This is a genomic window from Micromonospora sp. BQ32 (genome assembly GCF_059358895.1).
This window is the reverse complement of sequence record NZ_JCADBI010000002.1, coordinates 282,519-340,189: the sequence shown is the minus strand read 5'-3', so window position 1 is coordinate 340,189 and position 57,671 is coordinate 282,519. Positions and strand designations below refer to the sequence as shown.

At 70.1% G+C, this 57,671-nt stretch carries 46 protein-coding genes and 3 pseudogenes (2 of these 49 cut by a window edge); 22 read left to right on the top strand and 27 right to left on the bottom strand.

Features of this window, described 5'->3' with window-relative positions:
• Positions 1-214: the end of a D-arabinono-1,4-lactone oxidase gene (locus AC5L30_RS05140; RefSeq protein WP_494865718.1), read on the top strand. Its footprint begins 1,103 nt before the window's first position; only the last 214 of its 1,317 coding nucleotides appear in the window; its start codon lies off the left edge, out of view; it ends in the stop codon at positions 212-214.
• 64 nt (positions 215-278) lie between these two features.
• On the opposite strand, the gene AC5L30_RS05135 is transcribed toward AC5L30_RS05140, so the two are convergent.
• Entirely contained in the window at positions 279-470 is a 192-nt protein-coding gene (locus tag AC5L30_RS05135; RefSeq protein WP_494865716.1) for a DUF559 domain-containing protein, read from the bottom strand.
• A gap of 331 nt (positions 471-801) precedes the next feature.
• Here AC5L30_RS05135 and AC5L30_RS05130 point away from each other — a divergent pair, with 331 nt between their 5' ends.
• On the top strand, positions 802-1,155 hold the full coding sequence (locus tag AC5L30_RS05130) for a hypothetical protein (RefSeq protein WP_494865714.1): 354 nt from the start codon (positions 802-804) through the stop codon (positions 1,153-1,155).
• 100 nt (positions 1,156-1,255) lie between these two features.
• Here the strand turns inward: AC5L30_RS05130 and topA are convergent, their stop codons facing one another.
• The 6 genes from topA to AC5L30_RS05100 all read right to left on the bottom strand — a co-directional run bounded on the left by topA (position 1,256) and on the right by AC5L30_RS05100 (position 9,278).
• Positions 1,256-4,090 carry a type I DNA topoisomerase gene (gene topA, locus AC5L30_RS05125; protein ID WP_494865712.1) on the bottom strand — a complete coding sequence of 945 codons (2,835 nt, stop codon included), beginning with the start codon at positions 4,088-4,090 and terminating at the stop codon, positions 1,256-1,258.
• A gap of 349 nt (positions 4,091-4,439) precedes the next feature.
• The gene (locus tag AC5L30_RS05120) at positions 4,440-5,177 is read right to left on the bottom strand and encodes a hypothetical protein (RefSeq protein WP_494865710.1); all 738 of its coding nucleotides are present in this window, start codon (positions 5,175-5,177) and stop codon (positions 4,440-4,442) included.
• Positions 5,168-5,707, bottom strand: a complete 540-nt coding sequence (locus AC5L30_RS05115) for a hypothetical protein (RefSeq protein ID WP_494865708.1) — start codon at positions 5,705-5,707, stop codon at positions 5,168-5,170. Before AC5L30_RS05115 ends, AC5L30_RS05120 begins: the two co-directional genes overlap by 10 nt.
• Before the next feature lie 103 nt (positions 5,708-5,810).
• Positions 5,811-8,171 (bottom strand): sodium-translocating pyrophosphatase, encoded by a 2,361-nt coding sequence (locus tag AC5L30_RS05110; protein WP_494865706.1) that lies wholly within the window; start codon positions 8,169-8,171, stop codon positions 5,811-5,813.
• 316 nt (positions 8,172-8,487) lie between these two features.
• Positions 8,488-8,925 (bottom strand): ATP-binding protein, encoded by a 438-nt coding sequence (locus AC5L30_RS05105; RefSeq protein WP_238668803.1) that lies wholly within the window; start codon positions 8,923-8,925, stop codon positions 8,488-8,490.
• The gene (locus AC5L30_RS05100; RefSeq protein ID WP_494865704.1) at positions 8,922-9,278 is read right to left on the bottom strand and encodes an STAS domain-containing protein; all 357 of its coding nucleotides are present in this window, start codon (positions 9,276-9,278) and stop codon (positions 8,922-8,924) included. The genes AC5L30_RS05105 and AC5L30_RS05100 overlap by 4 nt, the downstream gene beginning before the upstream one ends.
• Before the next feature lie 188 nt (positions 9,279-9,466).
• On the opposite strand from AC5L30_RS05100, the gene AC5L30_RS05095 reads away from it, so the two are divergent.
• The 3 genes from AC5L30_RS05095 (at position 9,467) to AC5L30_RS05085 (ending at position 12,889) form a co-directional block, all read left to right on the top strand.
• Positions 9,467-11,839: a DEAD/DEAH box helicase gene (locus AC5L30_RS05095; protein ID WP_494866079.1), complete on the top strand. Its 2,373-nt coding sequence runs from the start codon at positions 9,467-9,469 to the stop codon at positions 11,837-11,839.
• Positions 11,840-11,938: 99 nt separating this feature from the next.
• Entirely contained in the window at positions 11,939-12,148 is a 210-nt protein-coding gene (locus AC5L30_RS05090) for a hypothetical protein (RefSeq protein ID WP_030334221.1), read from the top strand.
• A 162-nt stretch (positions 12,149-12,310) separates the two neighbouring features.
• A complete protein-coding gene (locus tag AC5L30_RS05085; protein WP_494865701.1) occupies positions 12,311-12,889 on the top strand; it encodes an LURP-one-related family protein in 579 nt (192 codons plus the stop codon).
• 138 nt (positions 12,890-13,027) lie between these two features.
• On the opposite strand, the pseudogene AC5L30_RS05080 reads toward AC5L30_RS05085, so the two are convergent.
• The 10 genes and pseudogenes from AC5L30_RS05080 to AC5L30_RS05035 all read right to left on the bottom strand — a co-directional run.
• Positions 13,028-13,363, bottom strand: a pseudogene (locus AC5L30_RS05080) (Rv3654c family TadE-like protein); the annotation flags it as partial.
• Between the two features lie 131 nt (positions 13,364-13,494).
• Positions 13,495-13,887, bottom strand: coding sequence for a TadE family type IV pilus minor pilin (locus AC5L30_RS05075; RefSeq protein WP_494865699.1), 393 nt, complete (start codon positions 13,885-13,887; stop codon positions 13,495-13,497).
• A 50-nt stretch (positions 13,888-13,937) separates the two neighbouring features.
• Positions 13,938-14,105, bottom strand: coding sequence for a DUF4244 domain-containing protein (locus AC5L30_RS05070; protein ID WP_151492073.1), 168 nt, complete (start codon positions 14,103-14,105; stop codon positions 13,938-13,940).
• A 22-nt stretch (positions 14,106-14,127) separates the two neighbouring features.
• Entirely contained in the window at positions 14,128-14,712 is a 585-nt protein-coding gene (locus tag AC5L30_RS05065; RefSeq protein WP_494865697.1) for a type II secretion system F family protein, read from the bottom strand.
• 200 nt (positions 14,713-14,912) lie between these two features.
• Positions 14,913-16,193 (bottom strand): hypothetical protein, encoded by a 1,281-nt coding sequence (locus tag AC5L30_RS05060; protein WP_494865695.1) that lies wholly within the window; start codon positions 16,191-16,193, stop codon positions 14,913-14,915.
• Positions 16,190-17,400, bottom strand: a pseudogene (locus AC5L30_RS05055) (TadA family conjugal transfer-associated ATPase). The gene AC5L30_RS05060 and the pseudogene AC5L30_RS05055 overlap by 4 nt, the downstream one beginning before the upstream one ends.
• Positions 17,397-18,500, bottom strand: a complete 1,104-nt coding sequence (ssd, locus tag AC5L30_RS05050; RefSeq protein WP_494865693.1) for a septum site-determining protein Ssd — start codon at positions 18,498-18,500, stop codon at positions 17,397-17,399. The pseudogene AC5L30_RS05055 and the gene ssd overlap by 4 nt, the downstream one beginning before the upstream one ends.
• Before the next feature lie 219 nt (positions 18,501-18,719).
• Complete coding sequence (locus tag AC5L30_RS05045; RefSeq protein WP_494865691.1) at positions 18,720-19,730, bottom strand: CU044_5270 family protein; 1,011 nt, start codon at positions 19,728-19,730, stop codon at positions 18,720-18,722.
• Positions 19,730-20,284, bottom strand: coding sequence for an RNA polymerase sigma factor (locus AC5L30_RS05040; RefSeq protein ID WP_494865689.1), 555 nt, complete (start codon positions 20,282-20,284; stop codon positions 19,730-19,732). Before AC5L30_RS05040 ends, AC5L30_RS05045 begins: the two co-directional genes overlap by 1 nt.
• Positions 20,285-20,395: 111 nt before the next feature.
• Positions 20,396-21,583, bottom strand: a complete 1,188-nt coding sequence (locus AC5L30_RS05035; protein ID WP_494865688.1) for a serine hydrolase domain-containing protein — start codon at positions 21,581-21,583, stop codon at positions 20,396-20,398.
• A 678-nt stretch (positions 21,584-22,261) separates the two neighbouring features.
• Between AC5L30_RS05035 and AC5L30_RS05030 the strand changes: the two genes are divergently transcribed.
• From AC5L30_RS05030 to AC5L30_RS05015, 4 genes are all read left to right on the top strand, one after another.
• A complete protein-coding gene (locus AC5L30_RS05030) occupies positions 22,262-25,240 on the top strand; it encodes an N-6 DNA methylase (RefSeq protein WP_494865687.1) in 2,979 nt (992 codons plus the stop codon).
• Between the two features lie 381 nt (positions 25,241-25,621).
• On the top strand, positions 25,622-25,798 hold the full coding sequence (locus AC5L30_RS05025) for a hypothetical protein (RefSeq protein ID WP_494865686.1): 177 nt from the start codon (positions 25,622-25,624) through the stop codon (positions 25,796-25,798).
• 135 nt (positions 25,799-25,933) lie between these two features.
• Positions 25,934-26,206, top strand: a complete 273-nt coding sequence (locus AC5L30_RS05020; protein WP_494865685.1) for a hypothetical protein — start codon at positions 25,934-25,936, stop codon at positions 26,204-26,206.
• Between the two features lie 201 nt (positions 26,207-26,407).
• On the top strand, positions 26,408-28,531 hold the full coding sequence (locus tag AC5L30_RS05015) for an AIPR family protein (protein ID WP_494865684.1): 2,124 nt from the start codon (positions 26,408-26,410) through the stop codon (positions 28,529-28,531).
• Between the two features lie 609 nt (positions 28,532-29,140).
• Here the strand turns inward: AC5L30_RS05015 and AC5L30_RS05010 are convergent.
• Both AC5L30_RS05010 and AC5L30_RS05005 read right to left on the bottom strand, forming a co-directional pair.
• Positions 29,141-29,608, bottom strand: a complete 468-nt coding sequence (locus tag AC5L30_RS05010; RefSeq protein WP_494865683.1) for an NUDIX domain-containing protein — start codon at positions 29,606-29,608, stop codon at positions 29,141-29,143.
• 26 nt (positions 29,609-29,634) lie between these two features.
• Positions 29,635-30,852: a helix-turn-helix domain-containing protein gene (locus AC5L30_RS05005; protein ID WP_494865682.1), complete on the bottom strand. Its 1,218-nt coding sequence runs from the start codon at positions 30,850-30,852 to the stop codon at positions 29,635-29,637.
• A gap of 377 nt (positions 30,853-31,229) precedes the next feature.
• Between AC5L30_RS05005 and AC5L30_RS05000 the strand changes: the two genes are divergently transcribed.
• Positions 31,230-31,490: a hypothetical protein gene (locus AC5L30_RS05000; protein ID WP_494865681.1), complete on the top strand. Its 261-nt coding sequence runs from the start codon at positions 31,230-31,232 to the stop codon at positions 31,488-31,490.
• A gap of 773 nt (positions 31,491-32,263) precedes the next feature.
• Positions 32,264-33,067 (top strand): HAD family hydrolase, encoded by an 804-nt coding sequence (locus AC5L30_RS04995; protein WP_030486293.1) that lies wholly within the window; start codon positions 32,264-32,266, stop codon positions 33,065-33,067.
• A gap of 151 nt (positions 33,068-33,218) precedes the next feature.
• Here AC5L30_RS04995 and AC5L30_RS04990 read toward each other — a convergent pair whose 3' ends face one another.
• Entirely contained in the window at positions 33,219-33,965 is a 747-nt protein-coding gene (locus AC5L30_RS04990; RefSeq protein WP_494865680.1) for a Fic family protein, read from the bottom strand.
• A gap of 412 nt (positions 33,966-34,377) precedes the next feature.
• On the opposite strand from AC5L30_RS04990, the gene acs reads away from it, so the two are divergent.
• The 4 genes from acs to AC5L30_RS04970 all read left to right on the top strand — a co-directional run bounded on the left by acs (position 34,378) and on the right by AC5L30_RS04970 (position 43,274).
• Positions 34,378-36,342: an acetate--CoA ligase gene (gene acs, locus AC5L30_RS04985; protein ID WP_494865679.1), complete on the top strand. Its 1,965-nt coding sequence runs from the start codon at positions 34,378-34,380 to the stop codon at positions 36,340-36,342.
• A 267-nt stretch (positions 36,343-36,609) separates the two neighbouring features.
• Complete coding sequence (locus tag AC5L30_RS04980; RefSeq protein WP_494865677.1) at positions 36,610-39,405, top strand: immune inhibitor A domain-containing protein; 2,796 nt, start codon at positions 36,610-36,612, stop codon at positions 39,403-39,405.
• A gap of 332 nt (positions 39,406-39,737) precedes the next feature.
• The gene (locus AC5L30_RS04975; RefSeq protein ID WP_494866078.1) at positions 39,738-42,173 is read left to right on the top strand and encodes an immune inhibitor A domain-containing protein; all 2,436 of its coding nucleotides are present in this window, start codon (positions 39,738-39,740) and stop codon (positions 42,171-42,173) included.
• Positions 42,174-42,341: 168 nt separating this feature from the next.
• A complete protein-coding gene (locus AC5L30_RS04970; protein WP_494865676.1) occupies positions 42,342-43,274 on the top strand; it encodes an alpha/beta fold hydrolase in 933 nt (310 codons plus the stop codon).
• A 4-nt stretch (positions 43,275-43,278) separates the two neighbouring features.
• On the opposite strand, the gene AC5L30_RS04965 is transcribed toward AC5L30_RS04970, so the two are convergent.
• Together AC5L30_RS04965 and AC5L30_RS04960 are read right to left on the bottom strand one after the other, a co-directional pair.
• Positions 43,279-43,644, bottom strand: coding sequence for a UCP033725 family protein (locus tag AC5L30_RS04965; RefSeq protein WP_494865675.1), 366 nt, complete (start codon positions 43,642-43,644; stop codon positions 43,279-43,281).
• Positions 43,641-46,505, bottom strand: a complete 2,865-nt coding sequence (locus AC5L30_RS04960) for an SseB family protein (protein WP_494865674.1) — start codon at positions 46,503-46,505, stop codon at positions 43,641-43,643. Before AC5L30_RS04960 ends, AC5L30_RS04965 begins: the two co-directional genes overlap by 4 nt.
• Before the next feature lie 152 nt (positions 46,506-46,657).
• Between AC5L30_RS04960 and mycP the strand changes: the two genes are divergently transcribed.
• Positions 46,658-47,881: a type VII secretion-associated serine protease mycosin gene (gene mycP, locus AC5L30_RS04955; protein WP_494865673.1), complete on the top strand. Its 1,224-nt coding sequence runs from the start codon at positions 46,658-46,660 to the stop codon at positions 47,879-47,881.
• 106 nt (positions 47,882-47,987) lie between these two features.
• Here the strand turns inward: mycP and AC5L30_RS04950 are convergent, their stop codons facing one another.
• A complete protein-coding gene (locus AC5L30_RS04950; protein ID WP_494865672.1) occupies positions 47,988-48,281 on the bottom strand; it encodes a WXG100 family type VII secretion target in 294 nt (97 codons plus the stop codon).
• Between the two features lie 21 nt (positions 48,282-48,302).
• Positions 48,303-48,623, bottom strand: a complete 321-nt coding sequence (locus AC5L30_RS04945; protein ID WP_030334170.1) for a WXG100 family type VII secretion target — start codon at positions 48,621-48,623, stop codon at positions 48,303-48,305.
• Positions 48,624-48,913: 290 nt separating this feature from the next.
• Between AC5L30_RS04945 and eccE the strand changes: the two genes are divergently transcribed.
• The 4 genes and pseudogenes from eccE to rarD all read left to right on the top strand — a co-directional run bounded on the left by eccE (position 48,914) and on the right by rarD (position 52,857).
• Positions 48,914-50,860 (top strand): type VII secretion protein EccE, encoded by a 1,947-nt coding sequence (gene eccE / locus AC5L30_RS04940; RefSeq protein WP_494865670.1) that lies wholly within the window; start codon positions 48,914-48,916, stop codon positions 50,858-50,860.
• Positions 50,861-50,922: 62 nt separating this feature from the next.
• A complete protein-coding gene (locus tag AC5L30_RS04935) occupies positions 50,923-51,309 on the top strand; it encodes a phage holin family protein (RefSeq protein ID WP_494865668.1) in 387 nt (128 codons plus the stop codon).
• Between the two features lie 128 nt (positions 51,310-51,437).
• Entirely contained in the window at positions 51,438-51,935 is a 498-nt protein-coding gene (locus AC5L30_RS04930; protein ID WP_494865666.1) for a GNAT family N-acetyltransferase, read from the top strand.
• Positions 51,932-52,857: pseudogene (rarD, locus tag AC5L30_RS04925) on the top strand (EamA family transporter RarD). Before AC5L30_RS04930 ends, rarD begins: the two are co-directional and overlap by 4 nt.
• A gap of 129 nt (positions 52,858-52,986) precedes the next feature.
• Here rarD and AC5L30_RS04920 read toward each other — a convergent pair.
• Together AC5L30_RS04920 and AC5L30_RS04915 are read right to left on the bottom strand one after the other, a co-directional pair.
• Positions 52,987-53,697 (bottom strand): anti-sigma factor family protein, encoded by a 711-nt coding sequence (locus tag AC5L30_RS04920; protein WP_494865665.1) that lies wholly within the window; start codon positions 53,695-53,697, stop codon positions 52,987-52,989.
• Positions 53,694-54,209: a sigma-70 family RNA polymerase sigma factor gene (locus AC5L30_RS04915; protein WP_051708644.1), complete on the bottom strand. Its 516-nt coding sequence runs from the start codon at positions 54,207-54,209 to the stop codon at positions 53,694-53,696. The genes AC5L30_RS04920 and AC5L30_RS04915 overlap by 4 nt, the downstream gene beginning before the upstream one ends.
• A gap of 227 nt (positions 54,210-54,436) precedes the next feature.
• On the opposite strand from AC5L30_RS04915, the gene AC5L30_RS04910 reads away from it, so the two are divergent.
• The gene (locus tag AC5L30_RS04910) at positions 54,437-56,563 is read left to right on the top strand and encodes a PhoX family protein (RefSeq protein ID WP_494865663.1); all 2,127 of its coding nucleotides are present in this window, start codon (positions 54,437-54,439) and stop codon (positions 56,561-56,563) included.
• 110 nt (positions 56,564-56,673) lie between these two features.
• Here the strand turns inward: AC5L30_RS04910 and AC5L30_RS04905 are convergent, their stop codons facing one another.
• Positions 56,674-57,456 (bottom strand): IclR family transcriptional regulator, encoded by a 783-nt coding sequence (locus AC5L30_RS04905; RefSeq protein WP_494865662.1) that lies wholly within the window; start codon positions 57,454-57,456, stop codon positions 56,674-56,676.
• A 154-nt stretch (positions 57,457-57,610) separates the two neighbouring features.
• Here AC5L30_RS04905 and AC5L30_RS04900 point away from each other — a divergent pair, with 154 nt between their 5' ends.
• Positions 57,611-57,671 carry the 5' end (the start) of an MFS transporter gene (locus AC5L30_RS04900; RefSeq protein ID WP_494865660.1) on the top strand. Its footprint extends 1,169 nt past the window's final position, so only the first 61 of its 1,230 coding nucleotides appear in the window; it begins with the start codon at positions 57,611-57,613; its stop codon lies beyond the right edge, outside the window.

Sequence of the window (57,671 nt, the reverse complement as noted above, 5' to 3'; positions counted from 1 at the left end):
CGTCGGAATGCCGTATGAGCCGTACTTCCGGGCCTTCGAGGAGGTCGCCGCCGAGCTGGGCGGTCGCCCACACTGGGGCAAGCTGCACTACCGCGACGCCGCCTCGCTGGCCACGGCGTACCCCCGCTTCGCGGACTTCCAGGCCGTCCGCGACCGGCTCGACCCCGGCCGCGTCTTCACCAACACCCACCTGAATCACGTCCTCGGGGTCTGACGGCTCCCGTCGGGAGATCTTGGAGGGAAACGGCCCTTCCAGGGGCACATCGCTTCCAAGATCTTCATCCCTTCCATCCGGCCGCCCGCAGCGCCCCCAGGATTTGACGAAGAACCTCGTCCGGGTGAGCGCGGATCGCCCAGCCGGGAAACCGGAGGACGCGGTCGCCTTCGATCCACAGATCGTTCTGCCGTCGCATGTCCGCCCACCAGGCACGCGGATCGAGATGCTGCCCGCCGTCGATCTCGACATGCACTCCCCACTGTTCGAAGTAGGCGTCCAGGTAGCGACGCGGCGTCCGCTGCCGTGGCCAGAATCAGCCGGCGACGGCGGACCCGGGGCAGCCGTTCGACGACCCGGCGCAGGTCATCGCCGGCCACGATCCGTTGTTGAAATGCGGCGGCGACGATCGCCCGCGCCTGCTGGTCGTCGCCTGCCCACTGCGCGGCGTCCACGATTGAACGAACCGGCCTGGTCCGCTTGGGTTGCCCCACCGCCAGCACGTCCTGCTCCCGCAGTGTCACGGTCCGGTGCGCCAGCACACCGGCCGGCAGCGAGCCGCGCCGGCAGGAGGCAGGGAGCAAAACGTGGATCGGGCGGCCGGGGAAACCTCTGAGGCCGCCAGCCCGTGCTGCGGTCAGGCCACCCAGGATCGCCTGCGGCCCTGCGGCGAGGACCGCTATCCAACGGAGTTGGCCGGCGCTGACCGGGCCGTTGTGCGCGACGAAAACGGCTCGATGAGCCTGACGCCACATCCCGGTCGCCACGCGATGCCGGATGGCCTTGGTCGACAGGTGCCGCCGCGCCTGATCGAGGCTGACCACATCTTCCTGATGAAAGAGCAACCAGGTCAGCTCGTCCGCGTCATCGCCCGGCAGCCGGCGGCCCCAATCAGCCGGCGACGACGTCCTCCGGAGACTCATGACCATCAAGTCTCCTGATCGCCGACCCCGCCGGCAGTCCCTGTGGATAACGACGAGATCTTGGAAGGAGAACGCCCCTGGAGGGGCATATTCCTTCCAAGATCTCGCAGATCCAGGGCTACTCCGTGCTGGTGGCGGCTTTGCGCGGGGCGGCCTTCTTCGCCGGAGCCTTCTTCGCGGCCGTCGCCTTGGCGGTCGTGGCCTTCTTCGCGGCCGTGGACTTGCTGGCCGCCGCCGTCTTCTTGGCGGCCGTGGCCTTCTTCGCTGGCGCCTTCTTCGCCGCCGCCTTCTTCCGCGGCGCCGGACCCTTCGCCCGCTTCTCGGCCAACATCTCGGACGCTTCCTCGATGGTCAGCGCCTCCGGTGTCTGCCCGCGCCGCAGCGACGCGTTGAACTCACCGTCGGTCACGTACGGGCCGAACCGGCCGTCCTTGATCACCAACGGCTTCTCGGTCGCCGGGTCCACGCCCATCTCACGCAGCGGCGGGGCCGCGGCTCGCCGTCCACGGGCCTTCGGGGCGGCCAGCAGCGCCAGCGCCTCGTCCAGACCGACCGTGAACATCTGGTCCTCGGACTCGAGCGAGCGGAACTCCTCGCCCCGCTTGACGTACGGGCCGTAGCGACCGTTGTTCGCGAAGACCTCGACCCCGTCCGGCGCGACACCGATCAGCCGGGGAAGGCTGAGCAGCTTGAGCGCCTCCTCCAGGGTCAGCGAGTCCGGGGTCTGCGTACGCAGCAGCGACGACTTCCGCTCCCCGCTGGAGACGTACGGGCCGAATCGGCCGGACTTGAGCACGATCGGCTCGCCGGTCGCGGGGTCGTCGCCGAGCTTGCGCTCGCCGCTGCCGCCGAGGAACAGCTCGTGCACCTTCTCCGGGGTCAGCTCGTCCGGGGCCAGGCCCTCGGGGATTGGCGCCCGGTCACCCTGGGTGCCGCCCTCCTCGCCCTCACCCGAAGCCGGTGCCGGCTGCTCGCCGCCGGGCAGCTCCCGTTGCAGGTACGGCCCGTAGCGGCCGACCCGCACCACGACCTCGCGGCCGTCGTCGTCGGTGAAGAGCGGGATGGAGTTGACGCTGCGGGCGTCGATGTCGCTGAGGTTCTCGGTGACCAGCTTCTTGAGCCCGCCGGAGCGGGCGATGTCCTGGTCACCGGCACCGTTGGAGCTGCCGAAGTAGAACGCCGTGAGGAAGTCGACCGCGGCGTGGTCGCCGCCGGCGATCTCGTCCAGCTCGTTCTCCATGGTGGCGGTGAAGTCGTAGTCGATCAGGCGCGGGTAGTGCCGCTCCATCAGCCCGATCACCGCGAAGGCCAGGAAGGTCGGGATCATCGCCTGGCCGCGCTTGGTGACGTACCCCCGGTCCTGGATCGTCTGCATGATCGACGCGTAGGTGGACGGGCGGCCGATGCCCAGCTCTTCCAGGGCCTTGACCAGCGACGCTTCGGTATAGCGCGACGGCGGCTGGGTGTGGTGGCCCTGCGCGGCCAGCTCGTCGGCGGTGAGCGGCTGGTCCTTGACCAGGGTGGGCAGCCGACGCTCGGCGTCCTCGGCCTCGGCGTTCTCGTCGTCGCTGGACTCGACGTACGCGCGCAGGAAGCCCGGGTCGGTGATGGTCTTGCCGGTCGCGCCGAAGTCGGCCTCCTCCTGAGAGGTGGAGACCGCCCGGATGCGCACCGACACGCTGGAACCGACCGCGTCGGTCATCTGCGAGGCGATGGTGCGCCGCCAGATCAGCTCGTAGAGCTTGAACTCCTCGGCGGACAGCTCCTTGGCCACCTCGCCCGGGGTACGGAAGTTGTCCCCCGCCGGGCGGATCGCCTCGTGCGCCTCCTGCGCGTTCTTCACCTTGCCGGTGTAGCGGCGCGGCTCCGGCGGAACGCTGCGCTCGCCGTACAGCTCGACGATCTGCCGGCGGGCCGCCGAGATGGCGGTCTCCGACAGGTTGACCGAGTCGGTACGCATATAGGTGATGTAGCCGTTCTCGTACAGGCGCTGCGCGGTGCGCATCGTCTGCTGCGAGGAGAGGCGCAGCTTGCGGGCCGCCTCCTGCTGGAGGGTCGAGGTGATGAACGGCGCGTACGGGCGACGGCGGTAGGGCTTCTCCTCGACCCGGGTGACGGTGAACGGCCGCCCCTCCAGCCGGGCCGCGAGACCCCGGGCGCCACTCTCGTCGAGGTGCACGACGCCGGCGCCGGCCCGGACGCGACCGGTGGTCGGCTCGAAGTCCTTGCCGGTGGCGATCCGGTCGCCGTTGAGGGCGATCAGGGTGGCGTTGAACGCACGCGGACCCTCGCCGGAGTTGGCCACCGCGAGAGTGGCCAGGATGTCCCAGTATTCGGCGGTGCGGAAGGCCATCCGCTGCCGTTCCCGCTCGACCACGATGCGGGTCGCCACGGACTGCACCCGGCCGGCCGAGAGCCGCGGCATGACCTTCTTCCACAGCACCGGGGAGACCTCGTAGCCGTAGAGACGGTCGAGGATCCGGCGCGCCTCCTGGGCGTCGACCAGGTCGCGGTCGATCTCCCGGGGGTTGGCCACCGCCGCCTGGATCGCCGGCTTGGTGATCTCGTGGAAGACCATCCGCTTGACCGGCACCTTGGGCTTGAGCGTCTCGACCAGGTGCCAGGCGATCGCCTCGCCCTCGCGGTCCTCATCCGTCGCCAGGAAGATCTCGTCGACCTCCTTGGCCAGCTTCACCAGCTTGCTGATCTGCTGCTTACGGTCGGCGGAGACGACGTAGAGCGCGTGGAAGCCGTTGTCGACGTCCACCCCGAGCCGGGCCCAGGGCTCCTTCTTGTATTTGGCCGGCACGTCGGCGGCGTTGCGCGGCAGGTCGCGGACGTGACCGAAGCTGGCCTCCACGACGTACCCCGGGCCGAGGTAGCCCGAGATCGTCTTGGCCTTCGCCGGTGACTCGACGATGACCAGACGGGTGGTTCCAGCGTCACTTGGCACGTCTCTCCCCGACCTCACTCCTGCTCGTGGCCTGCCGGCGCCCGGACAGCGACCGCTTTCGACCCCGCCGTCGCACCGGCGGTCCGGATGTCCAACGTAACGCGCCGCCCGCGTTTCGGGTTTCGCGGGCCGCAAACCGCTTCGACGAGGCGGTCGACACCGCCCCGCCGCGCTCGGCACTGCCGGACGGCGCCACCGTACACCGTGGGTAGGGCTCGAAGCGGGTCACTGTGACGATGGCGGGCCCACGATCGAGGTCCGACCGGCCCGTTTTCCGCCTGGATCGACCCGCCGGCTGTCCGGCACCGGACACCCGGCCGGCGCCGCCGACCTGGGCGGAATGACCGCTTCAGGGCCGAGTTGGCCAGGCGTCGGTTGGCGCTGCGCGCGGTGGCCCGCCGACCAGTTCGGCGAGCCGGGCCAATCGGCGGCGGCCGGTGATCCGGTACGCCGGGCCGCCCTCGCCCGGGCCGAGCAGCGTCCCAGCCAGCCCGGCCGCGGCCAGCGCGACGCCGATCGACTCCCAACACTCCTGGCCGTCGTCGCCCAGCCGCAACACGAAGCAGTCGGGAGGCTCGGGCGTGCCGGCGGCGGCGAGCCACAGCCGCAACCGCCGGCCGGTCAGATGAAAGGCGGTCGGTGGGCGTTTCGTCGAACCGTGCAGCCAGGCGGCCGCGAGCGGCTTCAAGACCCGGGTGTACGACGTACGAACGGCGTGTCGCTCGCCCTCGGTCGGTTCCCAGCTCGCCGCCAGCCCGCGCGACGCCAGTTCGGCGACGAGCACGTGCACCCGCCAGGCGGCGTCCACCTGCACGGAGAGACGGGCGGTACCGCCCATCCGGACCACCTCACCCGGCCCGGCGAGCAGCCCGGCCAGGTCGGCGACGGTCGGTTCGGCCGCGTCCGCGCCGAAGAAGACCAGTTGCCGGCCCGCGTCGTCACCCTGGGACGGGCCGCTCTGGGACGAGCCGTTCTGCGGCGCGCCGCCGCGGCGTCGCCCGGGAGTGGGCGTGTCGGACTCCGGCGCGGGGAACAGCGCCGGGGGCGGCTCTGCCTGCCCGGTGTCACCGAGCCCGCTCAGCGACACTCCGGCACCTCGTCGAAGGCCTGTTTCAACTCCTCGGAGTTGAGCTTGCTGGTGTCCAGCGCGCTGGCGTCGTACTCCTTGTTGAGGGTCTCCACGGCGGCCCGCACGCCGTCGTAGAAGACGGTCGGCTCGCCGGTGCCCAGGCCGTCGATGGTGTCCCGGGCGCGGCCGTACGCGTCCCGCATCTTCCCCAGGGAGCTGCTGAAGCCCGCGGAGATGGCCTCGCCGTTGTCGGTCTCCGGGATGCCCGCCTTCTCCACCTTGCGGCGCGCGGCCTCGCTGGCCTGCTCCGCCCCATCGAAGAGCCGCACCAGGTTCTCCTTGGCCTGCGCCGGCGTGGTCTGCGCGGTCATCTGCTCATCCGTGCTGCTGGTCAGCTTGTTGATCTCGGAGCGCCACGGGGTGAGCGCGCCGCAGACCGAGGCCGCCCAGGCCCGTGGGCTGGGACCCCCGCCGCAACCGGCCAGGACGACGATCGTGGCCAGGACCACCGTGAGCTTTCCGGCGGCAGACGCCCGGCACGTACGCATGCGTTGCAGCGTACGGCCTTTGGCCAGGTGTGGCACCGGGCCGGACGGCCGGGGTCCCCGGTCGACGCGCTACGTCGACCGGGGACCCCGGGTTGGTCCTGGATCAGGCGTTGACCGTCTCCGGGCGGTGATCGGTGCTGCCCGCGCCGGTGTTGCCATCGGCGTCCGAGTCGGACATCGCGATGCCCTTGCGCTTGCTGAAGACCACCGACGCCACGATGATCAGCGTCGCGACCAGGGCGATGCCGACCCGCAGGCCGACGTTGCGCTCGTCGCCGACGCTCCACGCCACCACGGCGGGAGCGATCAGCAGCGAGACCAGGTTCATCACCTTGATCAGCGGGTTGATCGCCGGACCGGCGGTGTCCTTGAACGGGTCACCGACGGTGTCGCCGATGACCGTGGCGGCGTGCGACTCGGAGCCCTTGCCGCCGTACGCGCCGTCCTCGACCAGCTTCTTGGCGTTGTCCCAGGCCCCACCGGAGTTGGACAGGAACACCGCCATCAGGGTGCCGGCCCCGATCGCACCGGCCAGGTACGCCGCGAGCGCGCCGGGCCCGAGGCCGAAGCCGACCGCGATCGGCGCCAGGATGGCGAGCAGGCCGGGGGTCATCAGCTCGCGCTGCGCGTCCCGGGTGCAGATGTCGACGACCTTGCCGTACTCCGGGCGCTGGGTGCCGTCCATGATGCCGGGCAGTTCACGGAACTGCCGGCGGACCTCCATCACCACGGCGCCGGCCGAGCGGGACACCGCGTTGATGGCCAGCCCGGAGAAGAGGAAGACCACCGCCGCACCGATGATCAGGCCGACCAGGTTGCGCGGGTTCGCCACGTTCAGCGAGTTGAGGATCTCCGTCCCGACGTCGTTCACGCCAGCCGTCGCGTACGCGCTGCTGAGCGTGTCGGTGTACGAGCCGAACAGCGCGGTCGCGGCGAGCACCGCCGTGGCGATCGCGATGCCCTTGGTGATCGCCTTGGTGGTGTTGCCGACCGCGTCCAACTCGGTCAGCGTGCGAGCGCCGTGCTCGTCGATGTCGCCGGACATCTCGGCGATGCCCTGGGCGTTGTCGGAGATCGGCCCGAAGGTGTCCATAGCGACGATCACGCCGACCGTGGTGAGCAGGCCGGTGCCGGCCAGTGCCACCGCGAACAGCGACAGCGTGATGGAGCTGCCGCCGAGGAGGAAGGCGCCGAAGACGCCGGCGCCGATCAGCAGCGCCGAGTAGACCGCCGACTCCAGACCGATGCTGATGCCGGCCAGGATCACGGTCGCCGCACCGGTCTGCGAGCTCTTGCCGATGTCCTGCACCGGCCGCCGGTTGGTCTCGGTGAAGTAGCCGGTCAGCGCCTGGATCGCGGCGGCCAGCACGATGCCGATCACCACCGCGCCGATGGCCACCAGCCGCGGGTTGCCGGATGCCTCGGTGAGGCCACTGTCGAACTCGCCGAAGGTCGCCGGCAGGTACGCGTAGGCGGCGATCGCCACCAGCACCGCGGAGAGGACCGCCGACAGGTAGAACGCCCGGTTGATCGCGGTCAGGCCGCTGCGGTCGGACGCGCGCAGCCGGGTGATGAAGACGCCGACGATCGCGATCAGCACGCCGATGGTGGAGATGATCAGCGGGAAGACCAGGCCCTCCTCGCCGAACGCGGCGCGGCCGAGGATCAGCGCGGCGACCAGCGTCACCGCGTACGACTCGAACAGGTCGGCGGCCATGCCGGCGCAGTCACCGACGTTGTCGCCGACGTTGTCGGCGATGGTGGCGGCGTTGCGCGGGTCGTCCTCGGGGATGCCCTGCTCGACCTTGCCGACCAGGTCGGCACCGACGTCGGCGGCCTTGGTGAAGATGCCGCCGCCGACCCGCATGAACATCGCGAGCAGCGCGGCACCGAAGCCGAAGCCCTCCAGCACGGTCGGCGCGTCACCCCGGTAGACCAGGACGACCAGCGCCGCACCGAAGAGGCCGAGGCCGACGGTGAGGAAGCCGACGACGCCGCCGGTCCGGAAAGCGATCTTCATGGCCGCCTCGCGGCCGCCCGCTCGCTCCCTCGCGGCGGCGGCCACCCGCAGGTTGGCTCTGGTGGCCAGCCACATGCCCGCGCCGCCGATGAACGCGCTGAACAGAGCGCCCACCACGAAGAAGAGTGAGCGGCCGATCTTCACCGCGAGTTCACTGCCATCGGTGTCGTGCACCGGAAGCAGGAAGAGCAGCACGACGGCGACGACGACGAAGATCGCCAGGGTGCGGAATTGGCGGAGCAGGTAGGCCGAGGCGCCCTCCTGGACCGCCCCCGAGATCTCCTGCATTTTCTCGGTGCCCTTACCAGCCGCCAGCACCGTTTTTGTGAGGGCGGCAGCGAAACCGAGCGCCACCAGCGCGACAACCGCGGCGATGACGACGTAGGTGACATTGCTTCCGGTAAGGGAAAGCCCGCCGCCGTCGGCGGCCAAGGTCTCGGACATCTGTGTCCTCCTGTTACCGAACAATCGCGCCGGTGAGTGGAGACGCACTGACCGACGCCTGGATGCGGACTCGCAAGCGCGCGCCAACCCACCAGCGGACCAGCGATGACCACCCATACCCGCTGGCTGCGGGCTGGGTCACTTGCTGACAACCCGGGTACTGTAGCCCTCCGCAGTGTTGGAGGTCACATCCAGGTGGCACCGTGTCGCGATGATCTTCGTCGCTGTGTTATGAAACGAAATCTGATATAGGGCCCGATCCATGCGAAGAAGGCCGCATCCCCAGCAGGGGACACGGCCTACGCAGCGGAAGTGGTCAGCGGCCGACCGGCCACACCATCCGCACCTCGGTGCCGATGCCCTCGTCGACCGGGCGCACCTGCAGGTCCTCGACGAAGCCGGCGAGCAGCGCGAAGCCGACGCCGGTGGTCAGCGCCTCGTCGGTCAGCGACTCGTTGGCCAGCTCGTCCGGCGGCAGCGCGGTCAGACCGATGCCCGCCTCGATCGGCGCCCGGTCCACCACCCGCACGGCGTACGAGCCACCGTCGGACATCTCCACCAGCACCGGGTCGGCCAGGCCGTACTGCCGGTGCAGGGCCACCGCGCGGGTGCACGCCTCACCGATGGCCAGGCGCACCTCGTCCAACAGCTCCTCCCGGACCCCGGCCCGCCGGGCGACGGCGACGCCGACCAGGCGGGCGGTGCGCACGTGCACCGGAGCGGGCGAGAACGAGAGCTTGACTGTCGCCATCACGCGCCGGCGCCCGCCGAGTCGGCGCTGATCGCCGCGTCGACCGTCGGGTGCAGCGGAAACACCTGGTCCAGCGCGGTGATCCGGAAGATCTTGAGCAGCGGCTCCTTGTCGCAGACCAGCGCGAACGAACCGCCGGCCGCGCGGAGCCGCTTGAGCGCGCCGACCAGCACGCCCAGCCCGGTGGAGTCGAGGAAATCCACCCGACCGAGGTCGACCACCACGTGACGAGCACCACCGTCGATCAGTTCAAGGAGTCGTTCACGGAGCCGGGGCGCGGTGTAGACGTCCACCTCACCACCGACCTCGAGCACCGTGTGCTCGCCCACGGTGCGGGTCGCCAGCGACAGCTCCATCGGTCCTCCTCGCCAGAGCCGTAAACTCTCGTGGGCATCTAACCACTACCGCCGGGGCGGCCTGCGGACGCCAGCGGAGGCTTCCCCTTACCCCGGTGTCCGACTTTTCATCTCCGAACACCAGTGCGAGAGTGCAGGGCGTGACCTCCAACGACTTCAGCTCCGCGCGGCGCACGCCGCGCCATGACCTGGAGTCGTCGTCCGCGGCCACCGTATCCGCTGGTCCCGGCCCCGGGCCAGCGCCAGCTGACCTGCTGCGCCGGCTGCGCGCCCGGGGCGCCGCCGACCCGGTCACCCACGTCGAGCGGGTGCCGGCCCGCGCCGGGGTGCCCGCGCCCTGGCCGTCGTGGGCGCCGGCGGAACTGCGCACGGCGTTCACCCGGCGCGGCGTGGTCGCGCCCTGGCAGCACCAGGCCGAGGCGGCCAATCTGGCGTACGAGGGCCAGCACGTGGTCATCGCCACCGGCACCGCGTCCGGCAAGTCACTGGCGTACCAGCTGCCGGCCCTGGCCACCCTGCTCGCCGACCCCCGGGCCACCGTGCTCTACCTGGCGCCGACCAAGGCGCTCGCCGCGGACCAGTTGCGCGCCGTCGCCGCGCTGGAGCTGGAGGGGGTACGCCCCGCCTGCTACGACGGGGACACTCCGCGCACCGAGCGGGAGTGGATCCGCCGACATTCCCGGTTCGTGCTGACCAACCCGGACATGCTGCACCACGGCATCCTGCCCGGGCACGCCCAGTGGTCCGGCTTCCTGCGCCGACTCGCGTACGTGGTGATCGACGAGTGCCACACCTACCGGGGCGTGTTCGGCTCGCACGTCGCGCACGTGCTGCGTCGGCTGCGCCGGCAGTGCGCCCGGTTCGGGGCCACCCCGGTGTTCGTGCTCGCCTCGGCGACCTCCGGTGACCCGGCCACCGCGGCCGGGCGACTGACCGGCCTGCCGGTGACGGCGGTCACCGAGGACGCCTCCCCCCGTGGCGGGGTGACCTTCGCGCTCTGGGAGCCGCCGCTGCTGCCACCCGACTCGTCGACCTCTTCACCGGTGCCCCCGCAGGCGACGGGCGAGCACGACGAACTCCACCAGATCCGCCGGTCGGCGCTGCGCGAGACCGCGGACCTGCTCGCCGACACGGTCGCCGAGGGGGTACGCACCCTCGCGTTCGTCCGCTCCCGCAAGGGCGCCGAGGTGGTGGCCGCCAACGCGCGTCGAGCGCTGGACGACGCCGTGCCGGGGCTCGGCGACCGGGTGGCCGCCTACCGGGGCGGCTACCTGCGGGAGGAGCGGCGCGAGCTGGAACGGGCCCTGCTGCACGGCGACCTGCTCGGCCTGGCCTCGACCAACGCGCTGGAGCTGGGCGTGGACCTGGTCGGGCTCGACGCGGTGCTGATCTGCGGTTACCCGGGCACCCGGGCGTCGCTGTGGCAGCAGGCGGGCCGCGCCGGGCGTTCCGGGCAGGAGGCCCTCGCGGTGCTGGTGGCCCGGGACGACCCCCTGGACACCTACCTGGTGCACCACCCGGAGGCGATCTTCGGCGCGCCGGTGGAGGCGACGGTGCTCGACCCGGCCAACCCGTACGTGCTGGCACCACAGCTCGCCTGCGCCGCGGTGGAGGCACCGCTCACCCCGGCCGACCTGGCGCTCTTCGGCGAGGGGGCGAAGGAGGCGGTCGACGAGCTGGTCGCGGCGGGGGCGCTACGGCAACGGCCCACCGGTTGGTACTGGCGGCACCGGGAGCGGCCCGAGGTGGACCTGCGCGGCGAGGGCGGCGCCCCGGTCGCCGTGGTGGAGTCGTCGACCGGCCGGCTGCTCGGCACGGTCGACGGCGGCTCCTCGCATTTCCTGCTGCACTCCGGCGCGGTCTACCTGCACCAGGGCGTGTCGTACGTGGTCGACCAGCTCGACCTGGCTGACGGGTGCGCCCTGGTGCGCGCCGAGGAGCCGGACTGGTCCACCCACGCCCGCGACGTCACCGACCTGTCCGTGGTGTCGGTGCGCTCGTACGTGGACGCCGGGCCGGTCGGCATGTTCCTCGGCGAGGTGGACGTGACGAGCCAGGTCGTGTCGTACCAGCGGCGGCGGATCGCCACCGGCGAGGTGATCGACACCCGGCCGCTGGACCTGCCCACCCGGGAGCTGCGCACGGTGGCGGTCTGGTTCACCCTGTCACCACAGTCGCTGGCCCTCGCCGGGGTCCAGCCGGCCGATGTGCCGGGTGCGCTGCACGCCGCCGAACACGCCGCGATCGGCCTGCTGCCGCTGATGGCCACCTGCGACCGGTGGGACATCGGTGGGCTCTCCACGGCTCTGCACCCGGACACCGAGGCGCCGACCGTCTTCGTCTACGACGGGCATCCGGGTGGCGCCGGGTTCGCCGAGCGGGCGTACGGGACGGCGGCGGCGTGGCTGCGGGCCACCCGGGACGCGATCGCGGAGTGCGGCTGCGAGACCGGCTGCCCGTCCTGCGTGCAGTCACCGAAATGCGGCAACGGCAACAACCCGCTCTCCAAGCCGGACGCGATCCGGGTGCTCGACGTGGTGCTGACGAACCTGCCGCACTGAGCAGCTTGCATGAATCGGCATGGCACGGGGCACAATGATGTGGGAGCGCTTCCATCGATGCCAATGTTGCTGATCGCCCCCCGTGCCCGAGGAGAAGCTGTGGCCGACACCATCGCCGAGACCGTCGACCTGCTTTACACCATCGACCAGGACAACCTCACTCTCGACCAGCAGATCGCGCTGGGGTCGGCACTGGCCGCCCTGGCCCAGGCGGAGCGGCTGGAACAGATCAACGAGCGGCTACGCGGCATCCACCAGGTGCTCAACACCTGGGCGCTGCGGGCCGCGACCTCCGTCGACAGTCGCTGAGGTTTCCCGGAGTGGTCCTGCAAGGGCACCAGTGACCACTCCGTGCTGGGTAGTCGTCCGACGGCCTCGACGGCTACCCAGCAGCAACTGATCATGGGCAGCAGGGGGCGGCACTTGTCGGGCTGTGCGAGACTCCGGCGCACCAACCCCAGAGGAGTACACATGCAGCTCGACAACTTGCAGGGTCAGCACCAGTTCCACATCCGCCAGCGACTGCGCATGATGGTCAACCAGTACGAGGTCCGGGCGGTCTCCCCGGACGGCACCGAGGGTGAGTTGCTGGCGTTCGCGCAGCAGAAGCGGCTCGCCTTCAAGGAGCAGGTGACCATCTACACCGATGACTCCAAGCAGCAGCCGCTGCTCGGCTTCAAGGCCCGCCAGCGCATCGACCTCGGTGCCACGTACGACGTCACCGACGCGGCCGGCAACCCGATCGGCCTGTTCCGCAAGGACTTCGCCCAGTCGCTGCTGCGGTCCACCTGGCACGTCGAGCAGGCCGGCCTGCCGCAGGTGACCGGCCAGGAGCGAAGCATGCCGGTGGCACTGCTGCGTCGATTCGTCGACTCGCTGTCCTGGCTGCCGTACCACTTCGACTTCACCGCAAACGGCCAGCCGGTCTTCACCGTGGTCAAGAAGTGGGGCCTGCGCGACAAGTACGTCGTCGAGGTGCAGAACCCGCAGATCGACCGCCGTCTGGTCATCGCGATGGCCGTCGCCCTCGACGCGCTCCAGGCCCGCTGACAGACCCGGCCCGGACCAGTGCGGTGCGGTGCGGTGACCCCTCACCGGTCGCCGTCGCGGCCACCCACTCCTCGGCCGCCGGCCGGGACCTGGACCTCGACCAGTCCCGGCCGGTAAGCCGTAGGCCCGCCGCGAGGGTCAGCCGCGCACCGGGCCGGCACGGGCGCTCGCCGCGGCCACCCGGGTCAGGCCGGGTAATGGAGTGAACGCCACCTCGACTGTGATCAGCACGTCCAACCCGTCGAGGTGACAGCCGACCAGCCGGCCATCGTTGCGACCGGCCAGGTCGGATGCGGACGCGCAAGCCGCAGCGTCACCGTCGAGCGCCCGGGCTGCCCCGGCCAGCGCGCCGAGATCCGCTGCTACGGCCGCCCGCTGGCTCGCCATTGCGGCGGCGGCGACGGCGGCGCCGAACGTTCCGAACACCACGAAGACGAGCCCCATCGCCAGCAGCAGAACCGTCGCCCCACCTCGCTGGGGGTCCGGCCGCTGGCTGGACGCGGCGAACGGAACCGGGCAGACCGAACTGACCTGCCCACCATCAACAAGCTCTCTGGCAGCCGGTGCGTGACCGGAGCGGGGTGACCTGACGCCGGTTCGTCGCACTACCAACTCCCCTCGTGTGCGCCCGGTTCGAGGGCTGCGACGGCGGTGGCGACCACGGTGATCCGCGGTAGCCGCCCACCCAACGTCCGGACAGGTGCCCGTACCGTCGCCTGTGCTCGGTCGCCGTCGACGGACACCGACACCGCCGCCCCCGGCGGCGCCGCACGCCCGCCCTCCGCGCTGCCGTCCGCGCCCCGGGCGGCGGCGAGCGCCGCCTCCCGGGCCGCGTGCAGACAGCCCGCCTGGGCGCTCACGGCGTTGACCGCGGTCAGACCGGCCAGCAGGAGCAGGAGCAGCGCCGGCAGGCCGGCCGCCAGTTCGGCGGTGAACGACCCCCGGTCCCCGCCAGCAGCCCGTACGGGGACGCGAAGTCTCCGCCCGCCGCGTGCCACCGGCCCGGAAACGCTCGACCCTGAGTCGCGGCCGGCCCGCCGGCGCTCGATCACTTCAGTGCCCGGTCGATGACGGCGGTCAGCGCCGACTGGACGTTGCCGGAGGTCAGCACCTTCAACAGGATCCCGGCGAAGGCGACCGCGGCGAGCGTGCCCACGGCGTACTCGGCCGTGTTCATTCCGGCATCGCCGCGCAGGCGACCGATGAGTTTGCGCATGACTGTTTCCCTTCTCGATGGGTCAGAGCACATCGCCGAGAACGGCGACGATCACCGGCACGAGTCCGGCGAGAATGAACGCCGGCAGGAAGCAGAGCCCCAGCGGCAAGACGATGAGCACACCCGCCCGGCGGGCCGATGCCTCGGCAGCGGTGGCCCGGTCGGCGCGCAGGTCGTCGGCGAGCCGGGTCAGTGCGCCGGCCAGGGCGGCACCACTGTTGGCCGAGCGCAACGCCGCCGCGGTCAGCCGCTCCGCGCCGGGCACCCCGTCCAGGGCGGACCATGCCTCCGTTGGGCCACCACCCAGCAGCAGCGTGCGACCAACCCGAGCCAACCGGCCGGCGAGCGGCCCGTCCAGCGCCTCGGCGACGGCCAGCACCGAGCGATCCACCGGGGCACCCGCCCGCATCGCCGCCGCCAGGAGGTCGGCGGCGAGCGGCAGGTCGGCGGCCTCCTGGTGTCTCCGCTTGCGCACCGCGGGCGGTTCGATCCGACGCAGCAGGACGTCGAGCAGGAACGCGGCCGGGAGAGCGCCGAGCAGCCCGGGCCAGCCCTCGACGACGATTGCCACGGCGAGCCCACCCAGCACCGCCACGAGCCGGATCACGTCCGGCCGCCGCCGTCCATGTGCGGCGGTGGGCTGGCTCGCGGCGGTGGGCTGGCTCGCCGAGCCGGGCTGGCTCGCCGAGCTGCGTTGGCTCGCCGAGCCGGGCTGGCTGCCTGAGCTGCGTTGGCTCGCTGCGCTGGGCTGGCTCGCTGAGTCGGGCTGGCCGGCTGAGTCGGGCTGGCCGGCTCGGTTCCGGGGCGTCATCCGGCCCGTCCCGGTGTCGCGCTCAGCCGTTCCGCCCAGAGGAGGCCCACGACCTGCAGGGCGACCGCAGCGACCGCGCAAGCCCCGCCCACCGTGCTGTGCAGGAGCACCGCCAGGGGGTCGACGCCGATGCCGTACCCGAGCCCGATCCCGCCGATCGGCAGCGCCGCCAGCAGCCAGGCGGTGGCCCGGGCACCGGCCGCCTGGGCCGCCGCTGCGGCCAGACCCCGGTCGGTCGCCCGAGCGTCCGCCTCGATCCGCTCCAGGAGCTCCGCCAGCGGCGCGCCGGTCCGGTCGGCCAACCGCACCGCCGCCGAGGTCAGCTGAGGTAGGCGGCTCGCCCCGTCCCGCTCGACGGCCGCAACCTCGAGCGCGTGTGGGACGGGCAGGCCGGCCCGTAGATCCGCCGCCAGGCCGCAGAGCTGGTCCAGCCCACGTCGCCGGTCCCGCTCGGCGCTCCGGTTCACTCGCCACCGCAGCGCGGCGCGCACGGCCAGCGTGCCGTACCCGGCCACCGCGACGGCGGCCACCGGGCCGCCGACCACGGCACCCACACCGCCGCCGAGCAGACCGACCAGCGGCAGCACCCGGGTCGTCGATCGCGAGACGCGCACCGACGGCGTACCCGGCGTTCTGCCGGTCGGGTCGACGCGCCCGTGGTCGGGGCAATCGGCGATCGCGCACCCGTCGACCACCGTCACACCGGCCGCGTCGCCCCGACAGGCGACGTCCAGGTCGCCGTGCCCAGCGGCGGTTGCCGGGCCGGAGAGGTCGCGCCGACCGTCCGCACCGCTGACGCCTATCGTGCTCGTGGCCGCCGACGCGGCGGGCCGTTGTGCTGGACCGAGCACGGCGGTGGCCATCTCGGGCCCGTCGGCGCCGGTCGGGCGTCGGGGATCTCGACGGGTTGGCGGGCGCGTTGGGCCCTGCGGACGCCTGAACCCGCCTGCCGTTCCCGGCCACCTCGGGCTGCGGATGACGTCCCGGTCGGGCCAGCCGAGTGCCGTCCGCCTGCCGCCGGTGCCCGCGGTGCTACCCGGCTCGTCAGCGACACCGACCAAATGACCCAAGGTCGGGGCAGCACCGGTCGGCCCGTCCACCGGGCGACCGAGTTCCCTGATCCACCGCACCAGGGCGTCATCCGGATCGACGTGGCCGCCCCTCCGTCCCGGCATCAGCACGCGACGTCGACGGGCCCGAACGCTCCGCACGGGCCAGGCCACCAGGGCGGCGGCGACCAGGAGCAGCGCCGCCACCAGCATCGTCTCGCCGGTCATTCCGGACCCGCCGATCCGGGCCACGGTTCGCTGAGGATGGGCGGCACCGGCACCCCTCGCTCGCGCAGCAGCGCCCCGAGAGCACGGGCGGCGAGGCCGAGCCCACTGCCGCGCACCCAGGCGGGTACCACGGTCACCATCCGTTCGGGCCCCTCGGGCAGCAGCAGGCAGACCGACTCCAGGACGCGACCCTGATCGCCACGTCGTACCTGGAACAGCACCTGCAACGCGGCGGCAACCTGAGCGTGCAGCGCGGCGCGAGGCAGCCCACCCAACATGCCCAGGGCCTCAAGCCGGGCTGGCACGTCCGACGGTGTGTTGGCGTGCAGCGTGCCGGCACCCCCGTCGTGGCCGGTGTTGAGCGCGGCCAGCAGATCGACCACCTCACCGCCCCGGCACTCCCCAACCACCAGCCGGTCGGGGCGCATCCGTAACGCCTGCCGGACCAGGTCCGCCAGGCTGACCACGCCCGTTCCCTCCACATTGGCGGTACGCGCCTGGAGCCCCACCACGTGCGGGTGCCCCGGGCGCAGCTCGGCGGCGTCCTCCACCAGCACGATCCGTTCGGTGGCCGGCACCATCCCGAGAAGGGTGTTGAGCAGGGTCGTCTTGCCCGACCCAGTGCCACCGGTCACCAGGTACGCCAGGCGGGCCGCGACGACGGCGGCGAGCAGTGGTGCCAGCGGTCGCGGCACGGTCCCCTGGCGTACCAACTCGTCGAGGGTGAAGGGCGGTGCCGGAAGGTCCGCAGGGACAGGTAGGGACCTTCGGTCGCCACCGGTGGCAGCACGGCGTGCAGCCTGGTGCCGTCGGGAAGCCGCGCGTCCGCGTACGGGGAGCCGTCGTCGAGCCGCCGCCCGGCACTGGCGATCAGTCGCTGCGCCAACCGGCGGACGTCCTCCACCGACCCCACCGGCACAGCGACCTGGTGCAGCCCCGATCCGCGGTCGACCCAGACCCGAGCGCCGTTGACGAGGACGTCGGTGACCTCCGGGTCGGCGAGCAGCGGGGCCAGCGGCCCGGCGCCGACGAGGTCGTCGCGCACCCGGTCGGCGATCCGCAGCATGGCCGTGTCGCCGAGCACCGCGGCGGTGGGTTCGGCCCGTACCGCGGAGACGATCGCCGCCGCGGTGACGGGGGTGGTGGCGGCGGCGATCCGCTGCCGTACCCGGGCGGCGAGCGTGCCGTCCTCCGGCCCGGCGCTCATGCCGCACCCGTAGCCGGCACGCCGGTGAGGTCGGTGACGATCCGCTGGCAGAGTGCGGCCAATGGGCCCTTGCCCCCGGCGGCCGGCGCCTCGCCCCGCTCCAGCCCGCGGCAGAGCCCTGGCTCGGGACGCAGCGTGCCGGCCAGGGGAAGGCCCAGCGCGCGTGCCACCTCGGTGGCCCGCAGCCGCCCCGGGGCGGGCCCGCGCACCACTACCGAGAGCGCAGCACAGTGCGGGGCGGCCGCGGCCACCACCCGAGTGGCCGCCGCGGTGGCGCGCAACTCGGCCGGTACGACGACGAACGCCTGGTCGGCGGCTTGCAGCGCCACCACGGCCGCGTCGTCCAACTGTCGGGGCAGGTCGGTCACCACGAAGTCCCGCCCACGCTGGGCCGCGTCGACGGTCGCCGCCATCGCCGTCGCGGGCAACGCCAGCATCTCGCCGCGGTCCCAGGAGAGCACCACGAGATCACCGCGGCTGGGCAGGGCCTGCACCAGCGCCGGGGCATCCACCCGCCCGTCGGCGCTGGTGAGCGACGGCCAGCGCAGTCCTTCCAACTGCTCCCAGCCCAGCACGAGGTCGAGGCCACCACCGAGCGGGTCGGCGTCGATCAGGAGAGTGCGCAGCCGGGCCCGGGCGGCGGTCACCGCAAGACCACCGGCGAGCACACTCGCGCCCGCACCGCCCCGACCACCGAGGACCGCGACGACCCGGCCACCGACGCCGGTCGGACGGTCCGGGTCATGCTCGGCGAACCGATCCACCAGCCACGGCTCCGCGGCCGGCAGCATGGCGACGTGCTCGGCCCCGATCAGCTCGGCGATCTGCCAGCCCGGGTCGAGCTGCCCGGCCCGGCCGACCAGCACCAGCCGGGGCCGCTGCGGCAACCGGGCGCGCAGACACGCCTGCGCCTGATCGGCGCCGAGCAGCACCAGGGGTGCGGGCAGCCAACGGGTACGGGCAGCCGCTGGGTCGCGGGCGAGCTCCACCTCGGTCCCGCCGACAGCGGCGAGCCGGAGCACATCATCGAGCAGGTCGTCGTCGCCGGTGACGACAAGCGGGAGCCGGCGGATCGGCGGAACCGTGGTACGGGGTGGCATCGCGGCCTCCAGCGGTCGGGCAGTGTTATGCCGCCGACAGTGCTCGGAATCCGCCCCACGGACCGTCCGGATGTGGTCGCCTGTGGACAACCTGGTGGGCTGTGGACAACTCCCGCCGAGACAGTTGATCTGCTACGAGCACGGACAACTCCGCAGCTACTGCCGCTGCCGGAAAACAGCGAGGCCGCTCCCGGAAGGAGCGGCCTCGCACGTCGGCGGTCAGCCGACCCGGTCGGTCCAGGCGGTATCGAGGATCACCTTGTACGAGCTGATCCGCACGGGCGACAGCGTCAACCGCTCATCGGCGAGCAATTCGCCCGTCCTCGGATCGAAGATCAGAAGAGACTGCGCGTCGTGTTCGCGGTCGTCGAAGGTGACGGCGACTCCATCTCGGCCGGCGCGGTCCGTGACCTGCCCCCGCCAGCGGAAGCCGGGCACGTCGGCGAGGACCCGCAGGACCGCCGCTCGGGTCGCACGCGGCACGACGTACTTGCCATAGAGCGTGCTGACCTCCTTGCTCGCCGCCCCCGCGCCGTACTCGACCTTCAGCAACTTCCGCAGCTCGGACGGGACGGCCGACGGTGGCCTGAGTTCCTGCGGCGGCAGCGGAATCATGGCCGGGGCAGGGGTGCCCACGGCCGCCGGACGCGAATCGACATCTCGCTGCCAGTAGTCCCGGGACTCCTGGTCGGGGTACTGCGGCTCCAACTGGGTGTTGATCTGACTGCCGGTCCCGTCTGCGGCCTGCCAGACCTTGGAGGCCCCGGCGAAGGCGACGTGATGGCGACCGTCGGCGGAGGTCATCACCGGATCGCCCCACACCTTCGTGTGGTGATACATGTAGCGCCCGCTCTGGTGGTCGTACACGGCGTCTTTGATCTTGTCGGCCAGCATGCGCAGCTGCGGGCCGGCGGCCGGCGGATCCGCGTCGAACTGGTACGCGACCGGCACGAGCACCAAACCCGCTGCGTTTCCAGGCCCACCCGGGACGTCCGGTGCGGGCCCGCCGAACGGCTGGAGCACTGCCACGGCGCCGACCGCGACCGCCAGCGTGCCGGCCGTCAGGACCAGCCGGCGGGTCGGGCGTACGCGACGACGCCCGACCACGGTCTCGGTAGCCTCGGCGCGGTCGATCAGCTCGCGCGCCGAGACCAGCGGTGGCCCGACGGCGGCGTTCCGGGCCGGGTCGGCCGGTCCGAGAAGAGTACGGGTTCGCTCTGCTCCGAACATCACAGATCCTCTCGAATAGTCACCAACACCGGGCTGCGCCGGGCCTGCGCGGGCCGGCCCGACATCGCTTCGGCAAGACGGCGGCGGGCGCGATGCAGGCGCACTGCTGTGGTCGCCCTGGTGCAACCGAGCACCTTGGCCGCCTCGGACACCGTCAGCTCCTCCCAGCCGACCAGCCGGAGGATTTCCTGGTCGAGGTCGTTGAGGTTGGCCAGAGCAGTCCAGATGTCGGCGACCCCGACGCTCGTGTCGGCACCCGACGATCCGGCCAGTCGCTCAAGGTCGACGTCGGTGATCGAGAGGAGGTCCGGTGCGCTGCGTCGCGACCGCCACTGGTTCGCCAGGAGGCGCCGGGCCACCCCGTACAGCCAGGGCAGGCTGCGCTCCGGCACCTCGGCGCGGCGACGCCAGGCGACGACGAAGACCTCCTGGGCAAGCTCCGCGGACGCATCCCGGTCAGCGAGTCGGCGCAGGCCGTATCGGACTATGTGCTCGTACTCGGCGGCGTAGAGGCTGGTGAACCAGCCCTCGTCCCGCTTTCTCGGTGGACCCACCCGAACCCCCATTGCCTCGGCGACTCTCACACTGGCTTGTGTCGCTGAGGGCCCCGGGATTACCGGGCGGCCGAAGGCGGGTGCCGCCCGGCGGAAAAACGAGCGCTGCGGTCAGTCGTCGATCGCCTGGTAGACGGTGGTCCAGAAGTCGTGCCACATCGGCAGCCGCTGGTCGCCCGCGTGCGCCCGCTGCATGAACACGATCGTCGTCAGGTCCTCGGCGGGATCGTTGTACCAGGCGGTGCCGTAGAAGCCGGGCCAACCGTAGCTGCCGACCGAGGGCCCGAGGTGCGTGCGGCGGGTCCGGACCGACATTCCGAAACCCCAGCTGATGGCGTCGAAGTAGCCGGGCCAGAACCCGGAGACGGCCTTCTGCGTCGGGGTCAGGTGGTCGCTCGTCATCAGCGTCACCGCCGGCCGCGACAGCACCCGCTCGCCGCCGTGGGCGCCGCTGGCAAGCAGCGCCGAGGCGAAGGCCAGGTAGTCCTGGGCGGTCGAGACGAGACCACCGCCGCCGGACTCGAACATCCGCGGTCGACTGAACCGCCCGTCGGGAGCGTCCTCGACAACCGGCTCGCCGGTGGCGTCGTTGTCCTGCTCGTACGCCGTCGCGAACCGGCCGATGCTCTCGCTACCGACGCTGAAGGCGGTGTCAGCCATCCCCAGCGGCTTGCAGACCCGCTCGCGCACGGCATCCCCGAAGGACATGCCGGTGGCCCGGGCGATGAGCACGCCCATCACGTTGGCGGCGGTGTCGTACATCCAGCGCTCACCTGGCTGGTGGATGAGCGGAAGGTCGCCGAGCTGGCGAATCCACTCGTCCGGCGACGGATATTCGAGCGCGTTCAGCGCGTCGGCGATCGGCACCGTTCCCGGTTCGGCGGGGACCATGCCGGTGCCAAGGGTGCCGTCCAGGACGTCCCGCAGCGTTATCGGGCGTTTCGCCGGGACGGTGTCATCCAGTGGACCGTGGGGATCGGCGAGCACGGTCATGCCCGCCAACTCCGGGAGGAGATCGTCGACAGGATCGTCGAGGCGAAGGGTGCAGTCCTCGACGAGGGTCATCGCACACACGGCGACGATCGGTTTCGTCATCGAGCCGAGGCGACAGATCGTGTCGGCCGCCATCGGCGTCTGCGACCCAGGGCCCTCGAACGCGAGCTGGCCCGTCGCCTCGATGTGCACCTCGCCGTGCCGGGCGAGGACGGCCACCATGCCCGGAACGAAGCCGGACTCGACGTGGTGCTCAAGGAACCCCCGCACCCGGGCCAGCCGTTTCGACGAGAAGCCGCCAGCCACCTGTGTCCTCCTCAGCTCGTCCCGTTTGGCAAATTACACGGCAGGCGGCGGTCGCACCGTCCGCGACGAGGTGGGGAGGGGACCCCGCCCGAGCGGTACTGCTCATCGGCAGCAGCCGCTTCATCGCACGAGCGAGGCTCGTGTTGCCCAGTACCCTTTGCGGTGGCCGGCTCCCGTGAAAAGGGACAACCCCGCCGGGGGATGCGGTCTCAGGCTGGCGTCTGCTGTCGAGTAGTGGTGGCCCGCGTCAGAGAGCAGGGGCCGGGCCTTGTTCGTTGCGTCCGAGTTCGGCCCTCCTCAACGCTCGCGCTGCCTCCTTGCTGCCTCGCTACTGCTCGACATCTCGCTTACAAGTCTATGCAGCTCGAATGCCCGTTTCCCTGCACGACCGAGGCTCAGGGCGAGGTTCGGCGCTGCGCCTTCTCGCCCGCGGCTGTCCAGCCCTGCTGTTGCCACAGCAGCTGTCGAGCAGTTCGGGCAGCGCACTCAGCGGGCGACATGCTAGGGCTGCTAGTCCTCCCCTAAGGCAACGCGCGCCGCCTTCGTCAAGTTCTAGATCCAGCGAGTGATAGCACCGTCCAGCCCATCGATATGTCGGCCGGGCGTCTTACCGTGACCCGTTACATGACGTAGGTTTGCTGACTATCAAGGCACACTGGGAGGAGCTGAGGCGGCCTCATGGCAAGTCGCTACGACGATCTCGACGCGTCACTGGAACTAGAGCAGCGACTGAGCGCAGATCTAAGAGCCGCTCTAGAGCCCCGTGGCTGCGAGGTTACCCACAACGGCACAAACGCGGGTGGCCGGCACTCCCCAGGCGGGAAGCCGGACATTGAGATCCATGATCGGAACAGCAACCGGATTGTGCTTGTCGAGGTAACTAAACGTCGTGGATCAGCTGCGGATGGTGAGTTCGCGGCTGTAACCGACCATCTTAATCGGACGGCTGCGGCAAACGCTGGCAAGCATGTCGATATGCTCTATATCTCACCTGCTACTTCGGCGAGGATGAGCATGAACTTCCGGGACCTCTACAACCGGAACCGCGAGCGCGACAATATTCCGGGACGGATTGTTGCCATAGACTTCGAGGCTGCGCAGCTATTCGCAGACAAGCTTGCCAAATCTGATCCGGCGCTCTACCCGGCGAGACGATTCGGCGAGCTATTTGACCGGTGGGCGGATGCGATCGACGATGCTAGAGCACGTCAGCTGATCCAGTCGACATTCTTTCCGGAAGACTCGGCTCTTGCCCTCGAACTAGCCGAGGAAGCTCAAGAGTTCGACGCGCAGCGTGAACGGGATTTAAAAAAGAACCTCGAGAAGGTTGAGAACAGCTTCCGATCTCATGGCATTACCGGCAACAACGCCAATATCACGTTGGTGTACCTAGCCTTTATTCGCCTCTTCGAGGAGCGCCGGCAAAAGAAGACCGGCCGAAAGAACCGCTTCTCGCTTGACGGATTCCACGAGTGGTGCGATTCCATTCCAGCTACGATGAGGTCCAGCTACAGAGGCCGATTCGTTTCTGCCCTGCTTCACGAGATTGCCGAGGATGTCGACCTCAGGGAGGCTGGGCTTTTGCAGAGGGCAGGCGGAATCCGTCCGGACTTCCACGAGAAGCTAACCGATTCCTTGGTGGAGTCGCTAATTCTCCCGATGTTCGATGAGTACGACTTCCACGCAGGGCGGGTTGACGTCCTGGGAGCCGTCTTCGAAACGTTGGCTCGCCGTAGTGAAAAAGACACGCGGGTGGGACAGTTCTTCACGCCGCAACAAGTCGTGGACTTCTGTGCAAACCTCGTTGAATTAAGGCCGACCGACGTAGTTCTCGATCCCGCTGTAGGAACGGGACGCTTCCTCATCGCGTCCATGGAGAGAATGCTCGATAACGCTGACGAAAGCCTAGGGAACCAAGCGGATGTAGAGCGCTCGATCCGTCAGCGGCAGCTTTTCGGGGCCGACATCGATGGCTGGGTTGCGACGATCGCCAAGATGAACATGTTTATCCACGGCGACGGCAAGTCGGGTATCGGCGCGACCAACGGGCTGGTCCTAGGTGATCAGGCAGTGTTTAGCCAGCTGCCGGATGGGCTGAATGCCGCTGTCGACGTCGTTCTGACTAACCCTCCGCTAGGTGATACGGACTTCACCGTGGCCGAAAGGGCTTGGGAAGAGCTCGGCGGGGATCCGGACGAGGCTGCGAGCTACTACGAGTGGCTAGGCGTAGTGCCGCTCGAGGTCGTGGAGCAAGTTCAGCTCGAGGAACTCAGGAACGCTGAGGATGCGGTTCTTTCGGCGATAGCAGATCTCGAGGCACAAGATCCGCAGGAGAGGCCGCGGGGAGCTCTCGCCCGCGCCTACAAGAAGCGCGAGGGGATTACCAAGAAGCTTCTCCAACTGCAGGTCGATATTGCCGCCGGCAAGGTCACCCGCCGGCCTAGGGGCAGAACCTTGAAGGGTGGAGCGCTATTCCTGGGTGCGATTCAGCAGTACTTGAAGCCTGCACGCACCTCCGACCTTCTCGCTGAGTGGCAAGGCGGCCGAGTTGCCCTTGTCGTCGACGAGGCTGTCTTGAACACCCCTGACTACGCCTTTGCGCGAGCCTTTATCCGGAAGCACTTCTTCATCAAGGCTGTAATCAGTCTTTCTCGGGACGCTTTCAAATATCTCGCCCATACTGACGCAAAGACCTCCGTCGTATATCTGATCAAGAAGCCCAATCCGAACCTCGAGCAACGCGAACCAATTTTCTTCTCTCATGCAGAGCGAGTCGGGTATAGCGCAGTAGGACAATGGGTCGGCGATGACCTGCCTCAGGTGTTATTGCAATACGAAGTCTTCAAGGACGCGGTGCTCGGGTCATATGAGGACAGGTACCTCGCCTCCGATAAAGCGATCGTTGCAGCTAAGTCGCTACCAGGCCACGGGCACGGCTTTTATGCCCGACTTGATAGCGCACGGGACCTGTCGGGCAGACTTGACTTCTACGACGCTCGGTTCCGGCAGCGCAGGGACGAGCTTCTGGAGAAGCATGGAGCTCTAGTTAGGCTGGGCGATTTCCTCGACGTTGCACCTCGTGTATCGCCCGAGGCGTCCCGCAACGGAGAGTATGACTTCGCGGTTGCGACCCGAACCGGCACCATTGCCTACAAGGGGCGGACGACCGTGGCGTACCCGCCCCGAGCGCTCTGGATTGTTGAGGCCGGCGAGCTGGTGCTGTCGAGCATCGACCTTGTCAATGGCGCCGTTGCGGTGGCAGGAGACGACGTCGCAGGTCTGGTGATGAGTAAGGAAATGTACGCATATCGCCCGAAGCCGGGCGTAAAGGTTGTCCCCGAATACCTTCAGATTCTGCTGCGCACCCAGGCAGCGAGGGAGATGCTTCTGGGATTTACTACGGGAACGAGCAACCGCACACGCCTCGAGAGTCCACACCAGTTGCTAAACTTCCCACTCCCGCCACTGCCCACTCTCGACGAACAGGTCGAGCGGGCCACACAGTTGCGTGAGGCATACGCGATGCAGAGGACAGCACTGGAACAACTGGCATCACTGCACCTCGAAGCGCAGGAGGCGTGGGGGCCTCCCAGCCCTCGCGTTGGGCCGGCAGATGAGCGGAGTCAGCCAGTAGCATCTGCGCGCCCTGCTGCGTAGCCGTGGCTACAGTCCGACAGGTATTTCGTGTTGGTTCCTGCCCATACTGCGGAGCCCCTCACGACATGGCAGTGGAGCTGACGTTCAGGGTTGAGGTAGTGCCCAGCGCGGTACACCGCGCCCAGGTCGCTTCCATCTGCGGTTACACAGGCGGCTCGTTCCTAGCGGACCTCGAAGTCAACGTGCCAGCCGGCCGCCGTCTGCGTCGTCTTCGAGCAGTGACCCTTGCTGCGTAACAGCCAATACCTCGGAGGCTCGTGCCGCTGAACTCCTCCCCTCAGGTTGGTTGTCCAGCCATCTGTGCTCGGAGGTCGACGCAAGGGGTTCAAGTCCCACTCTGCGCGGTGAGCGCTGGCGCCGGCGGTACTTAGAGTCTCACGAATGACCCTCGACGATTCCCATAATTCGATGCGCCGGCTCGACGGAAAGCTCTGGTTGCCATCCGAAGCGATCTATCCGGCCCCAGACGAAGACGGCCGCATCCGAGAGACTCTCGCCTTCTATGGACTCGCTATGGCTAAGGTGCAGCAGCTCGAAATTGGGCAATCAACCTGCTAGTTATGACGAGGATCGTAGCTGCTCGGCAGAAGGCAGAGGAGATTATAGGCCATCCTTGGGAGCCCCTTCTCAAGGAGACGCTAGGCAAGCTGGTACGGGCGGCTCAACCCATACCTAGAGCGGGATCCTCAGTTCGTGGCCGACTTGGGGGATGCGCTCAAGATAAGGAACATGCTGGCTCACGCCTACTTCAACGTCCGTTCTGAGGAGATGCTTTCGTTTGCGGGACGGAACGAAATGCTCCTCGAATTGCAAGGAATCCGCGAACGCATGGAAAGCCTTGTGGCTCGCTTGCGTGAAATGTGCGAACCCTACCGGCGACCGGCGGGTTATTCCGACGAACCAGAAGATGCGTTGATGGAACAGACGCTGCGGGAGGCTACCGATAGAGATTCAGCGCGTCAATAGAGATCGTCGCCGCGGACCAGATTTGGCCGGCCACGCCCCGCCGTCTCCACCGTCAAGGTGTTGCGTGGAGCTATTTGATCATGGCCTGCATCGCATGAGCGTGAGACAATCCTCCATCGTGCTGCAAGCCGCGACAGTCCCAGGGGGTAGCTCTTGAGTCCGACCAGCCGACGAGCCAGTCACGGAGACGTCGCCCTTCAGGTGCGTCAGGTTGAAGCGTTCCTCCGGGCGGAGTACGTAGACGCCGGCTTGCTGGACCTCAGCGACCTTGAGGGCAAACCGGACGAGGAACGCGAGCCCCGCATGCTGTCCAGGGCGTTGGCAGCCCAAGCGGTTCGGATCGCCACGGGCTGGACTCCGCGAGAAGCTTCACTCGCCGTCATCGATGGGCACGCTGATCAAGGTATAGACGCGATCGCAGTCGTGGATGGCGCGGATCAACATGTCTACCTGGTTCAAGCAAAGTGGAGCAAGACAGGAAGGGCTAACTGCGATCGGTCTGCGGTATTGGAACTTCTTGCCGGGTTGCGGCTAATCGACGACGAGGACTTTGCCCCATTCAATCCCCGCGGCCGCCAACTGGCTGAGCGGGCAAAGAGCGTCATGGGGAGCGGCCCAGTGCCGGTTACACAAGTCATCGCACTGATGCGAGCCGATGAGGTAACCGATGGTTTCCGTCTAGCGATCGATAATGGTGAGCAGGAGTTCAATCGCCACGGCGAAGTCCTGCGCCATCGTATCATACTGTCCTCCGAACTGTGGACCTCGGTTCGGGAGGATATAGCGCCAAGGCCAGTTAACTTGGAAGCTGATTTATTTCCCTGGTTTGCCATCAGCACCCCATACGAGTCGTATCAAGGTGTCATTGAGGCAGAACAGGTAGCACAGTGGCTTGCTCACGGCTCAAATCTTTTCAACCTTAACATTCGCAATCCTCTGGGTCGGACGCCGATCAACAATGAGATCATCGAAACTCTTGCGCGGGAACCGGCTCACTTTTGGTACTTCAATAACGGGGTAACCATTCTGTGTGAGTCGGTCGAAAAGGGTCGGCAGTCCCTGCGATTCCCGCAATCACATCCGATCAGCTTAACCTTGTGCAACGCCAGCGTGGTGAACGGAGCTCAAACCGTTCGTTCGGTCGCTGAGGCCGTTGCTGCCGATGATGTCGCCGCATCGGCTAAGGTCGGCGTTCGCATTATTGTGACCGGTAAAGCTGATGCCTTCGCCAAACACGCGACCCAGGCGACCAATCGTCAGAACCGCGTCGAAGCGAGGGATTTTATCGCGCTCGATCCAATCCAAGCTGCCATTTTGGATGAGATGCGAGCGGACCTAGGGCTCGAGTACAGCGTACGCCGCAGCGAACTTGAGCCGCAACCCGACACCGGCTGCTCGGTAGTCGAGGCTGCATGTGCGCTGGCTTGCGCCCATCCCGATAGCCAGTACGCTGCTCGCATCGCGACAACTCTTGACGTGCTGTGGGAACGGGGCTCACAGGGCATCTACGATGCTCTGTTCCGGCCGCAGCCTGGCGTCTACCTGCTTTGGAACGCGGTCCAGGTCCTGAGGCAGGTGAGGCGTACCCTCCATCAACTGCGCCCTCGCTACATGGGGCGTGGCGCTGCCTTAGCCGAGCACGGGGTATACCTCCTTGCGCACCTGGTATTCCGTCGTCTCGATACCGACGCGATTGACGAACCCGATCCGCGGCTCGAGTGGGCCGAGCACGCCGTCGACGAAACAAAGCGGTTGGTAGAGGAGCTCTTGCCCATTGTCGCAGACGTAATCGACGCGCTCTACACGGAGCGTTCGCAGATCCGGTCAGTCTGCTCCGATATATCACGGTGCCGAGAAGTAACACACCAAATACTTGGGGGCCCGCACCAAGGTCACCTCCCAGACCGGAACAAGTATCGACACATCCCGGCAAAGCGCAAGCGCCGCCCGAATGCCGTCTCAATTCTGATAGATAAGGCCATTCTTGCCGAGGGAGAGGCGCTCATACATTCGCCGGCCAACCGAGTTGAGGCCGAGGCTCTGAAGGGCTGGCTCGCCGAGGATCCGAAGCGAGCACGGGCCACTTGGACCCCCCATCGGACGAAACCGCTCGTGTGGGCACCGGACGGCCTGCAATATTCGCCGTCAGGCCTGATCCGTCATATGTGGGAGCTTGCTCGATGGGAAGACCGACCGATGGCGAATCAAGGAACCGCCCGCTGGGCTATCAGTACGGGTGAAACTCTTGCGGATCTGGCATGGCGGGCCCTAGGCGAACTTGAGTCCTCCGACGAGGACCCTGATTCGCAAGTCATCGCGCCGTAGGTCCGCCGGACACGCTATTACTGACGGCAACGGTCGCAAAGTGGAACGGGCGCCGCCAGCATCTCGAGGTTCTACGGCTAACAGCGCCGACCTGCCATCCCGTCGCCGTCGGCCCGCCCCTGGGGTGCGGGCCGCCGCCCGGCCCGCCATGTCAAGCGGACCTTGACGGCTCGTACGAACGCTGGCGGGTCGGGCGGTGGTCTGCTCGGCTCGCCCGGGTCGATGGCAGCGGGATGGCTCCGCGCAACCACCCACGGACCGCGACCCGCCGGCGGAACCCAGGCCATCCTGGAGCCGGAGCGCCCCCGCCGAAGGCGCAGTAACCGCAACCCCGCGACCGCCGCCAGCTCGCCGACGCGCGGCCGGCGTGCCTCCCCTACGCCGGGCAGGCTCGTGGCCGTGACGGCCCGGCCGGCTCCCGGCTCACAATCACCCGGTCAACGGTCTGTCGTTCTGGGGCGGCCCTCCCGCCTTCCCCGCGGTCCGCGCCAGCCGCCGGGCGTCCGGCGTGACGGCCGCAGATCGACAGCGGCAGCGGCCGGCGCGCGCCCAGGCGGCGGCGCGTGCGGCCCGCCAAGGGCCGCCTTGCTCAAGTATGGAAACTTCGGTCTAGATGGCGCTGCCGTGTTCCGCGTATGCGGACATGCCGTTACTGAGCGCCGCGATCGCAGTGCGGATCCTGCGGGCGAGTCGGGGTGGGCCGTGCTGCTCCAAGGACTCTGCGCTCACGTAACGCCACTCGGTCAGTTCACCGTCTACAAAGCGGATCTCGCGCTCCTGCTCCGGGCTGAGTGATCCGCCAGAGAAAATGAAGAGCAGCTTGTCACCTTCGTGTTCGGCGGGCGCCCAATCCACAACGAGCATCGGCCCGAGCGCCGCGGCGAGACCAAGCTCTTCGTGAATCTCCCGCATGCATGCGTCGCGAGGTGACTCGCCGGGTTCGACGTAGCCGCCGGGGATGTCCCAGTGGTTCTTGTAGCTGGGACGCACGAGGAGCACGCGGCCCTGGTCGTCGAAGAAGAGGACACCGGCGGCGACGCGTGGGGTTGCCATGGGTGGCATCTCGTTGGCCGTCACCAGGGCAGCCTAGATGGGGGCTGAGATCAGTCGAGCACCTTGAGCCGCCGGGCCAGGCCGACCAGTTCGGCCGATGGCTTGCCGCGCTGCCGGCGTACCCAGGTCAGCGCGAGTTGGCGGCTGAGGAAGTGGTGGCGGACCTGTTCGGGTGCCATCTGTTCGGTGTCGAGCAGAACGGCTTGGGCGTCGTCGAGCCGGTTCCACGAGCTGTAGGCCCGCGCGACTTCGAGGGCGTGCCGCACTCGGCGCTCCATCGGCAGCCCGGTGGTGTTGACGCGCGGGCCGAGGTCGATGGCGACTTGCAGGTCGCCCAGCTCGGCGGCCGTGGCGACGCGGTGGATGGCGACGTTGGTCGGACCGAACGCGGTCCAGAGGTGGTTGGCGTCAGCTCCGAGCTGGCCGGCGGCGTGGTCAGCGGCGGCGAGGAAGGTGCGGGTGGTGGCGGCATCGTTGGCGCGGGCGGCGGCCATCGAGCCTGACAGGAACAGGGTTCCGTAGACGGAGAGCAGCGCTGGCGTGGCGTGCGTGAGGTGAGGCTCAAGGTAGCCGGCAGCGTCCTCGGTGAGGCGTACAGCTTCGCTGTAGCGGCCGGTGGCATGTAGGGCGTGGCCCACCGAGCGGAAGAGGGAGCCGATGATGAGTGGGTCGCCGTTGGGACGGACGGCGGTCAAGCCGCGGTCGGCGGCGATCCAGGCGAGGTCGCTCTCGCCGAGCTTGGTGAGCTGGGTGGCTGCGAGTTGGTATGTCAGACCGAGAAGGCGGCGGGCCTGGTCGTCGCCGTCGTGGTGGTCGGCGGCGGCCTGGGCGCGGTGCAGCAGCTCTGGTAGGCGGGCGGTGACGTACGCGAATCGGGAGTCTTGGTAGGCATCCCAGAGGGCCCCTACCTCCTTCCTGAGTACCGCGACGTTCGATAGCTCGGTTTCCGTGCCGCCGCTGAACGGACCGAGGGCGCGGTAGTTCATCAGGGCGGCACGGAGTGCGGGGACGGTCGTGGTGCCGCTGTCGCCGTTCCAGTCGAGCAGCCCAGGCTCGCCGAGCAGGTCGCCGAGAGAGACGTCCAGGACTTCGGCGAGGGACTTGATGACGGAGAGCCGATCCAGCTCTATCCGGTTGTTCTCGATCTTGCCCAGCCAGTCGGCGGTCCGGCCGATGAGCCCGGCGAGGACTTCCTGGGACAGGCCGCGTCGGTAGCGGTACCAGGCGACACGTTCGCCGATGGTCAGGTTGTTGGTTCTTCCGCGCACCGGTTCACCGTCTCCCCTCGGTCGGCTGCGACCCCGGAAGGATTTTCCGGGTAGCTGGGGGGTATCTCCCACAACCTGTCTATATGACGCGGCCGAACGTATCGAGCAACTGCCAATCCGGCTCGGGCTGGAAGGACGCGCTCGCCCGCACGGCGGTCCGGGCAATCCGGCGTGGTGCGGAGTGGACCCGCGCCTTCGCGCGTCGGTCATGCCTGGACTGCGCGGGTTCCGGTCGCGCGGCGACCTGCTGAGGTTGGTCCGGGGTGGGTGCTGGCGTGAGACCGCGACCCGAACGACGGCTCGTGAATGGTCCGCCCGCCCTGGTGCCTCGCACAGCCACGCCTCGCCGGCCGGGTGTCCCCGTTCCAGGTGACCTGGTGCTGATTGACGCTCGGGCGTCGGTGCAGTTCGGCGGTGATCGGGCTTTGTGGCTGCGGGTGACCTCGGTCTGCGACAAGCCGACCTACCACGGCTGGGTGTGGCTGACCGGCTACTCCATCGACCTAGCCACAGGTAAGGCCCGGACACGACGGGAAGTCTTCGCCCAGATCGCCGGCCTCCAGATCCAACGACGCACCACCGACAGCGCGCCGCCACTCAACAACATGGCGCCAACGACGAGGAGACGCGGTGTTTGACGTTCGGGTACGACTCGGCGCGGTGCTGGACATCGACGCGGTCGATCGTCTTCTGCCATCGGACGGGCCGGTGCGGTTGTGGGTGACCGGGGTACGGCTGGTGGCCAACCGCCCGCCGCGCGATGAGTGGATCTGGGTCGAGGGCATCAGGCTCTCTCCGTCGGGCCGTCGTGGCCCTCAAGCACAGATCCTGGTACGCGCAAGCAAGCTTCCACCGGCGGGCTCAGTCCATGGAGCGTCCCCGCCGGCGTGACAAGTCGGAACGGTCGGGAACAGCGGACGGACCCTCCGACCGCTGGGGCGGCGGTGGCGGGCTCGGCACCGGTACACGCACAGGCCCGAGCACTACGCGACCGGTCTCGCTGCCGATTCGCTGACTTTCTGCCCATGGCCTCGACCGGCCGACCCGGGACACCCGCCTTCACCTGGCCGGGAGCGCTCCCCGGGAAAGGGACGACCCCCGTCGGGGGGAGACGGGGGTCGTCGGAGGTTCGGCTCCGGGGGGGTCGAGCCGAACCACTCAGCGGTCACGGGGGGTGCAACCGCTGAGGGTCTGCCTGTTTCGAGGATGTGAAAGCTCGTCGTACGGACAAGTCTGCCTGAGCGGGCCCGTCACGTCGAGTGGTGCTGCCTCCACTCACTGCGAAAATCTCCTCGCGGAGTGTGAGCGTGATCACGCGGAGCGGAGAGGGTGCTGCCAGCCCGCAGGTCTGAGGGGTGGCATGACCCCGGGCACCCGCCGACGATAGACCATCCGGCTAGACTTTCGCGCCGTGGGCCGAAGTGCCGCTTTCTTCGATCTGGACAAGACCGTCATCGCCAAGTCGAGCGCCCTGGCGTTCGGTCGGCCGTTCTACCGGGATGGGCTGATCACCCGGCGTGACGTGGTCAAGTCGGCGTACGCGCAGCTGATGTTCCGGCTGGGCGGCACCGACGAGCAGACCATGGCCCGAACTCGGGACTATCTGGCTGCGCTCTGCAAGGGCTGGCAGGTGGAGCAGGTCCGTCAGATCGTCGCGGAGACGCTGCACGAGCTGATCAACCCCTATGTGTACGCCGAAGCCGCCGCCCTGATCGAGGAGCACCAGGCGGCGGGGCGGGACGTGGTGCTGGTGTCGGCGTCGGGCGAGGAAATGGTCCGGCCGATCGGCGAGCTGCTCGGGGTGACCGACGTGATCGCCACCCGGATGACGGTGCGGGACGGCCGGTACAGCGGCGAGGTCGAGTTCTACGCGGCAGGCCCGAGCAAGGTCGAGGCGGTCAGCGAGTTGGCCGCTGCCCGGGACTACGACCTGGCCGATTCGTACGCCTACTCCGACTCGTACAGCGATCGCCCGCTGCTGGAGTGCGTCGGCCACCCGAGCGTGGTCAACCCGGACCGGCAGTTGCGCAAGCTGGCCTCGGAGAACGCGTGGCCGGTGCTGGAGTTCCGGCACCCGATCCCGCTGGGCCGGCGCCTGCGGGAACGGCCGGCGGTCCCGGTGGCCGCGGCGGCCCTGGGGGTCGGGGTGGGTGTGGCCATCGGCATCGCCTGGTACGGCCGGCACCGTCGCACCCGAGCCGCCACCACCGCCTAACCGTCTCGTCGCGCCCGTCCCACCCACTCCCAGGGTGATCACGGGTTGTGGTGGGCGTCTTCGACCAATTGGCGCCCTTTGCGGTCCAGCACAACTCCGTGGTCGACGCCGCGAGGACGGACCGCTCCGGGGCGGCGGGGCTGATCGTCGCTCAGGCGGCGGCGAGGATCTCGTCCCCGATGGCGGTGAGCTGGTCGGCGCCGACCTCGACGGCGGCCATGTAGTGGCGTAGCCAGGAGCGCAGCCCGTCGGGGGTGCCGGTGGCGAAGGCACCGGCCGCGCCGACGTACTCGGGCTCCCGCTCGCGGTGCCCGACGTCGACGGCGAGCAGGCCACGCGGGTCGAGGCCGCTGGCGAGCAGCACCAGCCGGGCGGCCCCGCGGGCCACCAGGCCGGACGGCCCGGCGAACGGGCGCAGGTTCAACAACTCCCCGTGTACGACCGCGGCGAGCACCAACGGGGAGACCTTCGTGCCGCCGGCGACCAGCCCGGCCAGCCCGTCCAGCCGGGTGGTGACCACGGGGTCGGCCACCGGGCGGCCCAGCTCGGCTTCCGACACCAGATCCCGGGCGGCGAGCACGTGCAGCTTCGCGAGCGCCTGGCGGGGCGCCTTCGGCCACAGCTCGCTCAGACCTGGCAGCGCGCCGGCGACCCGCAGCGCCCCCTGGAGCACCGGGTCGGTGACGGTGCCGGCCCGGACCGCCTCACGCTCGTGCCCGGCCCCCTCAAGAGCCGCGCTGGCCACCGCGGAGCGGAGGCTGACCTCGGCGGCGACCTGTCCGCCGTGCCGGCGCAGTGCCCGGTGCCCGAGCGCCTGGTCGAACCGCTCGCGGGCCTGCTCGACGGCGGCGGCGATGTCGGCGAGCGCGAGCAACGGGGCGAGCGGGTCGGTGGTCACCCCGCCACGCTAACGACCCGACCCGACCCGGCGGGCCGCACCCGCCCGCAACGCGACCCGGACCACCCGCCCGGCACGGCCACACAGCCGACCCGACGCGGCAGTTCCGGCAAGGTCAACACGGGTTTTGAAGTTGCGGTGTCCGCGTGGCCTGGACACCGCGATTTCCATGAATCCGTGTTGATCAAGGCCCTCGGGCCCGCGCTCGGCGACGTGGGTCGGGGCGACATGGGACGGGCCGCGCCGACACGGGCCGGGGGCGGGGACGGGGCGGGGGCGGTGGGACGGGCCGTCGGGCGCGCGGCGGGGGCCGCTCGGCGCGACGCAGTGGGCAGCCGTGGCCGGTCGAGGGCCCCGCGACTACCCTCGTGCCATCGAGACCCAGGTCACCCCGAGGATGAGGAGTCACGGCATGAGCGAGGCATTGGCCAATCTGCTGAACGAGACGCGCCAGTTCCCCCCGCCGGCCGAACTCGCCGCGCACGCCAACGTCACCATCGACGCGTACGCCGAGGCTGAGGCCGACCGGCTTGCCTTCTGGGCGAAGCAGGCCGATCGGCTGGCCTGGTCGAAGAAGTGGGATGAGGTGCTCGACTGGTCGAACCCGCCGTTCGCGAAGTGGTTCGTGGGTGGGCAGCTCAACGTCGCGTACAACTGCCTGGACCGGCACGTCGAGGCGGGCCGGGGCGACAAGGTGGCGATCCACTGGGAGGGCGAGCCGGGCGACACCCGCACCATCACGTACGCCGACCTGCACGCGCTGACCTGCCGGGCGGCGAACGCCCTCACCGATCTGGGGGTGACCGCCGGCGACCGGGTGGCGATCTACCTGCCGATGATCCCGGAGGCGGCGGTGGCGATGTTGGCGTGCGCCCGGATCGGCGCCGCGCACAGTGTGGTCTTCGGTGGCTTCTCCGCCGACTCGTTGAGCAACCGCATCCAGGATGCCAGCGCCAAGGTGGTGATCACCGCGGATGGTGGTTACCGGCGGGGCAAGCCGTCGGCGTTGAAGCCCACGGTGGACGAGGCGGTGGCGAACTCCCCGTCGGTGGAGCACGTGCTCGTGGTCCGCCGCACCGGCGAGGACGTGGCGTGGTCGGAAAAGGACCACTGGTGGCACGAGACGGTGGAGACGGCGTCGGCCGAGCACACCGCGCAGCCGTTCGACGCCGAGCACCCGCTGTTCATCCTCTACACCAGCGGCACCACGGCCCGCCCGAAGGGCATCCTGCACACCACCGGCGGCTACCTCACCCAGGCGTCGTACACGACGCACGCGGTGTTCGACCTGAAGCCGGAGACGGACGTCTACTGGTGCACGGCCGACATCGGCTGGGTCACCGGGCACTCGTACATCGTGTACGGCCCGCTCTCCAACGGCGCCACCCAGGTGATGTACGAGGGCACCCCGGACACGCCGCACAAGGGCCGATTCTGGGAAATCATCGACAAGTACGGGGTGAGCATCCTGTACACCGCTCCTACCCTGATCCGGACGATGATGAAGTGGGGCGACGACATCCCGGCCGGCTTCGACCTGTCCTCGCTGCGCCTGTTGGGCAGCGTCGGTGAGCCGATCAACCCGGAGGCGTGGATGTGGTACCGGCAGCACATCGGCCGGGGCGAGCTGCCGGTGGTGGACACCTGGTGGCAGACCGAGACGGGCGCGATCATGATCTCGCCGTTGCCGGGGGTGACCGCGGCCAAGCCGGGGTCGGCGATGACGCCGCTGCCGGGCATCGTGGCCGACGTGGTGGACGACCAGGGCCAGTCGGTGCCGAACGGTGGCGGCGGCTACCTGGTGCTGCGCGAGCCGTGGCCGTCGATGCTGCGCACCATCTGGGGTGACGACGACCGGTTCATCGACACGTACTGGTCGCGTTTCCAGGGCATGTACTTCGCCGGCGACGGTGCGAAGAAGGACGACGACGGGCACATCTGGCTGCTCGGCCGGGTGGACGACGTGATGTTGGTGTCCGGGCACAACATCTCCACGACCGAGGTGGAGTCGGCGTTGGTGTCGCACCCGTCGGTGGCCGAGGCGGCGGTGGTCGGCGCGACCGACCCGACCACCGGTCAGGCGATCGTCGCGTTCGCCATTCCGCGGGGCAGCACGGACATCGCCGGCGAGGCGGGCGAGCAGCTCATCGCCGACCTGCGCAACCACGTGTCGAAGACGCTCGGCCCGATCGCCAAGCCGCGGCAGATCATGCTGGTGCCGGAGCTGCCGAAGACCCGCTCCGGCAAGATCATGCGCCGGCTGCTGCGGGACGTGGCGGAGAACCGGTCGCTGGGCGACGTGACCACGTTGCAGGACTCCTCGGTGATGGACCTGATCTCCTCGGGGATGAGCGGCACGAAGTCCGACGAGGACTGACGATAGGCGTACCCATTGGAGGGTGGCGGTCCCTGCGGACCGCCACCCTCCGTCATGTCTTACGGGTACGGTTCGCGCCGCCTCGCCACTGTCACATCGGTCGGTCGGGGGAGTCGGGAGAAGCTGAACGGGCACAGGCATAGATCACCTCTGTCCTTTCGGCCGGTTGTGCTTTAGGTTCACGCAGGTTGGCGGAGTTCGACACCCATCGCTCCGATGGTCGGCCACGCCAACGTCCTCCTCCCCATGCCCGAGAAACGGAGCGGCATGAACCACAAACCGCAGTCCAGGGCGCGGCGACGACTACTCGTCGCGCTGCCCGTCATCGCCCTCGCGGCCACGTCACTGACCGTGAGTGGCAGTGCGGCAGCCCAGACGCCGTCCGGCACCCCCCAGGCGGTGATCGGCGCCGACGAGCACTACATCAACTACGCCGAGCCCGAGGTGCAGCCGGACACCGACGGCCGTGAGGTGAAGGGCAAGGGTGGCATCTACACCCCTGCCGCGGAGTCCGCGCGTGCGTTCGACCGCAAGCACGCCCGGGGCAACCCGGTGACCGCACGGCAGCTGGCCAAGGACGAGGCCAAGTCGCTGCGGACCGGTCAGAACCCCCGCAAGTTCAAGAAGGCGCCGACCACCCAGACGGCGAAGCTGCTGACGCTGCTGGTGGAGTTCAACGACAAGGCCAACGACGACTTCACCGGCGTGATGGTCCCCAAGACGGTGTTCGAGGACCGCACCTGCGTCCCCGGCACGGTCCAGAACGGCCCGAAGCACAACAAGATCCCGGACCCGGCGCGCCTGCCCCACGAGGACAACAACTCGATGTGGGTGCCGGACTTCTCGCCGCAGCACTACAACAAGATGCTCTACAGCAAGAAGGGCATCACCGAGCGGGTCCGCACCGACCTGAAGGGCCCGGACGGCAAGAAGGGCATCGACCTGTCCGGTCGCACGATGCACAACATGTACCTGGAGATGTCCAAGAACGCGTACACGGTGGACGGGCAGGCCAGCCCGTGGATCACCGTGCCGCACTCGGAGGGCTGGTACGCGGCCAACCGCTGCTTCCAGGACGAGACCGGCGCGTGGGTTCCCGGCCGTGAGCAGTCGATGAACGGCCACCCGGACAACCCGGCCGGCGCGGGCCGCCTGGCGACCGACGCGATCGACGCGCTCGTCGCGAAGGACCCGGACTTCCCGTGGGCCGACTACGACATCGAGGACCAGGCCGACCGCGACGGTGACGGCAACGTCTTCGAGCCGGACGGCGTGATCGATCACCTCGTGCTGGTGCACGCCGGTCAGGGCAAGTCCCGTGGCGGCGGCGCCGAGGGCGTGTACGCCGTGTGGGCGCACTCCTCCACGGTCGCCGGTGGCTACACCATCCCGGGCACCAACCTCAAGGCGTCGAACTACATCGTGCAGCCGGAGGACGCCGGTGTCGGCGTCTTCGCCCACGAGTTCGGCCACGACCTGGGCCTGCCGGACCTCTACGACACGTCCGGCAACGCCGACTCCGACGTGGACTTCTGGGACCTGATGGCCTCGGGCTCGCACTCGGGTGAGATCTTCCAGGCGCTGCCGACGCACATGGGCATCTGGGACAAGTGGGTGCTCGGTTGGGCCGACCCGCTGACCATCCGCCCCGGGTCGAACCCGCGCGAGGTGAAGCTCGGCCAGACGTCGCGCACCCCGATCGACTCCGAGGACGGCATCAAGGTCGACCTGCCGGACAAGGTGACGACGCTGGCCACCCCGCACAGCGGCACCAAGATGTGGCACAGCAACAACGACCAGGAGTGGGCCGACGTCAAGCTGAGCCGCTCGGTCGACGTGCCGGCGGCGGCCGACTCGAAGTTCTGGATGTGGAACAACTACATCATCGAGGAGGACTGGGACTACGGCTTCGTCGAGCTCTCGACCGACGGCGGTACGACCTGGACCGAGCAGAAGGTGTACGACGAGGCCGGCACGGTGGTCACCACGCCGGACGGCTACGCCGACCCGAACGGCCGGATGAACGACTTCGGCGGCAAGAAGTACGGCCTGACCGGCAGCACCGACGGCTGGCGGCACGACTACGTCGACCTGTCGGCGTACGCCGGCACGACGGTCCAGGTGCGGCTGCGCCTGGCCACCGACGAGGCGTTCGAGGAGCGCAACTGGTTCGTCGACGACTTCTCGGTCACCGGCGGCGGCGCCACCACCTGGAGTGACGACGTCGAGGGCGGCGCCAACGGCTGGACGGCCACCGGCGGCACCTTCGTCGACACCACCGGTGGGGGCTGGAAGGTGTCCAGCGGCACCGAGGTGCACGCCCAGTACTACCTGGCGGAGTGGCGCAACTTCGACGGCTTCGACAAGGGCCTGAAGTACGCCTACGACACCATCTACTCGCACGAGGCGTGGAAGGTCGACCGGATCTCCTACAACGCGCCGGGCATGCTGGTCTGGTACCGGGACACCGCGCTCGGCGACGTCAACCACGTCACCGGGCAGATGACCGCGCTGCCCAGCTACGGCGCGAAGGGCGGGTTGCTCATCGTCGACTCGCACTTCGACCCGTTGCGTCGCACGGGCGAGGCGGCCGTGAAGGACCCGTCAGTGACGGACAACCTGCCGAGCCGCCCGCAGTCGTCGAACGCGGCCTTCACGTTGCAGCGGACGTACCCGTTCACCGAGTGCCTGGAGGCGGCGGACGAGCCGTACAGCGCGTACTGCACGAAGTTCAAGGGAATGGCGCCGGTGAAGGCGTTCACCGACGCCAAGGGCTGGTACCCGGGCATCGAGATGCGCGATGGTGCCGCCTACGCCCGGGACAACGACGCGTCGGTGGTCCTGCCGTCGCGCGACAACGCGCCGTACACCACCCGGGTCACCAACCCGGACGGCAGCCCCGCGCCGGAGTTCTACGGCGTGACCCTGGGCGGTGGCGCGATCGTGCTGGGCACCGGGAATCCCGGCGACCAGGGCGTGAACTACGGCGTCTCGCTGACGATCAAGAAGGCGGCCGGGGACAACTCGTCGGCCATGATCTACGTGACCCCGGCGAAGAAGTAACGGTTTCACGGATCGAGAACTGACGGTGGGGCCGGTGGCGGAGACGCTGCCGGCCCCACTGTCGTATGTGCGATCAGCGTGATCGAAAAATGTTGTTGTATACGTTCGCGTCCGGGCCACGCTGGTCAGCGCGGCTGATGAACCGGCGGGGTGTGACGGTGAAAAGCATTCCCAACAAAATCTTGCAACAAATCGACGCGTTCGTCTTCCCACCCGTCCCGCCAGTAACTATGTTCACCAATGGTCCCACTAGTGGGATCGATCTCCCACCGGCCCGTACCCCCGTTGGGCCGGTTCCCTCAAACCGGAGGTACCACGTGCGCAAAGTCGCAGTGGGTCTGCTCGGGCTCTCACTGACGGCGACAGGCCTGGCTTTCGGCCCGTCCGCCTCGGCGGCGCCTCAGCCCAAACTGCCGGCCGCAGCACCGGCCGCTGCCGAACCGCAGGCGCTGAAGGATGAACTCCCCGACAAGCTCGAGGACAAGCGCCGCGCACTGCGTGAGCAAGGGCTCAGCGACGTGCTGAGCGGTCGGAGCAAGCCGATCGAGCGCAACGGAAGCACGGTCGTCAAGGTCGGCGAGGTCGCCAAGGCGGCCGGAACGGGCGTCAACGCCCGCACCACCGCTGGCGCGAAGCAGACCAAGGACCAGTACGTCGAGCTCAAGCGCGAGCGGACCGACAAGATCTTCGTGATCCTGGCCGAGTTCGGGGACGAGCGGCACCCGTCCTACCCGGACAAGGACATGAACCCGGACATCGCCGGACCGGCGACGTTCGAGGGTCCGCTGCACAACAAGATCCCCGAGCCCAACCGGGCCGTGGACAACTCCACCATCTGGCAGCCGGACTTCAGCCCGGAGCACTTCCGCCAGCTCTACTTCGGCACCAACCCGGGCGACGAGTCGCTCAAGCAGTACTACGAGGCCCAGTCCTCGGGTCGCTACACCGTCGACGGTGAGGTGACCGACTGGGTCAAGGTCCGGTACAACGAGGCCCGTTACGGTCGCTCCGACGACCCGAAGGCCGACGACGACCTGACCGGCGACCCCGCCGTCTGCGGCGACAACGTCTGCTCGAACACCTGGGCGCTGATCCGCGACGCCGCCAACCAGTGGGTCGCCGACCAGAAGGCCAAGGGCCGGACGGACGCGCAGATCGCCACGGAGATGAAGTCCTTCGACCAGTGGGACCGGTTCGACTTCGACGGTGACGGCGACTTCAACGAGTCGGACGGCTACATCGACCACTTCCAGATCGTGCACTCCGGCGGCGACCAGGCCGACGGTGACCCGCAGCAGGGTGAGGACGCCATCTGGAGCCACCGTTGGTCGGCCTTCAACAGCTCGCCCGTCGGCCCGCCGAACTTCCCGATCGGCGGCACCCAGATCGGCAACACCGGCGTCTGGATCCGCGACTACACGATCCAGCCGGAAAACGGCGGCCGCAGCGTCTTCTACCACGAGTACGGCCACGACCTGGGCCTGCCGGACGACTACGGCCCGGCGGACAACAGCAACGAGCACTGGACCCTGATGGCCCAGAGCCGGCTCGGCGCGAAGAACGACGCCGGCATCGGTGACCGGGGCGGCGACCTCGGCGCCTGGAACAAGCTCCAGCTCGGCTGGCTCGACTACGAGGTCGTCGTGGCGGGGCAGAAGCGCTCGCTGGAGCTCGGCCCGCAGGAGTACAACTCGGAGAAGGCACAGGCCGCCGTGGTCGTGCTGCCGCAGCGGGAGTACACGTTCAACTACGGCGCACCGATCGAGGGCGCCAAGCAGTACTTCTCCGGTAACGAGGACGACCTCGACAGCAAGATGACGAGGACGTTCGACCTCACCGGCAAGTCCACGGCGGCGCTGTCGCTCAAGGGCAAGTACAGCATCGAAGAGGGTTACGACTACCTCTACTTCGAGGGGTCGACCGACGGCGGTCAGACCTGGACCGACCTCGACGGCACCGTCAACGGCCAGCCGATCGGCGTCGACGGCGCGGGGCGTCCGGCCCTCGACGGCACCAGCAACGGCGCCTGGGCGGACATCAACATCCCGCTGACCTCGCTGGCCGGCAAGGTGGCGCAGGTCCGCCTGCACTACGTCACCGACGGTGGTGTCTCCGAGGGCGGCTTCTTCGGTGACGCGATCACCGTGACCGCCGACGGTCAGACCGTGTTCAGCGACGGCGCCGAGACCGACGCCGGCTGGGCCCTGGAGAACTTCCAGGTGGTCGGGGCGACCTACACCCGGCTGTTCGACAACTTCTACATCGCCGGCAACCGGTCGTACGTCTCGTACGACAAGTACCTGAAGACCGGCCCGTACTTCTTCGGCTACGCGAACACCCGCCCGGACTGGGTGGACCACTACGCGTACCAGGAGGGTCTGCTCATCTCGTACTGGAACACCCGCTGGTCGGACAACAACACCGCCCCGGCGTCGCCGACGAACCCGGGTGGTCACCCGGGTGAGGGTCGCAACCTGTACATCGACGCGCACCCGCGCCCGATCTACAACCTGACCGGGGCTCCGTGGCGCGCCCGCGTCCAGGTGTACGACGCACCGTTCAGCCTGAACAAGGCCGACTCGTTCACCCTGCACCTCAACAGCCAGCCGCAGTACATCCGTGGCCAGGCCGCTGAGCCGCTGTTCGACGACACCAAGAAGTACTTCTACGAGGAGCTGCCGAACCACGGCGTCAAGCTCCCCGCGACCGGTGTCAAGATCAAGGTTCTGGAGCAGGACGGCACCTCGATGAAGATCCGGATCAGCTGACCACTGATCCCGCACCAACCAGCGACGCCCGGGCAGTTCATCTGCCCGGGCGTCGCCCTTTGTGGTACCCGGTTGCCCCTGGTCCCGGTCCGGGGCAACCCGGGGCTTTCCCCTGTTCAACGCGACCACCAGGGTCGCCTGCGGCAACCGGGTCCTAGGCTGTCTGCCATGACCGACCAGCGCGGCGGGGCCGTCGACGAGTCCTGTGTCCTCACCGAGGGGCCGTGGACGCACCGTTTCGTCGGCGCCAACGGCAGCCGGTTCCACGTGGTCGAGGCCGGCACCGGGCCGATGGTGCTCTTCCTGCACGGCTTCCCGGAGCACTGGTGGGCCTGGCACCAGATGCTGCCGGCGGTCGCCGACGCCGGCTTCCGGGCGGTCGCCGTCGACCTGCGCGGCTACGGCGCCAGCGACAAACCACCCCGGGGGTACGACGGCTACACCCTCGCCGCCGACATCGCCGGACTGATCCGCGCGCTCGGTGAACGATCCGCGACGATCGTCGGCAGTGGCCTCGGTGGCATGGTGGCCTGGACGGTGGCCTCGTTCCACCCGTCCCTGGTCCGCCGGCTCGTGGTGCTGGGGGCACCACACCCGCTGCGACTGCGCGCCGCCATCTTCGCCGACCCGCGCGGGCAGTTCACCGCCTCCACGCCGGCGTTGAAGTTCCAGCTACCCCGCTACGAGCACGTGCTGACCCGCGACAGCGCGGCGGCCGTCGGCGAGATCATGCGCCGCTGGGGCGGCCCACAGTGGGTGGCCGGGCCGGACTTCGAGGCGTACGCCGAGCGGTGCCGGGAGGCGATGCGCATCCCGCAGGCCGCGTTCTGCGCGCTGGAGGGTTACCGGTGGGCGTTCCGCTCACTGCTGCGGCTGCACGGCTACCGGTTCGTCCGCCTGATGCAGAAGCCGCTGTCCACCCCGACCCTGCAACTGCACGGCGCGCTGGACGCCGCTTCCCTGCCGCGGACCGCGCTGGGCTCCGGCCGGTACGTCGTCGCCCCGTACGAGTGGCGACTGCTCGACGGGGTGGGGCACTTCCCGCACCTGGAGGCACCGGATCTGGTGCTCGGCGAAATCCTCCGGTGGGCGAAGACCTGACCGGTCAGACCCGCTGCTCCCGCAGGTCGGTGACCTCGGCGGCCGGCGCCCAACCCTGGTAGACGCCGAAGTCGAAGACCTCCAGCCGCATCGCCTCGGCCACCGGCCAGCGACCACCGGTGTACTCCACCCGCAGCCAGGCGTCGTGCTCGCCGAGCACGATGAACGGCTGCCCCTGCCAGGTGCAGGTGGTCCGCACGTACGCCAGATCCTCGATCTCACTGGCCGGCAGCACCCGGACGTAGCGGCCCGCGCGGACCTCCTCGAAGCCCTCACCGGGCTCGGGCTGGTAGAGGCGGATGTGGTCGCCGTCCGGGCTGGCCTGGTATTCCCGGCCCTGCCAACGGGCCACGTAACCGTCGCGCATCACGCCTCCCCGAGCCGTCGCCAGGTGACCGAGTCGGTGTCCAGCTCCGCGACCACCTTCTCGGTGCCGTCCGCGCCGATCCGCCAGAGCTGGGCGCCGTGCGGCAGGCGGGCGCTGTCCACTTTGAACTCCGCCACCACGTCGCTGCTCTCGCCCGGAGCGAAGCCGTTGCCCCGGAACGGTGGGCGTTCGATGACCCAGCCCTCCATGGCCCGCATCGCCGGCTCGTTCTGACCGCCGTACGGAATGCGGTAGAGGCTCGGCCGGTGCGCCGGCCAGCGCAGCACGTAGATCTCCTCGGCGTCCGGGGCGAACGGCGAGCCGGGGTAGCTGAGGCCGAGCGCGTCGTGCAGCTGAGCCGGGGTGGTCAGGTGGGACAGCTCACCGGCCCGGTGCACGAACCCGGACACCCGGTCGTACCCACGATCCAGGTAGTACGCGAGCTGGCTGGGCGCGATCGCCTTCTGCATGACCGTCGGCCGGGTCGGGTCGACCGCCGCGGGGGCGTACCGGGGGCGGGCGGTGGGCTCGGCCACGGCCGGCGCTTCCACCTGGTCCACTTCCAGGTCGTCGCCGAGCCCCACCTCGGCGGCCCAGTTGGCCAACGCGACGATTTGCTCGCCGGGCAGCTTGGCACCGACCGGGGTGCCCGGGTTGACGGCGAACGACCAGTCCTCGTCGGGCCAGCGGCGGATCAGTTGGGCGAACTTCACCCGGACCGTGTCGACGTCCCCCTCGACATGGTCGGCGAGGCGCTCCGGCGACGTGTAGACCACCACGTACGTCTCGTCGTCGAGCTGCCCGGTACGCCAGACGAAGCCGGGATCCCCCGGGCGGCTTCCCGGCACCGATTCCGGCGCCGCCGGCAGCAGCACCCGGGCCAGCAGCAGGGTGGACAGGAACGTGTCGGTGCTGCCGGAGCCGGCGGCGCTGAGCAGGTCCTCCTCGACCGTGTTGGCCGGCTCGAACTCGACCGTCGCCGGCTCGTCGACCGCCGGGCGTGGCCGGTCAGCCGCGATCATGCTCTCGCCGCTGCCCTCGCTGCCGGCCCGGTCCGTACCGGCGGGGCCGACCGACGAACCAGCACGGTCGGCGGCGCGGTCGTCACTGAGCGGGGCGTCGACGCGGCCGTCGACACGCGGATCGCCCAGGCCACCGCCGGCAGCGCCGGCCTCCGTCGGAATCACGGGGTGCGGGATGGAAGGGCTCGGGGCGGGCTGACCGGGGTCACCGAAGGACGACGGGCCGAACAGGCCCGGACCGGAGGGTTGCGAGCCAAACGGTGGCGGAGCGGCCTCGGCGGGGCTGGGACCGGGGGACGTAGGACCGAACAGGCCCGGGCCGGAGGGCGCCGAGCCGAACGGCGGCGGAGCGGCCTCGGCGGGGCTGGGCCGGCGGGCCGCCTCGACCGGGGCGCTGGTCTCGACCGGGTCGGTGAGGTCGCGGGACTCGATGATGGTCCCCTCGATGACGATGGGCGTGAAACCGCGGCGTGGCGCGGGCGGCCCGGAGACCGGTTCCGCGACGGACGCCGGCAGCTCCTCCGCCGGCCCGAACCGGCTCGGCCGGTCCTGGGGGATCGCCTGCGTCTCCTCCGCCGACGGAACGGGCCGCCCCGGTGCACCGGCCGGTGGAGGCTCACCGGTCATCCGGAACGCGCGGGTGGGCTCCTCGGCCAGCGGGTTGTGCCGGCGCGGGGGCAGCGGCTGGGTGATCTCCTCGCCGGATGGCGGTACGCCCAGCCCACGGGACGCGCCGAGGCCGTCCGCCGGCCGGCGCAGCGGTTGGGTGGCTGCCGGGCCCGCCGCCATCGGAAAGGCCCGCGTCGCGGTCTCGTCAGCCGGCGCATCGGCTGGGCGGCGGCGAGGGAAAGGCTGGCTGCCTCGTCCGAACCGGGTCGGCGGAGCCGCCCGGTCACCGGGACGACCCCCGCTCGGGGCCGGGTCGCGGGTCGGGTTGGGGTCGAAGAAGGAGCGCCGCGGCGGCGGTGCCTGGGGGCCACCGTTGCCGTTGCCCGAGGCGGGGCCGTCGACGTCACCCGGCCGGGTGGCGGCCGGCCAGCCCTGGCTCGGCCCGGGCTGATCGGTGGTGGGGCCGGCGGTCGCCAACGGGGTGAACCGGGACGGCCGGCCGGTGCGGGGCAGGGCGTCGGTGCCCGAGGCGGGCCGGGGCGGCTCGGTCGGGTGCCGCTGACCGGCGGCGGGCAGGCCCTCCTCGCCCGATCGGCGCGGCGGCTCAGCGGAAACGGGCGGCCGGGGCGCCGGGCCCGGCACCGGCGGGGTACCCATCCGAGGGGCCCCGCTCCGCGCGGGCCTTCGTGGTGCGAGCGGAGCACTCTCCAGCCCGGACGAGGCCGGCCCCGTCGCCGGAGGCAAACCAGCGGCTGGCGCGGCGTCCCGAGGTGGCGCGCCGGGCCGGGTGCGGGACAACGTCTCGGCCCGCTCCAGGCGAGCGCGGGCACCCATGGCACGGCCGGGCAGCCGCACGTCGCCTCGGGACAGCTGCGACACGAACCAGGCCGGCAGGTAACCCTCGACCGGCAGGCCCGGATTGACGGCGAGCCACCACTCGTGGTTGGGCCAGCTGGCCGCGAGATCGGCGAAGGGGATGCGTCGGTTGCTGCCGGCGTGATCGCCGAGGCAGGCCCGCAGTGCGGCGGCGGAGGTGAAGGCCAGCACGTGGGTCCGGCCGCCGGTGGTCCAGGTGCCCCATCCGGCGGGTGGCTGGCCGGGCTGCGTCGGCGCGGAGACCGGTAGCAGCACATCGGTGCGGGACAGGAGCCGGAAGTAGAGCTCCTGGTCGTTGGCGCGCAGCGCGTCGCGCATCGCCACCTCGGCCTCCGTGGCCGGCTCCCATTCGGTCACGGCCACCTCCCCTTCCGAGAACAGGCCACAGGTATCGCGTACAACCTACAAGGTGGTACCAAGATCACAATGGCTGGCCGGCGGCGGACCGCCTGGGCGCGGAGGAGGCGATAACATCCCGTTTCGGAGCCGACACGATACGGAGGGTGTCGATGTCCCGATCGATCACGCGCCTGATTCTCGCAGGTCTGGCCGCCAGCCTGTTGGCCGTACCGACCCTGCCGACCGTCGCCGCCACCGCCGGGCTCCGGGCGGCACCGGCCTGCGCGACCCCACTCGCCCCCGTCCGGCCGGTCGCGGCCGTGCCCTGGCCACAGCAGCGGTACGACCCGGCGCGGCTCGCGCCGCTGGCCACCGGCGTCGGGGTGACCGTCGCGGTGGTCGACTCCGGGGTGGACCGGGTGCACCCGCAGCTGGTTGGGCGGGTGCTGGCCGGTGCCGACCTGCTCGACCCCGGCGGGGACGGTGGTCGGGACTGCGCCGGGCACGGCACCGGTGTGGCGAGCATCATCGCGGCGGCACCCCGCCCCGACGTCGCCTTCCGCGGCCTGGCGCCGGGTGCCCGAATTTTGCCGGTGCGGGTGAGTGAGCAGCAGGTGGTGCAGGGGCGGGAGTCGGGGCGTACGGTCAGCGCCGACGAGTTCGCCCGGGCCATCCGGTGGGCCGTCGACCATGACGCCGACGTGGTGAACCTGTCCGTGGTGCTGTACGCGGACGACCCGGAGGTCCGTTCGGCCGTGCGGTACGCGGTCGACCGGGACGTGGTGCTGGTGGCCGCCGCCGGCAACCTGCACGACAGCGGGAACCCCCGACCGTTCCCCGCGGGCTACGACGGGGTGCTCGGTGTGGGCGCGATCAGGGCGGATGGCGGGCGGGCGACCTTCTCGCAGACCGGCTCGTACGTCGACCTGGTGGCGCCGGGCAGTGAGGTGCTGACCGCCGCACCGGGCGCGGGCCACCATCGGGTCGAAGGCACCAGTTACGCGGCGCCCTTCGTGGCCGCCACCGCCGCGTTGCTGCGGCAGTACCGACCGGAGCTGACCGCCGCCCAGGTGGCCGAACGGATCGTCGCCACCGCCGACCCAGCTCCGGGCGTGGGCCGCGGTGGTGGGTACGGCGCCGGGGTGTTGAACCCCTATCGGGCGGTCACCGAGACCAGCGGCGGCCGGGCGGGCGGTGCGCGGCCGGTCGCCGCGCTCGCCGACGATCGGGCCGATCCGGCGCAGCTCGCCCGCGAGGCCCGCCGGGCCGCCGCGCGGGACCGAGCCCTGCTGGTCGGCGCGGTGGCTGGCATGACGGCGGTCACCGTGGCGCTGCTGGCCCTGGTGCTGCCCCGGGGCGCCCGCCGACGCTGGCGCCCGGCCGGCCCGGCCTGAGCTCACCCGCGCCCCGCCTGAACCCGCCCGCGCCAGGCCCTGGTCTCCGACCGGCTGCGGGCGGGGCGCTGACCCGGACACGGTCAGCGCTCCCGGCCCACATCGTTCACTGGAACAGCCCGGTGTTCTTCTTCTCGGTGTCCAGGTAGTCGGTGGCGGAGTCGTTCACCGCCAGCCTGATGTCACGCAGCATCCCCTGTAGGTCCTGCGAGGCCGAGCGCCACTTTGCCTGCCGCTGCTCGTATGCCTGCCGTGCCTCGCCCGTCCAGCTCGCCACCAGCGGTGCGGCGTCGCGTTCGAGTTGGCCGAGTTGCGAGTCGAGGGTGTTCAACGCCTTCTGAATGTCAGCGCCGGCCTGCTGTAGCGCGGCGAAGTTGACGACCAGCACACCATGGTCCATCGGATTCCCTCCCCAACGGGATCAGAGCGGCAGCTGGATGCCGCCGCGGTTGGTGCCGGCCACCCGGCTGGCCACCTCGTCGTCGGACACGTCGTACTGCCGACCGGCGGTGCGGATCGCACCGGCGGTCTCCCGCAGCGCCCGGTGCAGCGCCGCCTGGTCCTGTGACCACTGCTGCTTGACCTGCTCGAACGACCGGCCACCAGCGCCACGCCAGGCCTGCTGCAACACCTCCAGCTCGGCCAGCAGGCCGGTCAGCATGGACTGCAACGACTGGTCCACCTGCTCGAACTTCGCGGCGGTCTGCTGCATCACCGCTGCTTCTGCCTTGGTTTGGGACACCCGGACGTCACCTCGTCTCTCGGATCGCACCTGGCCGTCGACGCGCCCACCGTGCGGCGACGCGTCGTCGCTTGGCCCGGTCGTCGAGCACTGAGACACGGGTCAGCGAAGGACTTCGTGGCTGACGGTAGCGACCTCGTAGCCGTTCTGCTACCCCACCGGCTTCCCCTGTGGACAACCGAGGCGGCCATCGGTCGCTTACGATGTGCCGCAGCCACGTCGCGGCGCGTGACGGGCCGCCGGAGGGCGGCCGGCCGCCCGACCCGGTCCCCACTGGTCGAGGAGGCACGGTGCCGGCGATCACCACCGGAGGGCCACCGAGCCCGGCCGGGCCCGAGGTAGGTGCCTCCGCGCGGGCGGGCCGACCCATCGACCACGTCCCGGGGTCGGCCGATCAGCTCACCTCCCGTCGTCGGTCGTCGGCGGACCGCTGGGTCGCACTCGGCCGTCGAGTGGGCGCCGGAGCGCGAGCCGGCCAACTGGTCACCGCACAGGTCGCGGCGGCGCTCGTCCTCGTCGCCCTCGGCCGACCCGCGCCGGTCGTCGCGGTGGCCGTACTGGTGGCCGTGCTGCTGGTGGCGGCCGCCTGGGTGCCAGTTCGGGGACGCTGGCTCTTCGACTGGCTGGGCACCGCCATCGGGCACCTCGCTCGCCGGCGGTCGCTGACCGGGCCGGCCGGGGCGGCCGAGCTGCTCGACCTCGTCGCCCCGGGCACCGTCGTCCGCTCGACCGAGCTGACCGGCGGGCCGGCGGCCGTCCTGGAGGACACCACGGGCATGGTCGCGCTCCTGGAGCTCGGCGACCCCGGTGACCTGCTCGGCGACGCGTCCCAGGCGATCCCCGCCCCGGCCGCGTTACTCCCCCCGGCCGGGCCGGACCTGCCCCCGCTGCTGGTCCAGTTGCTGCTGGCCGGCGCGCCGGCGCCGGTGCCGAGCGCCGGTGGCACGGTCGGCACGTCGTACCGGCAGCTCACCGACGGGCGGCTCGCCGGGCGCGAGCGGGCGGTGGTGGCGGTCCGGGTGCTGCGGGGAAACGGTTGGTCCGAGGAGGACCTGCGCCGGGTACTCGCCGGCACGGTCCGCCGGATCGTCCGCCGGCTCGGGCCGCTGGCCGCGCGACCACTCGGGGTGCCCGCGGCGCTGCGCGTCCTTGGCGAGTTGGCCCATTACGACGGCGAACCGGTCCGGGAGTCCTGGCCGGTGATCCGGTCCGGCAGCCTGCTCCAGGCCACCTTCCGGCTGGCCCAGTGGCCCGAGGCGGGCGGTGTGGCTGGACGCCGGCTGGTGCCCCGCCTGCTCGCGCTGCCGGCGACGGCCACGACGGTGTCGATCTGCTCGGGTCCGTCACCGACGATGGCGACGTCGTCGGGTCCACCGGCGGCCACCAGGGTGCCGACCGAGCTGACCGTACGCCTGGCTGCCGGGACGGCGACCGAGTTGGCGGCCGCCGCCGAGGCGCTGATCCGCCTGGTGACCGACCTGGGCGGGAAGCTGCGACGGCTCGACGGTGCCCACCTGGGCGGGCTGGCCGCCACGCTGCCGTTGGCGCTGACGGCGCCCGGGGCGCAGCCCCGCCCACCGGCGCCCGGGGCGCTGCCCGGCCCGGCGGTGGACGACTGGGAGCTGTCCCTGGGCGACGCGGGAATGATGGTCGGCACCAACCGGCACGGCCGAGCCGTCACCGTGCGACTGTTCCGGCCGGAGAGCACCCGCGTGCTGCTGGTCGGCGGGGTGCGCGCAGCCCAACTGGTGGCCCTGCGCGCACTGGCACTCGGTGCCCTGGTGGTGGTGCAGACCGCCCGCCCGCGCGCCTGGGAGCCGTTCGTCCGCGGGGTCGGCGCGCCGGGCGGCACGATCCCGTTGCTTCCGCCCGGTCGGGCGGTCGCCGACGGGGTGGGCACCGCGCTGCGTCCGTTGCTGCTGATCGTCGACGCCGGTCCGGTGGCGGCCGACGCCGCGCCGGGCCCACCGTGGCGGGCCACCCTGGTGGTACGCGACGAGCTGACCCCGGCCGATGTGGACGCGTTGAGCCGGGCCGACCTGGCGTTGCTCCAGCCGCTGACCTCCGCCGAGGCCACCCTGGCCGGGGCCGCGCTGGGGTTGGGCGGCTCGGCCGAGTGGCTGACCCGGATCCGGGAGGACATGGTGGCCGTGGTCAACCGTCGGGCGCTGCGCTGGGCGCTGCTCTCCCCCACCCCGATCGAGGCGCAACTGATCGGGCCACCGGCGCGCGGCTGAGCCCACCCGGATGGTCAACTGCCGGGTTACGCCGGTGCGTGGTCCGTGGCACGATCCCCGCCATGGGTTTTCTGAAAGGTCTGCTGATTCGGCTGGCCAGCACAGCTCTGGCTTTCTGGCTGGCCACGCTCCTCATCCCGGGCATCTCCCTGGATTCGAACTCGGCCACCGAGACGGTGACCACGCTGCTCCTGGTGGCGGTGATCTTCGGCGTGGTCAACGCGGTTCTCCAGCCGATCATCAAGACCGTCGGCTGTGGCTTCTACCTGCTGACCCTGGGTCTCATCGCCCTGGTGGTGAACGGGCTGCTGTTCCTGCTCACCAGTTGGATCGCCGACCAGGCCGGGTTGCCGTTCGCGGTGGACGGTTTCTGGCCGGCAGCCGTGCTCGGCGCCCTCTTCGTGAGCATCGTGACCTGGATCCTCGGCGCCGTCCTCGACCGGGACTGACCGCCGACCAATCAGCACCGACCCGGCCCGCCCGGGGCTCCGACCTCGGCCGGGGCCCCGGCCGGCCGACGACCAGAGTTCGGGAATTGGCCGGCCTGAGTGCCCACCTCGACGGTTAGCGTCGCGGCATGTTCTCGTTGACCTACCCCGACGGCCACCTGCTCAGCACCGATCCGGCGCGAATCGATTTGGACCTGGTGCACCACTGGTTGTCCACCGACGCGTACTGGGCGCTCGGACGAGACCGGGAGACCACCGAGCGGGCGTTCGCCGGCTCACTGCCGTTCGGCATCTACCGACCGGAGGACGGCCGCCAGGTGGCGGTGGCCCGGGTCGTCACGGACCGCACCACCTTCGCCTGGCTCTGTGACGTGTACGTCGACCGCGCCGCCCGGGGCCGCGGGCTGGGCGGGCGGCTGGCCGGCGCGGTCCGCGACCACCTGGCCGAGCTGGGCGTACGCCGGATCCTGCTCTGCACCAACGACGCCCACCAGGTGTACGCGCGGGTGGGCTTCACCCCGTTGGACGTGCCGCAACGGTGGATGCAGTTGGATCAGCGGCCCCCGGTGACCCCGATCACCGGAAAGGAACAAAGCAGCACTACGCCCCTTACGGTGGAGGCGTGACGCCACTCCGCCTGGGATACCTCTACGGCCTCGGCGCGTACCTGCTCTGGGGTTTCTTTCCGCTCTACCTGAAGCTGCTACGACCCGCCGGCCCGCTGGAGATCCTGGCCCACCGGATCGTCTGGTCGGTGGTCTTCGTGGCTCTGCTGCTGGCGGCGCTGCGCAATGTCGGCTTCCTGCGGGCGCTGCTGCGCCGCCCCTGGGCGGTGGCGGGGATCGTCGCCGCCGCCGCGCTGATCGCGGTCAACTGGGGCACCTACATCTACGGGGTCAACTCCGACCGGGTGGTGGAGACCGCGCTCGGCTACTTCATCAACCCGCTGGTCGTGGTGCTGCTCGGGGTGACGGTGCTGCGGGAGCGGCTGCGCCCGGCGCAGTGGGTGGCGCTGGGGATCGGCGCGTCGGCGGTCGCGGTGCTCACCGTGGACTACGGCCGGCTGCCCTGGTTGGCGTTGACCCTGGCGTTCAGCTTCGCCGGCTACGGCCTGGTCAAGAAGCGGCTCGGGCTGCCGGCGGCGGAGGGCTCTTCGTCGAGTCGGCGGTGCTGGCGTTGCCGGCGCTGGGCTACCTCGCCTGGCTGACGGCGAAGACCGACCTGACCTTCGGGCACGTCTCGGCCGGGCACACCGGGCTGCTGGTGCTGGCCGGCGCGGCCACGGCGATTCCGCTGTTGCTGTTCGCCGGGGCGGCCAACCGACTGCCGCTGAGCAGCCTCGGCATGATCCAGTACCTGGCGCCGATCCTCCAGCTCGGCTGCGGGGTGCTGATCTTCCACGAGCCGATGCCGCCGGCTCGCCTGGCCGGCTTCGCGCTGGTCTGGCTGGCCCTGATCGTCTTCACCGCCGACGCCGTCCACACCTCCCGCCGCACCCGCCAGTCCCGCCAACCCACCCCCGTCCCAACCCCCCTCCCCACCCCCTGACCCCCTACCCCCTGACCCCGCGATCTTGCAGTTTCGGTCGCCGATATGCCCTCGATGCCCCCTTATGGGAGAGCAGGAAGTGCAAGATCGCGGAGCGCCGGGGTGGGCGGGGTGGAGCGGGCGGGTGGGTTAGGGGACGGCGTAGGTGAGCAGGGGGGTGCCGTCGGCTTTCTGCAGCTCCACGCTGACCAGCTCGGCGTCGGTGAACCTGGTGGCGCCGGTGAAGCTGAGGTCGTCGCCCGGGGCCGCCAGCCAGGAGCCGATCTGCTCGGTGGCGCCGTTCGGGCCGCGCGCCACCAGCCGGAACGGGTACGCCTTGCCGTAGCTCGTCCGCGCGTCGTACCCACAGCGCATGGTCACCTCGGTGCCCCACTTGGTGCCGGTGAGCCCAAGGTCGGCGTGCACCGGCCCGGCGGCGGCCACCGGTCGCATGGCGACCATCGACACCTTCGGGGCCGGGGTGCCCTGCGCGCCCGGGGGCCCAGAAGGGTGGCGAGGCAACACCACAGCGGTGCCCACGCCGACCAGCAGCGCCAGCCCGGCGGCGGCCAGTGTGGTCAGTGCGTACCGTCGCCGGTCCGCGGAACGTTCTCGGCGGCGGCGCTGGCGGGCCTCGTCGAGCAGCGCGGGCACCCGGGGCGGGGCCGGCGGCGGCAGGATCTGCTCCAACCCCGCCGGGTCGAGGCGCCCGAGCAACCCGGGCAGGACGGCGATCTCGGCGACCGCCTCCCGACACGAGGCGCAACCGCCGAGGTGCCGCTCGTAGGCTGCCCGCTCGGCGGGGGCCAGGGCACCCAGCACGTACGCGCCGTCGTCGTACGCGAACTCGCACCGGGTCATCCCGTCACCCCCATCTCGGCCAGGACCAACCGTAGAGACCGCAACGCGTAGTGGGTGCGGGATTTCACGGTCCCTGGCGGTACCCCCAGGCGGGACGCCGCCTCGGCCACCGACCGCCCCTGGTAGAAGCACTCGACCAGCACTTCCCGGTGGGTCGGACTGAGCCGGTTCAGCGCCTCGGCGACGGTCCACGCCTCCACCGCCCGTTCCGCCTCGTCGATCACCTCGGGCGGTTCGGGCAGATCGTCGGTGAACACCTCGCCGACCCGGGTGGATCGCCGCCGCCAGGCGTCGATGGCCAGGTTGCGGGCGGTGGTGAACAGCCAGGACCGCACCGATCCGCGCCTCGGGTCGAGTGACTCCGGATGTCGCCAGGCCCGCAGCAGCGTCTCCTGGACCAGGTCCTCGGCCCGCTGCCGGTCCCCGTTGACCAGTCGCAGGGCGTGGGCGTACAGCGCCTCCGCGTGCTCGTCGTGCAGCGCGCGCAGCAGTTGGGCGTCGTGGTCGCTGATGGCGGTCTCCTCGCTTCCGGCGCGCGTCCGGCGGTGCGTCCGCTCGGGAATACGTGCGGTGACGCCGATCGGTTCAGCCCGAGGTCAGACCGGTTGCGTGCTGGTTGCCGCCCGCGAAGGTGTTCATGCCGGGTTCACATCGTGGCCGACGAGCGCTCACCACGTCCTCCTAGCGTCCGGCTGGTACGCCGCCTGTCGTGCCACCGACTTCTCTGGAGGCCTCCCCCATGAGCGACCGTCCCCGGCTGCTCCCCCTGTTGACCGGCACCCGCCATGGCACCCGTGACGCCATGACCTGTCTGTACCGGTGCGGAAACGCCTGTGACCACCCGGTCCCGAACACCTCCGACAACGCGTACTTCGGTGACGTGGTGAACGCCGAGATGTCGCGGCGTGGCGTGGTGCGGGCCGGCGCGGTCGGCGCGCTGGTGCTCGGTTTCGGCGGCGCGGCAGCCGGTGCGCTCGCCGGTGCCGCCCCGGCCATGGCGGCCCCGACCACCCCGGACGTCCCGGCGGCCTTCGGTTTCGGCCGTCCCAGCACCGGAGTCGGCAGCGGCGCGCTGACCTTCAAGCCGATCCCACCAAACAAGCTGGACACCCTGGTCGTGCCGAACGGCTACGACCACGCCGTGGTGATCAAGTGGGGTGACCCGGTGCTGCCGGGCGCGCCGGAGTTCAACCTGCACCACCAGACCGCCGCCGCGCAGTCCAAGCAGTTCGGTTACAACAACGACTTCGTGGGCGTGCTGCCGTTGGACAAGCAGGGCAAGCGGGCGCTGCTCGTGGTCAACCACGAGTACACCAACGAGGACCTGATGTTCCCGAGCTTCCCCGGCCTGGACGGGCTCTCGGTGGAGCAGCTGCGCACCGCCATGGCCGCGCACGGCATGTCCGTGGTGGAGCTTGAGCGGGTCGCCGGCACGGGGCAGTGGAAGCCGGTCGACAAGGGTCCGCGACCGTACAACCGGCGGGTCACCGCCCTCGGCACCAAGTTCGACCTGACCGGCCCGGCCGCGGGTTCGGCCTGGCTGAAGACCGCCGCCGACCCCAAGGGCCGCACGGTCGTCGGCACGCTGAACAACTGCGCCGGTGGTGTGACCCCGTGGGGCACGGTGCTCTCCGGCGAGGAGAACTTCAACCAGTACTTCGTGGGCGCCGACGCCGTCCCGGCCGAGCTGAAGCCGAAGCTGGACCGCTACGGCATCAGCACCGCCAGCCGCTACCCCAGCGGCAGCCGAAAGTGGGAGCGGGCGGACGAGCGCTTCGACCTGGCGAAGCACCCCAACGAGGCACACCGGTTCGGCTGGGTCGTCGAGATCGACCCGTTCGACCCGGAGAGCCGCCCGCGCAAGCACACCGCGATGGGTCGGTTCAAGCACGAGGGTGCCAACGTGATCGTCGCGAAGGACGGCCACGTGGTCGCGTACATGGGCGACGACGAGCGGTTCGACTACCTCTACAAGTTCGTCTCGGACAAGAAGTTCATGAAGGGCAACTCCTGGGCTGCCCGCAAGCACAACCTGACCCTGCTGGAGTCCGGCACGCTCTACGTGGCGAAGCTCGACCAGACCAGCGCCGCCGAGATCGACGGCTCGGGCAAGCTCCCCACCGACGGGGCGTTCAACGGCCGGGGTCGCTGGACCAAGCTGGTCAGCGGCAACCGGTCGTTCGTCGACGGGATGACCGCCGCGGACGTGCTCACCTTCACCCGGCTCGCCGGTGACAAGGTCGGCGCGACCAAGATGGACCGCCCCGAGGACGTCGAGCCGAGCCTGCTCACCGGCAAGGTGTACGTGGCGCTGACCAACAACACCAACCGGGGCGTCGGCAGCAACCCGAAGGCGGACGAGGCCAACCCGCGCAACGCCAACAAGCACGGGCAGATCCTGGAGCTGGTCGAGGACCGCAACGACAACACCTCGGAGACCTTCGCCTGGTCGCTGCCGATCGTCTGCGGCGACCCGACCGACCCGTCGACGTTCTTCGCCGGGTACGACAAGACCAAGGTCTCCCCGATCTCCTGCCCGGACAACGTCGCCTTCGACGCCACCGGCAACCTCTGGATCTCCACCGACGGCAACGCGCTGGGCAGCAACGACGGCCTGTTCGCCACCGCTGTGGAGGGTCCGGAGCGGGGTCACCTCAAGCAGTTCCTGACCGTGCCGCTCGGCGCGGAGACCTGCGGCCCGTTCATCACCGGCGACAACCGCTCGGTCTTCGTCGCGGTGCAGCACCCGGGCGAGATCACCGGGGCCTCGGTGGAGAACCCGGCCTCGAACTGGCCGGACGGTGACTACGCCAAGCCGGGTGTGGTGGTCACCTGGCGCATCGACGGCGGCCCGGTGGGCAGCTGACGCCGCACCCGTGGCCGAGAGGCCGCTGACGTTGCTCCGGCGGTCCGGCGCTGGACCGCCCCCAGAGGTCCTCTCCCAGCCCGGGAGAGGGCCTCTGGGCGTCGCGGCGGTCAGCTGTCGGCGGCGATGCTGTCGGCGACGCTGCGGGCCACGGTGAGCAGCTTGGCGCGTACCACCCGGGCGGAGGTCATCATCTCGCTGGCCGGCAACGCGCAGGCCAGCACGGTGCGGCGTTCCATGTCCTTGTCCGGCGCGACGAGCACCGCGGCGCAGGCCACCCCCTGCCGGAACTGTCCCATCTCCAGCTGCATTCCGCGCCGGTCGCCGGCGGCCAGGTCGGCCTCGAAACTCTCCGTGGTGGTCAGCGTGGCAGTGGTGAACGGGCGCATGCCGTACTCGCGCAGATAGCGGTAGCGCTGGTCGGTCGTGAGGGTGGCGAGCAGCGACTTGCCGAGCGCGGTGGCGTGCGCCCCCTCGTCGAAGCCGGGGACCAGGTCCTCCAGGTAGGGCGAGCGGTGCCCCTCGGCGACCGCGGTGAGCGCCACCTGGCCGCCGACGAACCGACCGAGGTAGTGGCTGTAGCCGGTGTCCAGGGCGGCCCGCCGCAGCGTCTCACCGACCGCCGGCGGGCCCCGGAACGCCGTCACCAGCTCCCGGTACCGGTCGGCCACCTCCAACCCCACGATGTACGTGCCGTCCTCGCGACGGATCACGTAGCCCTCGTAGGCGAGGGTGCGGACCAGGTGGTAGGTGGTGGCCACGGTCAGCTCGCAGCGCCGGGCGATCTGCTTGACGGTCAGGCCCTTCGGGGCGCGACCGACCGACTCCAGCACCCGTAGCGCTCGGGACACGCTGCGAATCAGGTCCGAAGGTTCTGCCAAGGGGTCGCGCACAACCACCTCCGCCGCCGGGGACTTACACCATATGAAAAACAGGCCCGGTGCGAAATGCCTGTTCGGGTCGAGGATGCCAGATCACCATCCACACGTTGTGCCCCGGCAGTCACCAGGAGTGCTCTGAGCCGGGCTCGCGTAGGTTTGCCGAACGATGACCGACACCTCCATCACCCCCGACACGGCGGCCGCCCAACCCCACCCGGTCCGGGCCA

Bases quoted from the DNA above. Each gene is read 5' to 3' on its own strand.
- AC5L30_RS05030 (WP_494865687.1), top strand. From the start codon at position 22,262: ATGGCAAGTCGCTACGACGATCTCGACGCGTCACTGGAACTAGAGCAG.
- acs (WP_494865679.1), top strand. From the start codon at position 34,378: ATGAGCGAGGCATTGGCCAATCTGCTGAACGAGACGCGCCAGTTCCCC.
- AC5L30_RS04930 (WP_494865666.1), top strand. From the start codon at position 51,438: ATGTTCTCGTTGACCTACCCCGACGGCCACCTGCTCAGCACCGATCCG.
- AC5L30_RS04920 (WP_494865665.1), bottom strand. From the start codon at position 53,697: ATGACCCGGTGCGAGTTCGCGTACGACGACGGCGCGTACGTGCTGGGT.
- ssd (WP_494865693.1), bottom strand. From the start codon at position 18,500: ATGCCACCCCGTACCACGGTTCCGCCGATCCGCCGGCTCCCGCTTGTC.
- AC5L30_RS05110 (WP_494865706.1), bottom strand. From the start codon at position 8,171: ATGTCCGAGACCTTGGCCGCCGACGGCGGCGGGCTTTCCCTTACCGGA.
- AC5L30_RS04935 (WP_494865668.1), top strand. From the start codon at position 50,923: ATGGGTTTTCTGAAAGGTCTGCTGATTCGGCTGGCCAGCACAGCTCTG.
- AC5L30_RS05060 (WP_494865695.1), bottom strand. From the start codon at position 16,193: ATGACCGGCGAGACGATGCTGGTGGCGGCGCTGCTCCTGGTCGCCGCC.
- AC5L30_RS05070 (WP_151492073.1), bottom strand. From the start codon at position 14,105: ATGCGCAAACTCATCGGTCGCCTGCGCGGCGATGCCGGAATGAACACG.
- AC5L30_RS04970 (WP_494865676.1), top strand. From the start codon at position 42,342: ATGACCGACCAGCGCGGCGGGGCCGTCGACGAGTCCTGTGTCCTCACC.
- AC5L30_RS05100 (WP_494865704.1), bottom strand. From the start codon at position 9,278: ATGGAGCTGTCGCTGGCGACCCGCACCGTGGGCGAGCACACGGTGCTC.
- AC5L30_RS05085 (WP_494865701.1), top strand. From the start codon at position 12,311: ATGCAGCTCGACAACTTGCAGGGTCAGCACCAGTTCCACATCCGCCAG.
- AC5L30_RS05045 (WP_494865691.1), bottom strand. From the start codon at position 19,730: ATGTTCGGAGCAGAGCGAACCCGTACTCTTCTCGGACCGGCCGACCCG.
- AC5L30_RS04980 (WP_494865677.1), top strand. From the start codon at position 36,610: ATGAACCACAAACCGCAGTCCAGGGCGCGGCGACGACTACTCGTCGCG.
- mycP (WP_494865673.1), top strand. From the start codon at position 46,658: ATGTCCCGATCGATCACGCGCCTGATTCTCGCAGGTCTGGCCGCCAGC.
- AC5L30_RS05115 (WP_494865708.1), bottom strand. From the start codon at position 5,707: ATGCGTACGTGCCGGGCGTCTGCCGCCGGAAAGCTCACGGTGGTCCTG.
- AC5L30_RS04950 (WP_494865672.1), bottom strand. From the start codon at position 48,281: ATGGACCATGGTGTGCTGGTCGTCAACTTCGCCGCGCTACAGCAGGCC.
- AC5L30_RS05025 (WP_494865686.1), top strand. From the start codon at position 25,622: ATGACCCTCGACGATTCCCATAATTCGATGCGCCGGCTCGACGGAAAG.
- AC5L30_RS04910 (WP_494865663.1), top strand. From the start codon at position 54,437: ATGAGCGACCGTCCCCGGCTGCTCCCCCTGTTGACCGGCACCCGCCAT.